Source organism: Pseudodesulfovibrio sp. JC047 (genome assembly GCF_010468615.1).
In the GTDB taxonomy this organism is placed as follows: domain Bacteria; phylum Desulfobacterota; class Desulfovibrionia; order Desulfovibrionales; family Desulfovibrionaceae; genus Pseudodesulfovibrio.
This window is the reverse complement of record NZ_WUEH01000005.1, coordinates 1-57,671: the sequence shown is the minus strand read 5'-3', so window position 1 is coordinate 57,671 and position 57,671 is coordinate 1. Positions and strand designations below refer to the sequence as shown.

The 57,671-nt window shown below is 52.6% G+C and carries 50 protein-coding genes (1 of these 50 running past the window's edge); 16 read left to right on the top strand and 34 right to left on the bottom strand.

Annotated features, from left to right (window positions below; genetic code table 11):
* Positions 1 to 574, top strand: partial view of a twin-arginine translocation signal domain-containing protein gene (locus tag GO013_RS04485; RefSeq protein WP_203529385.1) — the 3' end only. 584 nt of this gene lie to the left of the window's left edge; the window shows 574 of its 1,158 coding nt (coding positions 585–1,158); the start codon falls outside the window, past its left edge; the stop codon is at positions 572 to 574.
* Between the two features lie 64 nt (positions 575 to 638).
* Positions 639 to 2,462, top strand: coding sequence for a CobW family GTP-binding protein (locus GO013_RS04480; RefSeq protein ID WP_163808861.1), 1,824 nt, complete (start codon positions 639 to 641; stop codon positions 2,460 to 2,462).
* Between the two features lie 117 nt (positions 2,463 to 2,579).
* Here the strand turns inward: GO013_RS04480 and GO013_RS04475 are convergent, their stop codons facing one another.
* Positions 2,580 to 4,097 (bottom strand): APC family permease, encoded by a 1,518-nt coding sequence (locus tag GO013_RS04475; protein WP_163808860.1) that lies wholly within the window; start codon positions 4,095 to 4,097, stop codon positions 2,580 to 2,582.
* Between the two features lie 735 nt (positions 4,098 to 4,832).
* Here GO013_RS04475 and GO013_RS17200 point away from each other — a divergent pair.
* Positions 4,833 to 5,015: a DUF4125 family protein gene (locus GO013_RS17200; RefSeq protein ID WP_239057740.1), complete on the top strand. Its 183-nt coding sequence runs from the start codon at positions 4,833 to 4,835 to the stop codon at positions 5,013 to 5,015.
* Positions 5,016 to 5,049: 34 nt separating this feature from the next.
* On the top strand, positions 5,050 to 6,144 hold the full coding sequence (locus tag GO013_RS04465) for a TSUP family transporter (RefSeq protein WP_343219527.1): 1,095 nt from the start codon (positions 5,050 to 5,052) through the stop codon (positions 6,142 to 6,144).
* 57 nt (positions 6,145 to 6,201) lie between these two features.
* Here the strand turns inward: GO013_RS04465 and GO013_RS04460 are convergent, their stop codons facing one another.
* On the bottom strand, positions 6,202 to 7,638 hold the full coding sequence (locus tag GO013_RS04460) for a sigma 54-interacting transcriptional regulator (protein ID WP_239057738.1): 1,437 nt from the start codon (positions 7,636 to 7,638) through the stop codon (positions 6,202 to 6,204).
* A gap of 352 nt (positions 7,639 to 7,990) precedes the next feature.
* Between GO013_RS04460 and GO013_RS04455 the strand changes: the two genes are divergently transcribed.
* The 4 genes from GO013_RS04455 to GO013_RS17510 all read left to right on the top strand — a co-directional run bounded on the left by GO013_RS04455 (position 7,991) and on the right by GO013_RS17510 (position 12,342).
* Positions 7,991 to 10,444 (top strand): glycyl radical protein, encoded by a 2,454-nt coding sequence (locus tag GO013_RS04455; protein WP_163808858.1) that lies wholly within the window; start codon positions 7,991 to 7,993, stop codon positions 10,442 to 10,444.
* A 124-nt stretch (positions 10,445 to 10,568) separates the two neighbouring features.
* Positions 10,569 to 11,462, top strand: a complete 894-nt coding sequence (locus GO013_RS04450; protein ID WP_163808857.1) for a glycyl-radical enzyme activating protein — start codon at positions 10,569 to 10,571, stop codon at positions 11,460 to 11,462.
* A gap of 20 nt (positions 11,463 to 11,482) precedes the next feature.
* Entirely contained in the window at positions 11,483 to 12,031 is a 549-nt protein-coding gene (locus tag GO013_RS04445) for a C-GCAxxG-C-C family protein (RefSeq protein WP_163808856.1), read from the top strand.
* 17 nt (positions 12,032 to 12,048) lie between these two features.
* Complete coding sequence (locus tag GO013_RS17510) at positions 12,049 to 12,342, top strand: ErpA-related iron-sulfur cluster insertion protein (RefSeq protein WP_163808855.1); 294 nt, start codon at positions 12,049 to 12,051, stop codon at positions 12,340 to 12,342.
* 79 nt (positions 12,343 to 12,421) lie between these two features.
* On the opposite strand, the gene creD is transcribed toward GO013_RS17510, so the two are convergent.
* The 24 genes from creD to GO013_RS04320 all read right to left on the bottom strand — a co-directional run bounded on the left by creD (position 12,422) and on the right by GO013_RS04320 (position 39,239).
* Positions 12,422 to 13,801, bottom strand: coding sequence for a cell envelope integrity protein CreD (gene creD, locus GO013_RS04435; protein WP_163808854.1), 1,380 nt, complete (start codon positions 13,799 to 13,801; stop codon positions 12,422 to 12,424).
* Between the two features lie 109 nt (positions 13,802 to 13,910).
* On the bottom strand, positions 13,911 to 15,341 hold the full coding sequence (gene creC / locus GO013_RS04430) for a two-component system sensor histidine kinase CreC (protein ID WP_163808853.1): 1,431 nt from the start codon (positions 15,339 to 15,341) through the stop codon (positions 13,911 to 13,913).
* 2 nt (positions 15,342 to 15,343) lie between these two features.
* Positions 15,344 to 16,042: a two-component system response regulator CreB gene (creB, locus tag GO013_RS04425; protein ID WP_163808852.1), complete on the bottom strand. Its 699-nt coding sequence runs from the start codon at positions 16,040 to 16,042 to the stop codon at positions 15,344 to 15,346.
* Positions 16,043 to 16,168: 126 nt separating this feature from the next.
* Positions 16,169 to 16,687 carry a thiol peroxidase gene (gene tpx, locus GO013_RS04420; RefSeq protein WP_163808851.1) on the bottom strand — a complete coding sequence of 173 codons (519 nt, stop codon included), beginning with the start codon at positions 16,685 to 16,687 and terminating at the stop codon, positions 16,169 to 16,171.
* Positions 16,688 to 16,889: 202 nt separating this feature from the next.
* Positions 16,890 to 19,340, bottom strand: a complete 2,451-nt coding sequence (locus GO013_RS04415; protein WP_203529383.1) for a molybdopterin guanine dinucleotide-containing S/N-oxide reductase — start codon at positions 19,338 to 19,340, stop codon at positions 16,890 to 16,892.
* A gap of 23 nt (positions 19,341 to 19,363) precedes the next feature.
* A complete protein-coding gene (locus tag GO013_RS04410; RefSeq protein WP_163808850.1) occupies positions 19,364 to 20,026 on the bottom strand; it encodes a molecular chaperone TorD family protein in 663 nt (220 codons plus the stop codon).
* An 11-nt stretch (positions 20,027 to 20,037) separates the two neighbouring features.
* Positions 20,038 to 21,192, bottom strand: a complete 1,155-nt coding sequence (locus GO013_RS04405; RefSeq protein WP_163808849.1) for a NapC/NirT family cytochrome c — start codon at positions 21,190 to 21,192, stop codon at positions 20,038 to 20,040.
* A gap of 363 nt (positions 21,193 to 21,555) precedes the next feature.
* Complete coding sequence (locus GO013_RS04400) at positions 21,556 to 22,581, bottom strand: 4Fe-4S binding protein (protein WP_163808848.1); 1,026 nt, start codon at positions 22,579 to 22,581, stop codon at positions 21,556 to 21,558.
* Positions 22,582 to 22,602: 21 nt separating this feature from the next.
* Complete coding sequence (locus tag GO013_RS04395) at positions 22,603 to 23,238, bottom strand: molecular chaperone TorD family protein (RefSeq protein WP_163808847.1); 636 nt, start codon at positions 23,236 to 23,238, stop codon at positions 22,603 to 22,605.
* A gap of 47 nt (positions 23,239 to 23,285) precedes the next feature.
* Entirely contained in the window at positions 23,286 to 24,161 is an 876-nt protein-coding gene (locus GO013_RS04390; RefSeq protein WP_163808846.1) for a DmsC/YnfH family molybdoenzyme membrane anchor subunit, read from the bottom strand.
* A gap of 2 nt (positions 24,162 to 24,163) precedes the next feature.
* Entirely contained in the window at positions 24,164 to 24,784 is a 621-nt protein-coding gene (locus tag GO013_RS04385; RefSeq protein WP_163808845.1) for a DMSO/selenate family reductase complex B subunit, read from the bottom strand.
* Between the two features lie 13 nt (positions 24,785 to 24,797).
* Positions 24,798 to 27,236 carry a DMSO/selenate family reductase complex A subunit gene (locus tag GO013_RS04380; protein WP_163808844.1) on the bottom strand — a complete coding sequence of 813 codons (2,439 nt, stop codon included), beginning with the start codon at positions 27,234 to 27,236 and terminating at the stop codon, positions 24,798 to 24,800.
* Positions 27,237 to 27,441: 205 nt separating this feature from the next.
* A complete protein-coding gene (locus tag GO013_RS04375) occupies positions 27,442 to 28,860 on the bottom strand; it encodes a sigma-54 dependent transcriptional regulator (protein WP_163808843.1) in 1,419 nt (472 codons plus the stop codon).
* A 30-nt stretch (positions 28,861 to 28,890) separates the two neighbouring features.
* Positions 28,891 to 31,365: a transporter substrate-binding domain-containing protein gene (locus GO013_RS04370; protein WP_163808842.1), complete on the bottom strand. Its 2,475-nt coding sequence runs from the start codon at positions 31,363 to 31,365 to the stop codon at positions 28,891 to 28,893.
* 530 nt (positions 31,366 to 31,895) lie between these two features.
* Positions 31,896 to 32,276: a DUF4345 domain-containing protein gene (locus GO013_RS04365; protein WP_163808841.1), complete on the bottom strand. Its 381-nt coding sequence runs from the start codon at positions 32,274 to 32,276 to the stop codon at positions 31,896 to 31,898.
* Between the two features lie 201 nt (positions 32,277 to 32,477).
* Positions 32,478 to 32,921 (bottom strand): transcriptional repressor, encoded by a 444-nt coding sequence (locus GO013_RS04360; protein ID WP_163808840.1) that lies wholly within the window; start codon positions 32,919 to 32,921, stop codon positions 32,478 to 32,480.
* A 35-nt stretch (positions 32,922 to 32,956) separates the two neighbouring features.
* Positions 32,957 to 33,418 (bottom strand): hypothetical protein, encoded by a 462-nt coding sequence (locus GO013_RS04355; RefSeq protein ID WP_163808839.1) that lies wholly within the window; start codon positions 33,416 to 33,418, stop codon positions 32,957 to 32,959.
* Positions 33,419 to 33,433: 15 nt separating this feature from the next.
* Positions 33,434 to 34,741, bottom strand: a complete 1,308-nt coding sequence (locus GO013_RS04350; protein ID WP_163808838.1) for a VWA-like domain-containing protein — start codon at positions 34,739 to 34,741, stop codon at positions 33,434 to 33,436.
* Between the two features lie 4 nt (positions 34,742 to 34,745).
* Complete coding sequence (locus GO013_RS04345; RefSeq protein ID WP_163808837.1) at positions 34,746 to 35,726, bottom strand: MoxR family ATPase; 981 nt, start codon at positions 35,724 to 35,726, stop codon at positions 34,746 to 34,748.
* A complete protein-coding gene (locus GO013_RS04340; RefSeq protein WP_163808836.1) occupies positions 35,723 to 36,124 on the bottom strand; it encodes a DUF1987 domain-containing protein in 402 nt (133 codons plus the stop codon). The genes GO013_RS04345 and GO013_RS04340 overlap by 4 nt, the downstream gene beginning before the upstream one ends.
* 9 nt (positions 36,125 to 36,133) lie before the next feature.
* Positions 36,134 to 36,688 carry a SiaB family protein kinase gene (locus GO013_RS04335; RefSeq protein WP_163808835.1) on the bottom strand — a complete coding sequence of 185 codons (555 nt, stop codon included), beginning with the start codon at positions 36,686 to 36,688 and terminating at the stop codon, positions 36,134 to 36,136.
* Between the two features lies 1 nt (position 36,689).
* Complete coding sequence (locus tag GO013_RS04330; RefSeq protein WP_163808834.1) at positions 36,690 to 37,877, bottom strand: PP2C family protein-serine/threonine phosphatase; 1,188 nt, start codon at positions 37,875 to 37,877, stop codon at positions 36,690 to 36,692.
* Positions 37,874 to 39,031, bottom strand: coding sequence for a sensor domain-containing diguanylate cyclase (locus GO013_RS04325; RefSeq protein ID WP_163808833.1), 1,158 nt, complete (start codon positions 39,029 to 39,031; stop codon positions 37,874 to 37,876). The genes GO013_RS04330 and GO013_RS04325 overlap by 4 nt, the downstream gene beginning before the upstream one ends.
* A gap of 37 nt (positions 39,032 to 39,068) precedes the next feature.
* The gene (locus GO013_RS04320; protein WP_163808832.1) at positions 39,069 to 39,239 is read right to left on the bottom strand and encodes a hypothetical protein; all 171 of its coding nucleotides are present in this window, start codon (positions 39,237 to 39,239) and stop codon (positions 39,069 to 39,071) included.
* A gap of 349 nt (positions 39,240 to 39,588) precedes the next feature.
* Between GO013_RS04320 and GO013_RS04315 the strand changes: the two genes are divergently transcribed.
* On the top strand, positions 39,589 to 40,890 hold the full coding sequence (locus tag GO013_RS04315; RefSeq protein WP_163808831.1) for a (Fe-S)-binding protein: 1,302 nt from the start codon (positions 39,589 to 39,591) through the stop codon (positions 40,888 to 40,890).
* Between the two features lie 486 nt (positions 40,891 to 41,376).
* Here the strand turns inward: GO013_RS04315 and GO013_RS04310 are convergent, their stop codons facing one another.
* The 6 genes from GO013_RS04310 to glpA form a co-directional block, all read right to left on the bottom strand.
* The gene (locus GO013_RS04310; RefSeq protein ID WP_163808830.1) at positions 41,377 to 42,495 is read right to left on the bottom strand and encodes an acyltransferase family protein; all 1,119 of its coding nucleotides are present in this window, start codon (positions 42,493 to 42,495) and stop codon (positions 41,377 to 41,379) included.
* Positions 42,496 to 42,569: 74 nt separating this feature from the next.
* Positions 42,570 to 44,081, bottom strand: coding sequence for a glycerol kinase GlpK (gene glpK / locus GO013_RS04305; protein WP_163808829.1), 1,512 nt, complete (start codon positions 44,079 to 44,081; stop codon positions 42,570 to 42,572).
* Between the two features lie 71 nt (positions 44,082 to 44,152).
* A complete protein-coding gene (locus GO013_RS17505) occupies positions 44,153 to 45,010 on the bottom strand; it encodes a CoB--CoM heterodisulfide reductase iron-sulfur subunit B family protein (protein ID WP_163808828.1) in 858 nt (285 codons plus the stop codon).
* Positions 45,007 to 46,644: a 4Fe-4S dicluster domain-containing protein gene (locus GO013_RS04295; RefSeq protein WP_163808827.1), complete on the bottom strand. Its 1,638-nt coding sequence runs from the start codon at positions 46,642 to 46,644 to the stop codon at positions 45,007 to 45,009. The genes GO013_RS17505 and GO013_RS04295 overlap by 4 nt, the downstream gene beginning before the upstream one ends.
* A gap of 33 nt (positions 46,645 to 46,677) precedes the next feature.
* Positions 46,678 to 47,946 carry a glycerol-3-phosphate dehydrogenase subunit GlpB gene (gene glpB, locus GO013_RS04290; protein WP_163808826.1) on the bottom strand — a complete coding sequence of 423 codons (1,269 nt, stop codon included), beginning with the start codon at positions 47,944 to 47,946 and terminating at the stop codon, positions 46,678 to 46,680.
* On the bottom strand, positions 47,943 to 49,532 hold the full coding sequence (gene glpA / locus GO013_RS04285) for an anaerobic glycerol-3-phosphate dehydrogenase subunit A (RefSeq protein ID WP_163808825.1): 1,590 nt from the start codon (positions 49,530 to 49,532) through the stop codon (positions 47,943 to 47,945). Before glpA ends, glpB begins: the two co-directional genes overlap by 4 nt.
* Before the next feature lie 251 nt (positions 49,533 to 49,783).
* Between glpA and GO013_RS04280 the strand changes: the two genes are divergently transcribed.
* The 7 genes from GO013_RS04280 to GO013_RS04250 all read left to right on the top strand — a co-directional run bounded on the left by GO013_RS04280 (position 49,784) and on the right by GO013_RS04250 (position 56,722).
* The gene (locus GO013_RS04280; RefSeq protein ID WP_163808824.1) at positions 49,784 to 50,593 is read left to right on the top strand and encodes a DeoR family transcriptional regulator; all 810 of its coding nucleotides are present in this window, start codon (positions 49,784 to 49,786) and stop codon (positions 50,591 to 50,593) included.
* Positions 50,594 to 50,738: 145 nt separating this feature from the next.
* Positions 50,739 to 51,818, top strand: a complete 1,080-nt coding sequence (locus GO013_RS04275) for an ABC transporter ATP-binding protein (RefSeq protein ID WP_163808823.1) — start codon at positions 50,739 to 50,741, stop codon at positions 51,816 to 51,818.
* A gap of 12 nt (positions 51,819 to 51,830) precedes the next feature.
* Complete coding sequence (locus tag GO013_RS04270; RefSeq protein ID WP_163808822.1) at positions 51,831 to 52,916, top strand: ABC transporter ATP-binding protein; 1,086 nt, start codon at positions 51,831 to 51,833, stop codon at positions 52,914 to 52,916.
* Between the two features lie 12 nt (positions 52,917 to 52,928).
* On the top strand, positions 52,929 to 53,801 hold the full coding sequence (locus tag GO013_RS04265) for a sugar ABC transporter permease (RefSeq protein WP_163808821.1): 873 nt from the start codon (positions 52,929 to 52,931) through the stop codon (positions 53,799 to 53,801).
* Complete coding sequence (locus GO013_RS04260) at positions 53,801 to 54,601, top strand: carbohydrate ABC transporter permease (RefSeq protein ID WP_343219528.1); 801 nt, start codon at positions 53,801 to 53,803, stop codon at positions 54,599 to 54,601. The genes GO013_RS04265 and GO013_RS04260 overlap by 1 nt, the downstream gene beginning before the upstream one ends.
* Positions 54,602 to 54,616: 15 nt before the next feature.
* A complete protein-coding gene (locus GO013_RS04255; RefSeq protein WP_163808819.1) occupies positions 54,617 to 54,895 on the top strand; it encodes a DUF2160 domain-containing protein in 279 nt (92 codons plus the stop codon).
* 99 nt (positions 54,896 to 54,994) lie between these two features.
* Positions 54,995 to 56,722, top strand: coding sequence for an ABC transporter substrate-binding protein (locus tag GO013_RS04250; protein ID WP_163808818.1), 1,728 nt, complete (start codon positions 54,995 to 54,997; stop codon positions 56,720 to 56,722).
* A gap of 103 nt (positions 56,723 to 56,825) precedes the next feature.
* On the opposite strand, the gene GO013_RS04245 is transcribed toward GO013_RS04250, so the two are convergent.
* Positions 56,826 to 57,146: a type II toxin-antitoxin system RelE/ParE family toxin gene (locus GO013_RS04245; protein ID WP_163808817.1), complete on the bottom strand. Its 321-nt coding sequence runs from the start codon at positions 57,144 to 57,146 to the stop codon at positions 56,826 to 56,828.
* A 3-nt stretch (positions 57,147 to 57,149) separates the two neighbouring features.
* Positions 57,150 to 57,413, bottom strand: a complete 264-nt coding sequence (locus tag GO013_RS04240; protein WP_163808816.1) for a type II toxin-antitoxin system Phd/YefM family antitoxin — start codon at positions 57,411 to 57,413, stop codon at positions 57,150 to 57,152.
* Positions 57,414 to 57,671 lie beyond the last annotated feature (258 nt).

Sequence of the window (57,671 nt, the reverse complement as noted above, 5' to 3'; positions counted from 1 at the left end):
CCACTTCTGGGGACTCCCTGTTGCCCTCAAGTACGACCCGGATATCACCATCTACATCCCGGAAGGCTTCTACCCGGAAGGATTGCAGTACATCAAGGACTGCGGCCATACGGGCAAACTCATCACGGTCAAGAACGGCCTGAATCCGGTCATCCCGGGCATGGCGAGCTATGTCTTTGCCATCCCCATCATCTGCCGGGTGTACGGGGAGCAATCCCTGTACTTCAATGTGGCGGACAAGGGACTGGTCAGCGTCACTGGCTGCTGCCATCAGGGCATCATCCGTTTTGCGGAAACCGCCTACAACGAAATAAAATACGAAAACGACAACTGCCACGGCATCTACGGGGGATTGCACATCTCGCCCTTTGATGACTGGGACCCCAAATATGACGATTTAGTCATCTCACTGGGCGACTACGGCTTTGAGCGCATCGGTTGCAACCATTGCACCGGCGTCCTCTGCGCCAAGAAGTTCATCGCCGCCGGATATCCGGTTGTCGAAGGGACTGCCAAATTCCGCTCAAAGGACAAGGCGTACCTCGGAAACGGGGATACCATTACCTTTGGGTAACCCATCCCTCCCCTCACTCGCGGCCGCCCCAACCCCGGGGCGGCCGCAAACACCCGGAGCCCCCATGGTTCATTTTCTCGACACGCTTCTGCCTCCGGCCATGCAGGCCAATCCGGCCCGTGCCGCACAGGAACTGCCGCGCGCACTGATGACACGAACCAACTTCATTCCCGGCGTGCGCCACCGACTCGGCTGGCGGGGAGTCCGCGACTGTGCCAAAGGGCAAGGAGGCCTAACGGTTCGGATCACGGGCATGGACGGCGTCTATGGATTGAAACTCCTCAATTTTTCGGAAACACCTACCATGGGGTACGCGACATTTCATCTGACCTATTTTCCGACCGCAACCGAATCATTGATCGAATCCTTCAGTATTCAAGCCGGCTTGATCGCTCATGAAAACGACTATCTCGACCGAATCCGGGAATTCCCCCTGTTCCCCGACATGACCGCCCTGTTCGGCGTCGGTGTGCTGGAAGCCTGTTTCCACTCCGAAGAATCCGGAATATCCCTGACGCTGACGGCACCGGAAAACGACATCGTGATCGCACAGGACGGAGTCGTGCTCGACACACCAACCGGCCCGATCCATGCCGTTGCCCCCGGAGCAGAAGACCAGCGGCTTCCAGCGTGGGATATAGCCATCCCCTTCTTCAACGCCCTGGCCGCATCCGCATCATATTGCCTGCAAACCGCCCCGAAATCCCTGATCCGACAAACGCGTCAGGCCATGCTGCGGACCTATGGCAATCACACCAGTCTCCACAGCACTCCAGCCCCGGATATCCAGGACCTGCGCCTTGGACTGGGGTGGCACTGCCCGGTTCCGGAATCTCCGGAATTCGATACGCCGGATACCCGCTGGACCGCCCCGGAAACCATGCCGGAGACCTTTGCCGACGCGCCATGGCTGTCCTCCGAGCTGCCCGGAGCATCAAACAGCCTCGACAAACGGACCATGGGCATCACGGAACGTCCACAACTGATTGTCCTGACCGGCTTCCTCGGATCGGGCAAAACCACATTTCTGGCTCGATTCATTGAAGAACAGGCTGGCAAAAACCATTTTGTGGCGGTTATCCAAAATGAAATCGGTCAAAAAGGATTGGATGGGAAATTGCTTGGTCAAACGTATGCGGTCACCGAAGTGGACGAAGGCTGCGTCTGCTGCACTCTGGCTGGCAGTCTGCGATCCGCCCTGTCCGGTATTCTTTCCGAATTCCAACCTGATTTCGTGGTTCTGGAAACAACTGGCCTTGCCAATCCGGCCAATCTGCTTTCGGAACTGGCGGACCTCGATGACCTGTTGAATTTCGCATCCGTGACCACGGTCCTCGACGCTGCCGGGGCCGAACACACACTTGCCGAATTCGAAGTGGCCCGCAGTCAAGTCAGACTGGCTGACGTCCTGCTCATCAACAAGATCGATCGCGTCAACGAAGCAACCGTGGCAGCCCTCAAACACACGCTCCGAGCACTGAATCCATCTGGAGATCTGCATTGCATGACCAACGGCGACATTCAATCTACCCTGCTGTACGGCGTCAACTTCCGCAAAAAACTCCGTCGTCCGACTCCACACATTGCCCCCATGACGCACCATGCGACCCATGAAGACGACCATATCCACAGCGCACTGATTTCTCTGGACACCCCCATTGATCGCGGCCGCTTTGAACGATGCGTGACCGCCCTGCCCGATCAGATTCTTCGGGCCAAAGGCGTGGTCCGATTTCATGACGCTCAGGAACCGGAAATATTCCAATACGTCCCAGGGTCACACACCCTAATCCCCGCCGACCAACCGCACACGGACTGTTTTCTCGTGCTGATCGGGCAAAACGCCACTGATGTTGCCAAACACGTTCAAACAACCATTATCCGCTAGCATCCAGCCCTATTTTCTTCATATTTTCTCACAAAAAAGCCCCTGTCTGTACGCGACAGACAGGGGCAAAAGAACCGTCCGACCAGACTCAACGTCTTTGCCGAACACGATCCGAGGTTATTCCACCGAAGAACTCTGCTCCTGCAGCTGAGGCCGAGGTTCTCGAGATTTGAAAAACACGGGGATATCCCGACGTCCAAGAATCTGTGCGCGCAAATCCGCTTCAGGGAGTTTCGCCCACTCGCTCTTGTTGGAAAAGTAAAAGAAGACACCCAAACTGACCCAAACAACCAGGCACCAACGGGACGCGACACCAATGGAAGCCGGAGAGCCGGGGACAAGCAACAAAACAATACACATCACAGCGGTCAATGTTCCCATGATGCAGCAGAACATGCGAACAGCTCTTTCAGAAACCTCTGGGCTACCAAGCAAAACACGACGGGCAGCAAGGCAGGTGAAAAGGTACCCGATACCAGTCCCGACAGAACTCATGTCCACGATCCATACAACAACGGCTCGACCGGCAAATGGTGTCAGCAAGACAATTCCGATGGTGAACAAAATGGCTTTGTAGGGAGAACGATACGTGGGATGGATATCACCAAACCAGGAAGGCAGGATTCCACCACGCGCCATGCTGAGCAGCAATCGGGACGTCGCGATGTAAAAACCGTTGATTCCCGTGCAAACGGCTCCCATGACGGCGCACGCCAAAACTGTGGCACCAAACTTGCCGAAAGCCATGGTCGCGGCTTCGCCTGTTGCCCACGCAGTCCCGCCACTGGCACGGATGGCGTCCATCTTTGCGAGCATTTCAGGATACGGAATGACGATTGCGACAGACAATGTCACGAGGCTATACAAAACAACACCGCACAAAATGGCTATAATCATGATATTCCGAGCACGCGCAGGATCAAAGGAAAACTCCTCGGCCGCCTGCGGCACCGTATCAAATCCCACAAAAAGAAAGGGAGAAATGGCAAAAATCAGCAATACGCAAGACAGGACTGAACGGTGTTCAGCAAAGAGAGGAACAAGGTTGCCTATGCTGGCGGTCTCCAAAGTACTTGCACCGGAGAACAATCCCACAATCCCCACCGTCAACAAAAAGGCAAGGACGACCTGCAACTTACCGGCAAAACTGATCCCACGATAATTCAACCAGCCAAACAACAGGGTCGCACCGGACATGAGCAGGACTTCGCCCGTATAGACGTCCCATCCAGCGATGGAATACAATGCCCCGAATTCAAAAACACCCGGGAAAAGAAAACGAAAGATAAGCGCAAGGGCGGCGATATCAATACCGATGATGGCAATATATCCAAGGACAAGTGCCCAACCGCAAATAAAGGCGGCTGTCGGACCGAAGCCAACATAGGCATAGGCAAAAGCTCCACCGGCAACGGGAGCGTACTTGATCATATAACTATAGCAAACCGCGACAAAACACAGCAGGCAGGCCCCAACCAGAAAACCAATCAGGGTTCCCAACGGACCGGCCTGAGGCAAAAACATATCACCAGGTAAGACAAAACAGCCCCAGCCAACGATCGATCCAAGCGCCAACGCCCACACTTGTGCCGGGGAAAGCGATTTTTCCAATTTCAAATGTTCGTCTTGAGACATATAAACTCTCTTCAATTTACGGAATTCTTCGTGAATATTTGTATCAATCAAATCAATACAAACAGGCATTCAAAGCACTGCTACCGACAAAAAAACATGTATCGGCACCATCTCTGCCATGAGATGTCCACAGACAGACATCCAACCACTGAGTGACCATGAACTCTGAAAAATTCAGAGTGAACCACACAGTCTTCGAGTCACTGCAGAGGGGCGAACAGATCCTCCGCATTCAAAATCTTCAGGTAACAACAATTCATCCATTGCTTGATTCCCTTATAAGCAAAGACAATGCCATTACGTGAAATTCTTCACCATCTCAACATACTACTAAAATTATTGATTATTTTACGAAACAACTCTCACAACTTTTTGCAAAAAATAAAAATCTATATCTTTTTTGAAAAAAAACTTTTGTTTTCAAAAGTTTTTCTCCCATACCCAAAAAACGTCAAGAAAAGCGGCAGGGGAATCAGGCACTGTACAAAAAATAAAATTTTATCATTTATTTCAAATGTTTAAAACACATCAAAGAAAACACCTTCATATAAAAAAGAAAAAAGAGTAAACGGCACTGGCTTTGCACAGGTATGCTTGTTCTTTTTTTCATAAAGCCGTCAAGAGACTCCTTTTCCTGCCGCACAGCCTGAATACGTCAATACCTTGCAGCACAAAAAGACACTCTCTACACACGACTTCATGCCCATACGACACTCAAAAAACACGAGAAAAACAATGCCAGAAAATATTCGTGAAGCACTCATCGAAGAAATCATTCATTCTGAACTGGACATGTTCCTTGCCGTAAAGAATCAGGGCGGCACCTCCATATGCCAAGAACGACCTGAATCATTTCGACTCATGCGAGAAATCACTCACGGAGTACTCTCGGACGACTTTCTTCATTCCTATCGCTGATCTACGACAGGCCCAAAAACAAGGGCGTAATTTCATGACCGAAAAATACGCACTCATGGATCAATTAATCCCCTCCATCAGTACAGACCCACGCATCGAAGAAATTGTCGCAGCGGAAAGCGCATGGCGAAAAGACGTTGCCAAAGAATTCCCGAAAATTGTCCACCCCGACGGGCATGAAAGCTTTTGCCGCTATCTTGGCTGCGAACTAGAGACCTACTCGATAACAACCATGGACGCCTATGAAACATGCGTCCGCACCGCACAAGACACCAAAGAGAATCTGGTCCAACAACGATACGACCTGCTCATGAGCAAACTGGGGCACGGCTCACTCAAAAAATATGCAAGACACCTGAACACCCCCCCTCTCGGGAGACGGAGAAATCATCCAATGCCTGATCCAATATACATCATGGTCTTCTGCGCATGGCTTGTCGGCGGCTTTGTCTCCGGCGTCAGCGGCATTGGAGGAGCCTTGGTTGCGGTTCCCGTGGCAGCCATGTTCATCCCCATGCACGACCTCATTCCGCTCAGTTGCATTCTGAATGTCATCATGGATGGATGTATCGCGTGTATGCACTTTCGACACTGCCGCGTGTCAGCCCTCTGGCCAATGCTGGTCGGATCACTGCCCGGGGCCATTCTCGGTCTGTTTATCCTGCAACTCGTTTCCGGAGCCATTTTGCAGGGAGCGGTTGGACTGCTGCTCCTCTATTATGTCTATTGGCAACAGACATTCCAGGTCAAAACAGTCCACAAGGAATCCTGGGGACGCGGTGGCGCCGCCGGGTTCGGAGCTGGATTACTGGGAACAGCCATCTCATTCGATGGCCCCCCGGTCGGAGCATACGGGCTGTATGTCAATTGGAGCCCCAGGGCCTTTCTGGGAACACTCGGCGTCTTCTTCGTTATCAGAGGCACCATGACCTGTGCCTTACAGGCTTCGGCAGGCATGTATACACCGGCGTTATTCAACTATGTACTGTATGGCATTCCAGCCACAATTCTAGGGACTCTCTGCGCTTTCCCCGTCGTCAAACACATCAATGTCGAAACCTTCAGACGCGTTCTCATGGTGGTCATCACCCTCGCAGGCATTGTCTGTCTCGGCCGTTCTTTTTTGTAAAAAAAAGCAGAGGGAGGTTGTGTCCCTCCCTCTGCTTCATGGACAGCCAATCCCGTTCTATTCATCGTCTTCAATGTTAAGCTGCTTTATCTTGTATCGCAGGCCCGCACCTGTCAGCTCCATAATCCGTGCGGCCTTTGCCACGTTACCGCCAGTGACTCGCAACACATTCCGTATGCATTCCGCCTCATACGTCTGCACGCATTCCTTGAGCGAAATGACATTGCTCCGTTTGATCGTCTGATAATCATAAAAGGTTTTCTGGGCAGAAGGTGTCACCACCGGTGCAACCGGACTGCATACAGCCTTGCGCGGAGCCTCTGCATTGTGACAGGCATCTCTGAAATGACGAGGAAGGCAGCCCCACTCAATGGACAACCGATCACCAATCAAGGCAAGACTCCCCTCTATGACGTGCAACAGCTCACGGATATTTCCCGGCCATTCATAGTCACGAAAAACGCGAAGGACCTCTTTATCGAGAACGATTTCCCCGCTGTTCCCACGATGCTCGGAACGATCGATAAATGTGCGGGCCAACAAAGGAATATCCCGTTTGCGTTGCCGCAATGACGGTATGGAAAGCCCCACAACGGCAAGACGGTAAAACAAATCTCGCCGCAAGATATTTTGCTCCACCGCAGACAGTGGATCGACATTCAAGATACTGATAACCCGGACATCCACTGGTATTTCAGTACGGGACCCAAGCCGACGGACCCGTTTTTCCTGGAGGACGCGAAGAAGCTTTGCCTGCAATCCCATGGGCATGGAATTCAGTTCATCAAGCAGCAATGTCCCGCCATCGGCTTCTTCGAAAAGCCCGGGTTTGTCTGCGGCATCAGTATACGCCCCCTTGGCCGTGCCAAAAAGAATCCCCTCCAGTAAATTTTCAGGAATAGCCGCACAATTCACCGGGACCAATGGATGCTGGCACCGAGTACTTGCAGCATGGATCGCCTGCGCAAACAACTCCTTCCCGGTGCCGCTTTCTCCCCATATCATGACGGGCGATGCCGACTGCGCAGCGGTTCGCGCCTCATTCATCACTTCGATCAAGGCAGCATCTTTCCCAATCAGACTGTCAAACGTATAATATTCATACGGACTTTTTTCAGGAACAACGCCCTTTGCCGACCGCTTGTGCCGCTTCACCAAGGACGTGGTCCCTGTCCAGATGGTGAAAGCAATGACGCCATCCTTTTTCCCGTGATCAAACAATGGGAAAAAATCCGAAACCGTACTGGCAAGATAGTTGTTCGTCGTCTTGTAAAAATAACTTTTCTTGAGCAACGGCTGTCCCTTTTGAAGGCATTCAAGCGTCGGAATACACTTCACATCATGTGGCACATAAAGATCCGTTATATGCTGTCCCTCAACAGGAACTCGGCCAAAACCATCAACAAGACTTTGTATGGGATTCATGTATTCACACAGGCCATTTGCGTCCACGACAGCAACACCAAGCCCCATATCATCCCAAATGGCTTTCATGGAAGGCGTTAATACGCTCTCACGATTAACATTAAAGAACTTTTTCTTGTCAAAATACATAGCATACAACCCCTTCAAAATGAGTGTGAATACAAGGAAAAAGTGTGCGTCCAGCCCTCCAATGAAAAATTTTTGTAGAAAAAGAAAGTTTTTTTTATAAAAAAAAACTTTTTTCACGATCTCATAAAGTCGCTAAATTGACCAATAAACACTGTTATATCAAGGTGTTATTACTTAAAAAAGCACAAAAACAACGAAATGGCACACCTCCTGCTAGTTACAAAAAGAACAAGCGACGGAACACCGCTTTCAATTTTCTTCAGGGAAAATCTTACACAAACAGGAGATATCAATGACCAATCTTTCGACGATACACGATACCGAATCAACAGCCACGGAATCCATGGGATATGGCATCAATTGGGATACCGCTGAAAATCGAGTCAAGGAACTCAAGAGTTTTCTCATGAACGCTCCACAGGTGATGGACCCCGAACGGCTGCAATTTCTCAACGAAGTCTATAAAGAATACCAAGGTGAATCCACATTCTACATTCGCGCCAAATTGTTTGAACGTGTCCTGACCAGAAAAAACATTTTCCTCGATGGCAATCCCATCGTTGGCACGCTCACCGGCGTGCGAGCTGGTGTCTACGCATACCCGGAATGGAACGTTTCCTGGATCAAGGAAGAGATGCAGATGGCCAAAATGGCCTCACTGGGCGAGATGAAAATTCCGGCCGAGACACAGGAATTGCTGGAAAAAACCTACAAGCTGTGGAAAGGCCATACCTGCATTGACCTGAACAACAAATTGTTCAAGGAAAAATATGGCATCAACCCCAAGCCGTATGCCAAGGCCGGCATGTATTATGAAAACGTCAGTGTTGCGAGTGGCTCCGGCATTGCCGACTATCCCATGGTCCTGAACAAGGGGTTGCGCTGGCTCATTGACGATGTCAAAACTCGTTTTGAGAACTGCCCCACCACGCTGGCGAACACTGAAAAGCACGAACTGTACCGGTCCATGCTCGTGACGCTGGAAGCGGTTATTGCCCACTCTCATCGCTATGCGGACCTTGCCGAAAAAACCGCTGCCGACGAAAAAGACCCCAAGGCCAAAAAAGAGCTGCTGGAAATCGCTGAAATCTGCCGCCGTGTTCCCGAATTCCCGGCCCGCAACTTCCGCGAAGCAATCCAGTCATTCTGGTTCATCCATCTGGCCATTGAAATCGAGCAAATGGCATGTGCAACCTCTCCGGGGCGCTACGGTCAGTACATGTACCCCTTCTTCAAAAAAGATATCGACGAGGGGAACCTGACACGGGAACAGGTCTCTACCCTCCTTAAATTTCAGTGGATCAAACATCTCGAACTGGCAGAATATCAAGGCAACTCATACGCACTGACCCTGTCCGGCCACACAGGACAAAGCATCACCATCGGAGGCGTGGATGCCGATGGCAATGACGCCAGCACCGAGCTGGAAGAAATGTTGCTCGATACCCAGGTCACAATGAAAAACATTCAGCCCACGCTGACACTGCTCTATCATCCCAAGATGAAAGATTCCTATCTGAAAAAAGTAGTGGAATGCATTCGTGGCGGGTCCGGTCAGCCGCAGATTTTGAACAACACTGTGGTTGTTCAACGAAACCTCGCCCGATTCGGACAATATGAAGGAGGCATTTCGCTGGAAGATGCCAGAAACTGCGGCAACTACGGTTGTGTCTCCACTGGCATTTGCGGCAAAGGCAGCTTCATCACTCAGGAAGATCAGCCCTGCCTCGCCAAGATCGTCGAGGTCATGCTGAACAACGGCAAATGCCCAGTCACGAAAAAGAACGTTGGTGTTGAAACCGGCGATCCCACCGAATTCACCTCCTTTGACGAGGTCTACGACGCGTACAAAAAACAACTCGACCACCTCTTCAACATCTCCCGGAAACATTCTGACCTGAGCCAAATGGCCAGACTCCAAGTCGTTCCGAGTATCTTCCGTTCCGCGATGTATGACGGCTGCATTGAAAAAGGTGTCTGCGAAGAGGCTGGCGGAACCCGTTATCCACAGGTCAACCCCATCATGACCGCCGGTGTCGATGCGGCAAACTCCCTGCTCGCGATCAAGCATCTGGTTTTTGACACCAAAAAGCTCACGATGAAAGAACTGTTGGATGCCATCAAATCGAACTTCGAAGGCTGCGAAAACATCCGAAAAATGTGCTTTGACGCCCCCAAACACGGCAACGATTACCCAGAAGTCGAAGCATTCGTGCAACAATACTACAGGGATGTGGATGCCATCCACCACGCTCAAGGGCCGGACTGCTTTGGCTACCGCACTCCGCTGGATGCGTACTCCCTGTCCTACCACAACTACTTCGGCGCACTCATGGGTGCCTTGCCCAATGGCCGTAAGGCGGGTGTCGCCCTGACTGACGGCAGCGTCTCTGCCATGCCGGGAACCGACCACGAAGGCATCACCGCCCTCATCAAGTCCGGTGCGGAGGCTATTGATACCGTCCGATATGGAGCGAACCACTTCAACGTCAAGTTCTCTCCTTCTGTCATCGAAGGCCCACACGGAGCACGCACGCTCATCTCGCTGATCAAGACGTATTGCGACTTTGGCGGCTCCCATATCCAGTTCAACTGCGTTGACTCCAAGACATTGAAAGACGCACAGGTCAACCCGAAAGAATACTCGGATCTGGTTGTTCGTGTCGCCGGTTTCAGCGCCTACTTCACCCGTCTGGACATGGGCGTTCAGAACGAGATTATCAAACGCACAGAATACACTTCCTAAAGGGTATACTCCACAGGGTGGGACATCCTCCACATTCAAGTCCCACCCTGTCCCTTTGGACATATCACGACAGGGACGGCTCAGCCGTCCACTCAACTCACAACACCTATCTGCGGAGACACGTATGAGTCAGGGAATGATTTACAATATTCAACGAATGTCTGTTCAGGACGGTCCGGGATTGCGAACCACGGTTTTTTTGAAAGGATGTCCGCTCTCCTGCCTCTGGTGCAGTAATCCGGAATCGCAAAGAACAACACCGCAGCTGATGTTTTTCGAATCACTCTGCACCGGATGCGGCGCCTGTATGAACGTCTGCCCTGCCGGGGCCGTGGTCCCACTGGACGGGAAATTCGGACGAGATGTCGAGAAATGTATCAACTGTGGCCAATGTGCCGACGTGTGCCCGAGCAAAGCCCGCGAAATAGCTGGCAAGGAAATGACTGTCGAAGCCATTATGGATGTCGTCCGTAAAGATTCCCTCTTTTATGAGAACTCAAACGGCGGGGTCACTTTTGGCGGAGGAGAACCAACAGCTGGCGGCGCGTTCTTTCTGGATCTGGCACAGGCGGCGCATGACGAAGGATTTCATATCACTGTTGATACGTGTGGTTTCTGCCCTGCTGAACGCTTTGACCGCACCATCGAACTGGCAGACCTTTTCTTGTTTGACTGCAAACACATGGATCCGGAGCAGCATAAAAAATACACCGGACAGGATAACACCATCATTCTACGAAATCTGCGGGCAGCCCTGAATTCCGACACACAGGTCCGTCTTCGTATGCCGTTGATGCCAGACATGAATGATTCTGACGAAAACATCGCAGCCATGGCGAACTTCTTCAAGGAATTTGACAGAACAGAAATCGAAGTGATGCCCTGTCACGCTTTTGGCCGTAACAAATATGCGGCCCTGGGATGGCCCTACCGGATGTCTGGCGAATACACGCCGGAACAACTGAATGTCGTTCTGGAACGATTTGCCAACCACGGTCTGAAAACCGTCATTGTGTAACGACTCCAAAAGGATTCACAATGAAAGCCCATGAAAAAAATGCGGACCTCATCGCACGAACAAGCTCGGCAGCCCGGCACCTGTACGGTTCTGGTTCAATGTGTTGTTCCGAGGCTGTCCTGACTGTCATCAACCAGGAATTTCACGGTGGTTTGTCACCGGAGACCGCTCGTGCCATTTCCAAAGGATTTTGCGGTGGCATTGGCGATGCCGGATGTGTCTGCGGCGCACTGGCCGGTGCGGTCATGGCCCAAAGCCTCATTCTCGGGAATGGACCACTGCCAGCCGACGAAAAGACCGTCCGCACGGCTTCCAAAAAACTGCATGACCGCTTTTTGACGCACTACGGAAGTGTCTGTTGTCGGGATTTGAGCAAAACCCGCGACCCGAATTCCACATCCAAGGGAATCTGCCTCAAGTATGTGGAATCGGCGACAGCCATCTGTGCCGACCAACTTCTCAATCCGGACACTCCGGACACAACAAATGAGAGCGTTGATCCGATCAATGACTCCCACCCTGACGAATTCACCAAACACGGGCTTGGACCCGTGCGAATCCAACCATAATCAACGAGGAAAATATCATGTTTGAACTGACTGTCCCGGAAGAGATGCTCGATAAACTCCGGACCATGCTTGAAGATGAAGACGAAGAGACCTGTATCAGGCTTCGTGAATATAAAATCGGCGGAGGCTGACATGCGAAAATCGTGCTCGGTCTGGGCATGGATGAAGCTGATGAAGATGATGACGAACGAATCGAAATCGAAGGTGTCCCCTTCACCGCAGAAGAGGATTTTCTTGAGAAATACGGCACTGCTTATTCACTGGGATTCAACGACCACAAGGAAGTTGTCCTGACACCACTCAACAGCTGATGCACGGCATCAGCCGCATACCCCCACAAAAAAACGCCCCGTGCCGACATGACACGGGGCGTTTCGTTCACAAGCCATCTTATTCAATCGTCTTTTTTCGCCGCAGTAATTTTGTATACTCCGCCGCCCCTTCCAGAGAATACCAATCAACATGACGTGTCAAAAACATGGTTCCGGCCAGTATGATGAATAACAATCCGGACCCAAGCACAAGTGCATACTGTTCCGAGAGCAGAATCCCATACAGCGCGCCATATAAAACGGCGATCGCCCCCCCGAACCCAAGGGCGACTTTCATGCTTTTGACCATGCTCCGCACATACACGGTCAGCAAGGAAACGCAGGTGCAACTCGCGACAAGATACGCCAAGACAAAACCGATATGTTCGGACAGGGAAATCAGCAACAAATAGAAAATGATCAATGCGGCACCAACAAAAAGATACTGGGCCACATGAATCCGCATTCCCCGAAGCATTTCAAAAAGGAAAAAAAATTCCAATGTCAGGAGAACAAACAGAAACCCATATTTCACCGCCCGTTCAGATTTTGTATAGATATCCACCGGATCTATGAGTTCCACGCCAAATGAAGGACGGTCCCAACTCAAGATATCTGCGCTTCCAAGCCCCGCGCCATTGGCAAACTCCGTGACCAACCAATGTGCCTTGAATCCTGTCCGCGTCACTTCGCGGGTCGCAGGCAAATACGCACCATCAAATCGCGGATGCGGCCAAATCGATTGAAGGTCCACTGCATACTCTCCACCCAAAGGAATGAAACTCAACTCATGGGACCCGTGCAGATCAAGCGTCATGGAAAAAGAAATCACCGGATGTTCATCGATCGATGCGGGATCAACCGATGTCGAAAACCCCGTTGGCCACGGCTTGATGACCGCATTTTTATGACTGGGATACACATCCATTTTCCGTCCGTTCAATTGCAGCAAGGGCGGCGTTGAAATCCCGCCCGGCTCCTTCAACGGCATCAGCATCACCAGGGAAACAGCAACCACCCGCATTCCATCCACCATTTGCCCGACGCGTGGCACATCACTCTTTGAAAAGAATTCATTGATCTGAACCTTCGAGGTGTAGACCGGAATGGAAAAGATTCCCCGTTGAAGTGTGTTTGGACGCAACACCCCTTTCACAAACGTTTTTTCCGGGACAAGAATCCTATTGGCCAGGACCTTGGCCGTGAAGGTTTCTTCCTTCCGTTCCTTGGTCAATGCGTCTCGAACAATTCGGGTGGAGGTTTCCTCCAACGTGTATTCCGCCACCAGGACCGGCGCAGTCAACCTTTGATACCCCGCGTATTGTGAGGCGATTTCAACCCCGACGTCCTGATGCAACCGATCCCTTTCGTAAATGACCCCTTCAACCATACTCAAAGGGATGAGACACACTAAGGACAAAACCGTAATCGCACAAAATTTTCCCAAATACCCTTTCATCAAAATGCCTCCTTTTGTCGACGATTTTTTTACAATGTCATCGTCAAGGAGACCCTGCCCCGGGCATGTGAAATATATGTGAGGAAACGATGTGTTTTTGATGTGAAATCTACAACGATACAGCGAGACGCAAGACGGCACGAACGCCGCCTTCGACGTTTTCGAGCACAATACTGCCGTCGTGCAACTCAGCCACTTCCCGAGTAAAAGGCAGTCCCAATCCTGTCCCTTTCGTGCCACCAGAAGGTCGTGGAAGTGAATAGAATCGAGTGAATATCTTATCAATAGCATACTCCGGGATAGACTCACCCGAATTGAAAATCTCGACGACCACACTATCACTCTCGGAATATGCCGAAACAGAAAGTGTGCCCCCGTGTGAAGTGAAGTCCAGCGCATTGCCCAAAAGATTATCCAGGGCCTGATTAAGCAAAAAACTTTCGCCCTGCACCAGAAGCGTCTCGGGGAAATTCCGTTCCAGCGAGATATTCCCACCAGACACCCGAACGTCCAACGCCTCAAGCAGCTCGGTCAGCAGTGTTGCGATATTTACCGTGGTCGGATTGTTCAATGTGGCCTGTTTTTCAAGAGACGCCAGATGCAGCAGTCGCTCGATGATCTCCCGCATACGACTGTTTTCCGTCCCGATATGCTGGAGAAATCGCTGCCGGTCAGCGTCACTCAAACCAGATGATTCAAGAATTTCAACGGCCCCGCCAATGGCTGTGAGCGGTGACTTCAATTCATGCGTCAATGAATGAACATACTGTTCAACATACTCTTTCCCTTCCAGCTCGACACGCATCTTTTCCACGGCTTCACCCAACCGCTTCATTTCAGAGGCCCCGAACCGAGGCTGTCGAGACTTGCGTCCCCGAGCATGATCATCAGTATACGCCACCAACCGTGTCATATCTCGCCCATGCCACCAGGCAAACAGCATGGCAACGACAAGAGCCGCGAAAAACAGCATCGCACTCGCCTGAATGATCTTGGCCCGTGTTTTCACGAAATACGGTTCGATACTGGCTGTCGGTTTGCCAACGGAAAGCACGCCGACCAATTCATTCATGTCATTGAGAACAGGTGCGGCCACATACATGACGGACGGCCCATTCTTGCCGGATGGCGTGGACCGTGCTCCGTATTTTCCCCGCAACGTCAAATAGACATCATTCCACCGGGAATAATCCCGGCCGACATCACGTCCTCCATCCGAATCATACAGCACGACCCCGTGCGCGTCCGTGACATAAATCCGATGATCGGTTTTCTGCTTCCGGACCCCCCAGACAAGCGCATCAGGACTGACCCTGGTATATCGATCCAAGGCTTCAAGCAGACGATCCCCCTCGAAATGTCCTTTCCGGAAATCTTCACGAGCAAACTCTGCAAGCATGAAAGATGTGTCAATGAGCGTTTCTTCCATGGTCTGACGCATGGCCGGCTTGAGTTCATCAGTCACGATATCAAGCAGAAAGAACAGGCTCATCCCGGCCATGAGGGCAAAGGCGATGAAGAGTCGGAATCGCAAACTCATGTTCAGTCAACCTCAATGGAATAGCCGAAGCCACGCTTGGTCACGATAGGATCGGCATTGGGAAGGACCGCACGCAGCTTGGAGCGCAACGACTTGATGTGCGTATCAACGGCCCGCTCCAGACTGGTATCAGGCGACTCCCACGCCTGTTCCATGATCTGGGAACGACTGAATACCCGTCCAGGTTGAGAAAGAAGTGTGGAAAGCACCAGAAATTCCTGACGCGTCAAAGACAACTCTCTCCCGGCGCAAACCACGACCCCACTCGCTTCATGTACTTCAAAAAGCGACGCTGAATGAGCACCGGAAGCCCTTCCGCTTCCCATTGGTTCTCCATTGGTCCGGCGCAATATGGCCCGGACGCGAGCGACCAGTTCTCTCGGGCTGAAGGGTTTGGTCACATAATCGTCCCCACCGATTTCCAGCCCCATGACCCTATCAATCTCATCACTCTTGGCGGTCAGGAAAACGACTGGGACCAAAGACTCCACGCGCAACTCTCGGCATACGGCAAGCCCACTGATATCCGGCAGGCCAACATCCAGAATGATCAGGTCCGCACCATGCGCACGATAGTCCTCCAAACCTTCCCGTCCCAACACATGATGCCGAACGGCAAATCCTTCCTGCTGCAACGAGAACGAAACCGCATCCGCAATGGCCACCTCATCTTCAATCAATATAATCGTCTGTTGTGACATATGTTTTCATATACCCCAGGCAGAAACCAAGGTCCAGCGCACCAAAAAGGGACTGCGTTCATGATCCCAAAAAAAGTCCGCCTCCCCAGCAGGAAAGACGGACTCCTTTTTTTTGGGAACCGTTTTTTATCCGATGGCGGTACGGACAGCCTCGATGGCAGCCGCATAGTCGGGTTCTTCCGTAATCTCTTTCAGGTATTCGACGTATGCAACCTTGCCGTCACGCCCGACCACGAAAACGGCACGCGTCAACAACCGCAATTCCTTGATCAAGGTGCCCCACTGTTCGCCAAAGGACGCTTCGGCGTGATCGGAAAGCGTCTGCACGGCTTCAACACCGGCCGCACCGCACCAACGAGCCTGCGCAAATGGCAGGTCCATGCTGACGGTCAGGATTTTCACGGCATCACCCAAAGCGGCGGCCTCGGTATTGAAACGCCGGGTCTCCATATCGCACACCGGGGTATCCAACGAGGGAACTGCGGCAATGACAAGGACCTTCCCCGCATAATCGGCCAACGTCACCCGGGACAGGTCATTGGCGACCACAGCACAATCAGGGGCGGTATCCCCAACACGAATTTCAGGCCCGACAAGGGTCAATGGATTGCCCTGGAATGTAATCACTCCTGTACGTTCATTCATACTTTCTCCTTCATGAAACTGTTTTCATTTAAGTAATTATTATCACCTAGAAAACGGATATTCGTCAATACAAAAGAAAGACTCCCCGAAGAAAAACGGGGAGTCGAGAGAGGATGTGTCCACATTTCAGACGAAACATGGAGGAAAGGTCCACTCCAGGAGGTGACGGAATAGACCTTTCCAGTATTTTTATTCCACTGAGTTACATCGCGTTTTTCGGAGCCTCGAACACGGTGAGTTCAGGGAGTTTGCCCGTATATTTTTCCACCTGGACCAGGCTGGTGTTGCCATTCACGGCCTGAGCGAGTTTGGAACTGCCTTTATCAAGAGTCAACACGTTGGCACTTCCATAGGCGCACATGGAACCAGCCTTGCCGGGTTCGATGGGATCATACCATCCGCCCTCGCACAACCGGATGACACCCTGACGAAGGTTGTCCGTGACCACGGCACCGGCCAGAACCGCGCCACGATCATTGAAGACGCGAACCACTTCGCCGTCCTTGATACCACGAGCCGTGGCGTCTTCCTTGCTGATCCACACCGGCTCACGTCCCTGGACCGTGTACAGATCACGCAACGCCTTGACGTGATTCAACTGGGAATGGAGACGATGCCTCGGGTGCGAGGTCAACATGTGCAAGGGGTAGGTCTTGGCCTTTTCGCATCCCAACCACTCTGTCGGCTCTATCCACGAAGGATATGCCTTGCAATCGTCATAGCCCATCCTGGCAATGGCGTTGGAATAGATTTCGATCTTGCCGGACGGCGTTCCAAGTGGCTCAAGAAGCGGATCTTCCCGATAGTCGGTGTATCGAGTCCATGTCTTTGCGGACTCGGGAACCTCGAACTCAAGCGCCTCGCCCTTGTCCCAGAATTCCTTGAACGTCGGCATGGTCAAACCCTTGCGCTTGGCGTCTTTCATGGCCTGATTATAGAAGAATTCAAGCCATTGCTTGCCGCTCTTGCCTTCGGTGTATTGAGAGCCGATGCCGAGCTTGCCAGCAATGAAGGCAAACGCGTCGTAAGTCGGCTTGGACTCATACTGCGGCTTGATGGCGGGCTTCATGGGAATCAGGAAACGGCCATCTTCACTGGTGGTCATATCCATGCATTCCGCCGGGGTGGAAATGGGCAGGACAATGTCGGCCATGCGCGCGGTCGGCGTCCAGAACATTTCGTGAACGACAATGCATTCGGGTTTCTGCCATGCCCGTATGGCGGATTCCCGCTGGGGCTGACGGGTATGTGAATTGGCAAACCCGTTGTAAATCATTTTGATATCTGGATATTTGATCTTCCGGCCATTGTAGTCAATGATCTTTCCGGGATTGAGCAGCATATCGATATTCCGAGCGGTGGGAATCGGCGTGGGCGCGCCTTCCGGGGTCTTGCCTCCGGACATGCCAGGCACACTCGGCGCATTGGCAAACGGTGTTCCCTGATTCGAATAGAGATGACCGATACTGAAACCACCACCGGGCAACCCGATCTGTCCCAACATGCAGGCCAAGGTGACCAACATCCAATGCGGCTGTTCTCCATGATCAGCCCGCTGGATACCCCAACCACTCATCAGAATGGTACGGTTCTTGGCAAACACTTCCGCCAATTCACGCATGGTCTGTGCCGGGACACCACAGACGGATTCCGCCCATTCAGGAGTCTTCGGCTGACCGTCCGAGGTGCCGAGCAGGTAGGGAAGGAACTTGTCAAAACCGCTCGTATATTCATCCATGAAGGCTTGGTCTGTCAGGCCCTTTTCATGAATGGTGTACGCCACACCCAACATCATGGCGACATCGGTATTAGGTCGGGGAGCGATCCATTCACCACCCAATTCCTGGATGGATTCATTGCGCGTCGGGTCAATGAAAATCAACCGTTTGCCACGCTTCTTCAATTCCTTGAAACTCTCAATGCCCTTATGGGTCGGAGCAGGCCAGGAGATCCGTAACGTGTTCATGGGATTGCCACCCCAAACCACAACGACATCGGAATTCTCGATGATGACCGGCCACGATGTCTGCTGGCTGTATACTTCCATGTTACCAACGACATACGGCATGATGACCTGTGAGGCACCTGTGGAGTAATCGCCAACGGCACGAACAAAACCACCCATGAGGTTGGACAACCGGCTCATGCAGGCACCGGCAGCATTGACCTTGCCCAGCATGTACCAGCCACTCGGCGTGGAATAGACAGCGTCCTGACCATATTCTTTCGTGATACGGTGCAGATTGTCGGCGATCAACTCTCCGGCCTTGTCCCAACTCACACGCACAAACTCGCCCTTGCCTCGTTCGGATGTATCCGACAGACGACCATCCTTCAAAAAGCCCTTGCGAACCATGGGGTACTTGATCCGTGCGGGGGAATGGACATATCCCGGCATGTTGGTGGTCATCTCGTTGACAGAACTGTCCTTGGCGAACGGCTCGGACTTGACGATTTTTCCATTACTCGCATGGAGCTTGAAAATTCCCCAAAACGTGGCGCACGACCCCGCGTTCAGTTCCGGGGTTCCGGCCAATGCGGTCCCGAGCATGGATGGACCGAGCAACGAGGCCATTGCCCCGGCAGCGGCAAAAGAACCGATGAATTGACGGCGCGACATCCCGTGTCCGCTGTTCTGATGTGATTGAGTCACAGAAGTACCTCCTCGATACAAAGTTACGCAGCATCTGCTGCCTGAGTAGAATTCGGGGTGCCCGTGAATCCATCCGGCATGACTCGACGCGTCAAACCAGCCAATGCGGCATAAAAACCGCTTCGGTCATTCTGTTCACAGGCCCGTAAAAAATGGGGAAACCACGCATTGAGCTGATCAGACACCAAACGATCCCGATAGCCGAGCCAGGGACCATCCGGCTCTAACGCCATCTGTGTTTCGAGATAGCTCAAAAACTCCAACTGCACGCTCACATGATCAGCGGATTCGTCACTGTCCAGGGCCGGACCAAGTCCGCACCGAGCCATCAATGCCGCGCATGTCTCAATGCACGCCATCTGCGAACCGTCCGAAGCCTCGGACCAGTCGTGCCAATGCGTGGGGGCGGCCTTTGGACCACCCACACCATGAAACAACCACGAAAAGGCGGCCGCCAAATCAAGGGCAACATCTTCGGAAGATTGCGGACCCGTCAGCACACGACGCATGGTTTCGAGTTCCACGGCGTCGGGCACATCCTGCGTAATGACGGTGAATAGTTCACGACCTTCGCCGGTCCGATAGCTTTCCACATCCTCCACCGTCAGTTCCCGAGCAAACAATGCTGCTATCCATCGAAGAATCAATGGCCTGTTTCCAATCTTCTTCTCTGCTGTTTTCGACATGACACACCCCTTTATGAATGCGTTTCGCCGCTGATATCCGAGGCGCGCATCTGAAGATATTTCAAAAGAATACGATAGTTCGTCTTGCTCATGGACACCCGGTTTCCCATGGACTTGATACCACCAATCCACTGATTGGCCGTGAAATGCGAAGCCGGAGTCTGCGCATGACAGCCCCCACAGGTCGCCGCATGAAGCTCGCTGCCATAGGCATTGAGTCGATCGATATCCGCGAGAAATTCACCGCCCTTGATCCAGCAGTCGAATTCAGCCTCACGCCACAACTGCTCGGTCTCGGGGTCAACCATCGGCTCTCCTCCACGCACATGGTCCAGCACTCTTTTGCTCAAAGCCGCCGAGAAAATACGCCGTCCCTGCGCTTCACAAATAACCCGTTCAGCACCGATCTGTTGCCATCCTCTGACCCGGACCTTGGCCCAATCTCCCGAAGTTTCAAGTACTTCGAGACGTGTCAAAGGCAACAACCGCCCGGCCTTGGGACCGTCTTTTTCAAGGAAACAATTGGCAACGCTGATGGGATACACCGCGTCAGCGTCAAGATCGCCTTTTTGGGCCTCGGCCTGTATTTCCTCATACAAGGCCCTGAACCCCGCAGAAAGATCCGGCATGGTATGCGCAATGCCTTTGTGGCAATCAATGCACGTCTGTCCGTCTTTCAGTCCCTTTTGCATGGTTTCGACTGATTCCGGTTTTTTGAAGGCCGTAAAATCAAAGGCGGTGACACGATGACAGCTTCGACACTCGCGTGAATCACTCTCCTTGAAATCAGCCCACACACTCTTGGCCAGTCGCAATCTGTTTTTTTCAAATTTTTCAGGCGTATTAAGAGTTCCACGCATCCACCCAATCACCTCGGAAATAGAGGCCACTTTCCGGCGAACCATTGGTCCCAACTCCTCCGGCACATGGCAGGAGGCACATTGGGCACGAACCCCGGAAGGATTCTTGAAATGTTTTGACACCACATATTCGGGATACACCGTCTGTTCCATCACATGGCAGGACAAACAGAATCCATTGCCGTCATCTTCGCCTTTCGGCCCTGCCCCGACAGCGGCAGAAACAAGCAGCACTCCTCCCAGACATATTCCGGCAAGCAGCCACCACCGCCATCTGCCAATTCTGGCACCAAATCCAATTCCCATTCAAAACTCCTTCACGCATAACGCCGTGTCTTTGTTGTTGAATGGAATAAAAGCAAATCGAATACCATAGCATGAAATACATAAAATTGTTTTATATCAGACAGTTACAAACACAGGAAGTGCGCCGATTTTCCGATTTTTATGGAAAATTCCATCGATGTCGGATGCTTTTCCAAAATCGTTGGAAAAAGACGTTTGAAAAAAATCATGAAGGCATGGACCAGCAAACATCGACAGAAAATCCTCGCACAGACAGTTTGAAGACACGACGGCAGACCCCATTTCATATGAAAACAGGCACAAAAATATTTTTACAAGGAATATACAGACCAGATATATCGAAAAAGCCAGACAGGTACTCGATCAGGAAGATGTCACACCCAACACATGGGCACACACAGGGCAATACCCGTGAACCAACACCGTTGACGGAGCCTTGCACCGCTTGCAGACCGCGAGAGTCCCCAAATAGAGACAACGCGGCTGCGTTTCCCGCACACCTTCCCATGATCCGGGGAATCGGTGGAGACTATCGGTTCGACACGCCGAAAGACACAATCCGCAATCAATACATTTCACGGCGGCAAACCGGATTGAAACCCCGGTGTCATCCGTTTCGTATTCAAGAGCCCCCACCGGGCATATTCTGGAACAGGCTCCACATCCGGTACATGATGCGTCAATACGAATATCCGCATTTCGCACCCCGTCCGGCACGGGACCAGTGCAAGACAATCCACGGAGGAGCGTCTGCAATCGCCCTCGTCTGGAATCCGGAATCGACACACAAGCGGACACTGAGTTCGAGACCGTGGGATTGCGCTCTTCAGGGCGGACACGGAACAGGGAAAACATCCCCCGTCTCGACATGGTGTCTTTCGCGGATGAACCACCATTTTTCGCTGCATCGCACTGCAGCAGTGCCGCCATCTCGGGGAAGGTCTGCCGAAAATCTCGCAGGGTTTTCTTGAATAACCGACAGTGGTCACCTTTTTCACACCGGGCGCACGCTCCATGGACAAACCGAACCGGCCCCACACCGGCACAGGCCACGGCCAACAGCGCGTCAAATCCAATGGCGGAAAGACACCCATCCAGAGCAATGAGTCCGTCCGACACACAGGAAAGGGCAGTGCACCCCACTGTCACGGACTCCGCCGGACGGCTATCGCATACCGTTGTCACCAGCCGCTCGACCGCATCATGACGAACCGCTTCAACAGGACAAACTGACGCGCAAATACCGCAAGCAACACAGTGGGCCGTGTCGAGCGACACCCCCGCATCACAGATCATTGCCTGCACCGGACACACGTCGGCACACAGGGAGCACTCCCCGCCGACATGACGAAGACATGCAGTCTGTATCACATACGGTGACGATGGCACGATATCCCCTTGAGAGGCCCGTCAGCCCAGGATTCGAGGCAGGGAATCAGTCACGGCCTGGCACAATCCCGCCATGGACCGATAGTAGTCAGTGGAGGCCTTGGCCCGGATTTCCACGAGGCATTTTCCGGCCCACACACCAAAATGATCCTGATAAAATGCCCGGGCATCGGCAATGGTTGCCTCGGCCTTTTCCGTATCCCCTGCTTCCAAGGCATCGGCAGATACGGCACACAGCCGAGCCAGAAAATCCAATTCCAGACCAATATGGTCATCCGGTTCATTATTCAATTTGGGAGCCGCAACACCGTACTGGGCATAGGCTTCACGCACGGCAAAGGTGGGATCGCCGAAAAGTAATCGCTCCTTGGTCGTCCAAACAGATTCCCACACCGGCACGGCTATATCGGACAACACGAACAAGGCCGTGTAGTCTTCACGCAGGGCTGTCATTGCCTGCGCATCCACTCCAGCGATACAGGTACTCAATGTCGTCAGGCACGCCTTGCCTTCGGCAGACATCTCCATCGGCCATTGATCCAAAAACTGCTCATCGCGGACTTCCGTGATGAATTCCAACTCAGGCTCGTGCAAAAATACCCGACCCAAAAACGCGCACGCAATGGCCGCACCATAATACGAATCAATTCTTTCCATGATATTCCAAAGGCCCGGGAGGACATGCTCCCGGGCCGAATTTACTATTATAATCCAATACGCAAATACGTCCCGTAAAACACAAGCCGACCAACAACCTCACCGGCAAGGACCAAACCAAAGGAACACAAGCTCATATTGGTAATGGCATTCATCCCACCCGAGGCGATGATCCTGGAAACACCCCATGCGAACACGGCTGTTCCGATAAAGGTCAGGACAACACACCCCACGAACAGGAAAGTACCACCTGAAGTCAATATATTTATTCCGGAAATGCCCAAGCTATTTGACGCATCCATGGCGATCACGTCAAGCGGGATACCGACAGATTTCAATCCCAAGCCAAAAACGGCAGCAATAATGAAAGTCCCGGCGATGCGAGGAGACTCCTCTTTCACCAGCATCCCATCCCGATTGCTTTGAAACCCGTATAACGTTCCGCCAGCAATGGCCCCGAGAACCAGTGTTGTTCCATAAAAGCCCAGCATGGTCGAGACACTATCCCAGACCGGAACAGTCTGAAGCATGTACACTCTGGACATGACAAACACCGTGACCAATCCCAAAAGGCAGGCAATCAGAGCAAGCCCGTTTGCCTGAGTTTTTGGTGATTTGATCCGAACACCTGTCAGCAACACGACCGAGACAAAAAAACTGCCGGTCGCAAGGATTTCCCGGCTCAACCAGGAGGAGCCAGCATTGAGAATCGTATAGACACTGTGCATGGGGGTTCCAAGATGTCCAAGTGAACACAACAGGGAAACGCCAGTCACCAGGCTGATCGCTGGGAGCTGCCATGAAAACTGCTTTTCGGCCAGAGACGGCGAAAGCATTCGAGCGACTTCGGAAACCAGCAACATGCCAATCGCGGTTTGAACGAGGATGGTGAAAATGACCAGACTCCATTCATTAAAGAGCATTGTTACACCTCCTCCGGGTTTTGAATTGTCCCAAGATGCGATCCGGCGGGCTGCGCATTGCGATTCGCCGAAACAATAAGATTGGGATACGTTATTGACGGATCGGGCAACGGAGCCACCACTTGCGATGCACCATGTTTGGCAACCAGATCCTCATATTCGCCGAATTCGAGCGCACGAGTGGGACACGCCGCCACGCACGCCGGAGGTTTGCCCTGTTCCAGATAGTCACGACAGAAATCGCATTTTTCCATCTTGCCTTTCTTGGCGTTGTATTGCGGCGCGGAATACGGACATCCCCACTCGCAATACCGGCATCCCACGCACTTGTCATGATCGACACTGACAATTCCGTTCTCGTCCTTGTGCATGGCCGTTGTGGGACACGAACGGACACAAATGGGATTTTCACAATGATTACATGAGACCGACAGATAGTACGCAAAAACATTTTGTTCATATGCGCCGTTATTGTCTTTCATCCACTCGCCGCCGGCATACTCGGTGACACGTCTGAAAAGGACGCCATCAGGGAGATCATTCTTGTCCATGCAGGCGATCATGCACGTTTTACAGCCCGTACATGCTTCCATATCAAAATAAAAAGCAGGTCTTTTTATCATCAGTCACTCTTCCTTATGCCTTTTCGACCTGAACAAGGTTGGTGTGTTGGGGATTACCCTTGGCCAAGGGTGAAGGCCGAAGCGTCGTCAAAACATTTACGCAGCCCCCCTGATCGGCACCATCGGAACCGGGCGCAAACCACGCTCCCTCCGGCAGCGACAAGACTCCGGGCATGATACGAGGTGTCACCTTGGCGATGGTGTACACCACACCCCGATCATTAAACACCTTGACTTTGGCTCCGTGTTCAACACCGCGTTCCCCGGCATCCAAGGGGTTGATCCACAACTCCTGAGGAGCAACCTTTTTCAGCCAATCCACATTTCCATAGGTGGAATGTGTCCGCTGTTTGTAATGATGCCCGATCAGTTGCAAAGGAAAATCCTTTTTCAATGGATCAGCCACACCTTCCCAGGTGGGAGCATATTCGGGAAGGCCGGAAATCACATCGCCATCAGCAAGTTCCCATTCGTGGGCAATATCCCACAGCTGCTTGGAAAAAATCTCCAATTTGCCAGACGGGCTTTTCAAGGGATGTCCCTCGGGATCGTCCCTGAACTCCTTGTAGGGAACCGCTGGCAAACCAGGATTTTTCCGCTTGAACACACCCAACTTGAAAGCTTCCTTCAGTGTGGGAGGCAATTCGGGCAGTTGTTGACGCGATTGCTGATAGACAAAATCAACCCACTGTGCCCGGGTCCGACCTTCGGTGTATGTCTCTCCCGCGCCCAATCGTTTGGCGACTCCGGCACAGATGTCATAAATCGTCCGGCTTTCAAAAAGCGGCTCAATGACCTTTTCGGCAAAGACGACGTAGCCCATTTCCGAAGCAAACCCTTGCGGCGCAAAGTCATCTTCTTCAAGGTTGGACGTCGCAGGCAGCAGATAATCGGCAAAACGGGCACTGGGGGTCATGAAGTTGTCCACCACGACCACGGTTTCACATTTGCTGTCGTCCGCCAGAATTTCAGAAGTCCGATTACTGTCGGAATGTTGATTCACCAGACAGTTACCCGCGTAATTCCAAATGAACTTGATCGGTGCTTGCAAACGATCACGGCCACGCACACCATCTCTTTTCGCGGTCATTTCCGTGCCCCGCTCAATGGCATCTGTCCAGGTAAAACAGGAAATGGACGTCTTGACCGGATTTTCAAGGACAGGGAATGCGGCAAACGGAATACCGTATCCACTTTCACGAGCACCTGTATTACCGCCCTGAACACCAACATTTCCTGTCAAAATGGGAAGCATACTGATGGCACGACAGTTGTTCTCTCCATTGGCCTGCCGTTGGACCGACCAGCCCTGCGAGATATAACACGGCTCGGCCTGCCCTATTTCACGGGCCAACTGAACAATGCGACGAACGGGAATACCCGTAATTTTCGAAGCCCATTCAGGGGTCTTGGCCTGACCGTCTCGGCCTTTGCCAAGAATATATGATTTATAGGAATTTCCGGCAGGCACCCCGTCCGGCATGGAGGCTTCGTCATACCCGACCGTACACCGTTTGATGAAGTCATTATCAACAAGATTCTCGGTTATCATCACATAGGCCAATCCACAGACCAACGCCGCGTCAGTGCCCGGATGAATGGGAATCCACTCGTCCGCGAGGGTCGTCGCCGTATCCGTAAAACGGGGGTCAATGACGATAATTCGGGCATACCCTTTTTTTCTGGCCTCAATCACATCGTGAACAAGACCACCACCACTCATACGTGTGGCTGCGGGATTGTTGCCGAAAAAGACGACCAGTTTGCTGTTCACGATATCTGACAACAGGTTGCCCTTCACCCAGCCTTTCCCAAAGGTATAGGGAAGCGCCATATCAATCTGCGCATCACTATAGGTTCCATACTGATTCAAGTACCCGCCCAAACAATTCATGAGACGGGCCACAGGGGTCGAACCAGTGGGCCAGGATTTGGAAATGACAGCTCCGAGATTTCCTGTTCCATAGTTGAGATACACGGATTCATTACCGTGTTTCTTGATGGTATCGCCCAAACGTTGCGCAATACCATCCAACGCTTCATCCCATGAAATTCGTTCGAACTTTCCCTCGCCTCGTTTGCCAACCCGCTTCATGGGGTATTTCAAACGATCCGGGGCATAAATGCGATGTCGCATGGAACGGCCACGGAGACAGGCCCGAACCTGATGATCGCCATAGACATCAGTCCCGGTGTCGTCAGTCTCAACGCGAGTAACCACGCCGTCCTTGACTGAAGCCCGCAAGGCACACCGGCTTCCGCAGTTGACATTACAGGATGTCCAAACAACCTTGTCGGCAAACGGTTCCGCGCTCTCAACCGACCGCAAACCGTACAAAACGCCGGTTCCGGACACCGCGGTCACCCCACCAAGTGCGGCACTCCATTTCAGGAATTGACGTCTTCCAAACCCTCCCTGCACAGGGGGTTGCTCTGAATTTTTCTTTTTCATACATATCCTTACTCGTTTGACTGCGCGCAAAAGCACAGCGGATCTACTCTCATGGAACACCGAGTATCAACATCCATGCCATAGACAAACGTCTTTAAAAACAGTATATTAGAAAGATCAACCAAGAAAAGGTGATCCTGTATTCCGAAAATTCCGGAAAAAAGACAAAGAGATTTGGCCCCTCTCTCCACAAAGAGTGGAAACGCTACTCCTTTTCGATGCCGGATTGTTTGAGCTGATCGTACACACGACTTTTACGAAGTCCCGAAAGAGAGCAGGCCCGTTCGATATCCCAACAGGCGGCTTCCATCAGCCGAGAAAAGTACCATTTGTCGGCCTTTTCAAGGACATGATTTCGATATTCCTTGTAGGGGGGCAATGTCCCACACTGATCGTATGAGGTCTCGACATATCCCGATGCGGAAGAGGCGTCATCATTGGCGACAAGATCGTGCTTCAACATCGCGATCCGCAATCGTTCCGGCAGGTGATTCGCAAACAACTCAGTATGACCGTAGGCACTTATCATCGCATTTTCGAGGACATTGGTGAATTCACGAATATTCCCGGGCCAATCGTACCGAGAAAGGGCCTCCATGAAATCATCGGAAAACGTCTTGGGAGGAATCGCATTTTTATCACAGATGCGTTGGGCAAAATGTCGGGTCAATTCTTCAAAATCTTCCTTGCGCTCTCGGAGTGCGGGAAGCGTAATGCTCATGGCGCCGAGGCGATACCAAAGATCGCTACGGAAAAGGCCTTTTTGCACCATTTCATTCAAATCCCGATGTGTTGCAGCCACTAACCGGAAATTACTGGTGACTTCCTGACAGCCTCCGACCGGACGGTATTTCCGCTCTTGCAACACCCGCAGCAACTTTTTTTGCAACGGCAATGGCATCTCACCAATTTCATCCAAGAAGAGCGTGCCCCCGTTGGCTTCAAGGACAAGACCGCAACTGGCCCGATCCGCGCCGGTAAAGGCCCCTTTGACATGACCAAAGAGTGTACTTTCCAACAAATTTGCCGGAATCGATGCACAATCCACAATGATGAACGGTCCTCGGCTCCGTTTGCTATTCTCATGAAGCGCCCGGGCAAAAAGCTCCTTGCCTGTTCCGGTTTCCCCGGTGAGCAACAAACTGGCATCACTGTGTGCAGCCATTCCAAGACGTTCCAAAGCAAGGCTGATGGCCGGTCCGCTTCCAACAATGCCACACCGTTTCAATGACAATTGATTCGAACCTTCATTGCGCAGGGTATCCCGATATTTGAGCACCCGTTGCAGCGGCAGGAGAATTTTCTTGGGAGAAAGCGGCTTTTGCAGATAATCCCAGGCACCGTTCCGAATCGCCAGTTCCGCACCGTCGGGATCTCCAACGCCGGTGAGAATAATGACTTCAGGGGGAATCGGCAGTTCCCTGAGTTGCGGCAACATATCCAACCCACTGCCGTCCGGAAGCCGGATATCCAGAAAAACCACATCAAATTCTTCGGAAAGATTCTTCGCCAATCCTTCCTTCACACTCAATGCACATTCCGCTTCATGGCCGATATTCCGAACCAATTCCATGAGTGCGTCACAAATCAAACGATCATCATCTATCACCAGCACCTTGGCCATATATCAGCTCCTCATCCATGCATCACATTGCTATTCAACAAGATCCGGCCGCAGATACTTTCGCACGGCCAGTGCCAACATTTTCAAACTGATCGGTTTCTTGAGATATTCCATAATCCCGAGAGACGCAGCGGTACTCTCGTCAAAGCTCTGACTGTATCCGCTGCACAAAATGATCGGGACAGCGGGTTTGAGCGCAAGTATCCGTTTGGCAAGTTCGTCCCCGCTCAAACCGGGCATATTGTAATCCGTAATGACAAGATCAAATTTCTCCGGGGTGGCTTCGAATAAAGCCAAAGCCGCACGGCTGTTGGTTTCAGCATGGACCTTGTACCCAAGATTTGTCAGGAATTCCGAGCAGGAATGGACAAGTTCCTCTTCGTCATCCACAAACAGGATACACCCTGTTCCCTTGGAAATATCACCACCATTCCCCAGGCTGGCAGGCTGCTCCTCATGCCCCCTGCCAGCCGGGATGAAGACCTGAAAAGACGTTCCCTTCCCCACCGTACTTTTCACCAACACTTCGCCACCCCATGACTTCACAATGCCCTGCACCACCGAAAGGCCCAGCCCGGTCCCTTTTCCCGGTTTCTTCGTGGTAAAAAACGGATCGAAAATTCGCTCCATCACGGCTGGTTCAATACCGCCACCCGTGTCCCGGACTTCAAGGATCAGGTACGATCCCGGCTCAAGATTCTGTGCCCCGACCAGCGACGGGTTGACCCAACCAGATCGTAAGGACAGCGAGAGAGAGCCGCCCGCACCTTCCATCGAGTGCGCCGCATTCGTACACAGATTCATCAAGACCTGATGCATCTGTGTCGGATCGACCACCACCGTGGCTTCCGGAGATTCAATGGTATAGTCAATGGTGATAGCGGCCGAAAGCGATGATTGCAAAAACCGGACGGTCTCTTTCAAGATCGGTCCCACATTCAGAATCGCGGCTTCGTCATTGCTTTTTCGGGTGAATGTCAAAATCTGATTGACCAGATCACGTCCACGATATGCGGCCGCGAGAATGGCTCGGATCTTGGGGTACACGGCCTTGTCGGCATCCAGATGAAACATTTCAACCATCTCGCCATTGGCAATGATGACACCGAGTATATTATTGAAATCGTGGGCAATGCCTCCGGCAAGCGTTCCAAGGGCCTCCATGCGCTGGACCCGTTGCAACTGCCGCTCCTTCTCATGCAACGAAATTTCCGTGCGCTTGCGTTGCAGGGCTTCTTCAAAAGCGAACAGAACCTCAGCCAAGAGTGAAACCTCATTCGAAGTATACCGACCTTCGCTTCGAACGACCGCGATGATCTTCATGTTGGTTCCGGCGAGAATCTGAAGTGGCACCATGATGATATGCGGATACTTCTCGCACGCTTCCCCGATCGAGACATTCACGACATGACCAGCGGCCAAGTACTCCAGATGTTCGCTGTCCAACACGACATTTTCAAAATCAACACCATTACACTCAAGGCAATCCCCTTCTTCATCGGAGGCCAAAAGGACTGTGATGGACCCGGCGGACGCAACCTCTCCCAAAAATGCCCGCTTGCTCGACGACATGATCTTCGCCTCTTGCAAACACCGCAACATGACTTCCCGTTCGGTATGGCAGTCCAAAGCACCGAGCAAGACCGTGTTGATTGAACTCAACGCCATGGTCCGCTGGGCAACCTGCCGTTTCAAACTCCGGTTCCAGAACAGGACAAGCACAATGCCGCCAAAAATAATCCCGAGAAAACCCAACACTCCCAGCCAGAATGTCCAACTGGTCCACAGTGGCCGGTAATGCAGGGTCAACCATTTTTCTTCAATGGTCTTCCGTTCGTGCGGGAGAATCATGGCCAATCCCTTTCGCAAAATTTGCCCGACCATGGGCTGGCTTTTGAGTGAAGCAATCCGCAGATTAATGGTGTAACTGGAAATACCGGCGATTCGTAGATTGCTGATCCGCGCATTGGCGATGTATCGTGATGCCAGGGCCATGTCACAGATCAGGGCATCCACATCCCCCACCGCCAGGGAACGCAGCCCACCGATATACCCTCCGGCCATGGGGATGATGGTATAATCCCCCGGAAAATGTTTTTCGAGATACTCGATAAACTCTGGAGAAACGGTGACGCCGATCCGCATCCCGTCCAACTTCTCAAGTGATAGTTCTCCACGAAATTCTTTTCTGGTGATAATGGCTGCCGGAACAGTGACATACGGTTGAGTAAAGTCGAGGAACTCTCGCCGTTCATCCGTCATTTCCAACGCGGCGACAACCGAAATATCGGCCCGCTTGACCCCTTCCATGACCTCATCACGATTACGAAATCGAAGCGGTTTGAATTCCAACCCGGTCTTTTCATGGATCAATTGGATATAATCCGCGCTCAACCCCTGATATCCACCCTTTAACCCAAACTCTTCATACGGAGGATAATGCAGAGAAACTCCGAGTAAAACTTCTCTATTGTTCTCGACCCACTCCTGTTCTTCAGCAGTCAAAGTCGTCCGTCCCTCAAACCGGGAACATCCGGAAAATAAGGGCAGCAAAAGACACAGCCACCAACACACACGCCAAATATATCTCATCAGGGACCCGATCTTTGTCCTTTTCGTCCAATTATTTTCACTCTATAAACGGATATGAAAGATTAAATTTTCACCGTTCTTCAACGCCGTCCCAGCCTTGTATACCCAGCACTCAAAGCCCGTCAATTTGGCTCAAGAAAACGCAAAAAAGCCACAAGACCCATCCCAATCATCCCAGGATTCATGTGACAAATATTCTTTTGAAAATACAAGGATCATACCAAAATGGAATAGAAACTATATCAAGTATTCCTGGAGAGTAGAAAAAAGAATGGACCATGCACCTTTCGTTTTTCCAAAAAAAATGGAAAACGCACACGTTGGAGACGCTTTTTGTCCGTTTTTTCTGGAAAAGGCCATGACAAGAGACTTCCATCTTTCTCATGGGGAAAGAGGATGACCCGGCGGACACACGCAAATTCGACCAGTTCTCTAATGCGTTACTAATCTTTTCGCATCAACAACCACAGGCAAACAGGGATAAGCGCGCATTCCATCACGACATAAAGCATCAAGATCGGCGATGGCATCCCGTCAACAATGAGGCTGAGTATTCTCCCGGAGACGAGTCCCCCGCAGAACAGACAGAGAACGAGCACGCCAGCGTCCCGATAGCGGTCTGAAAAGGCGGCGAACAACCAGAATCCACCAAGAGCAAGATATAAGCCCATGACCGCCCGTAAAATATGTGCCTGATCCAGGCTCGGTGGCATGGAGCCAGACAGAAATGAGGCAAAAAACCACGCGGGGGAGACCCCATAAAAAACCGCGATAAGACTGATTGTTCCGCATGAAAGAATGAGAAGATACTTTTTCAACGGCATATGACGACTCCTTGAAGTGTATACAATGACACACCGTCCGGGACACACTGTCCCGAACCTATAGATCGCACCAGATGCAATCTATCATGAACCGGCACAAAAAGTCTTCGCCCTCACAAAAAAGAAGGACATCCCTTCCTCTCATCGAGAAAGTGGTGCCCTTCAAAATATCGTTGTCTTCGCCCCAAGAGGCCGGAACGTTTACCGGTTTCCCTGCCCCTGACACGCATCACACACACCATACAGATACATACGATGCTGCGAAAGCTGAAACCCATGCTCAGTTGCCACCTGCTCTTGCCGATCCTCAATAAGATCATCACAAATTTCCACATTCTTGCCGCAATGCACACAAATGAGATGGTCATGATGCTCATGCCCGTAAGCGTGCTCATACACAGCTCCGCCATCCCCCAGATCAAGGGCATCCGCCAAACCGGAATCAACCAGCAACTTGAGTGTCCGATACACCGTTGCCTGACCAATTTCCGGGGACTTCACTCTGACCAGAGCGTACAATTCCTCGGCAGAAAAATGTCCTTCCGTTTCCAAAAACGTCTCAACAATCACTCGACGTTGTGGCGTCATAGCCAGCCCGTTATCTCCAAGATACCCGGCAAATACGTGTTCTGCTGTTTCTGACATGAGAAAATACCAACTCACTTCACTTTCATACAGGGTTAAAATCCGACCGCAGACAGAATCCGGGCCGAGGCCACTCCACACACAATATGCTGCCGCGTATTCCGGGAAAGCTCTAGCGTCTCGACCAGATTCAAAGGCGCACTTTCATAGGCATTTTTCAACACCAGTTCAAAATCATGGCGAAGCCGTTCAAACGCGGCCTTCACATCCACGAACTCGTGCGTTTGCCCACGCCAGGGCAACGTCACCGACTCGGAAATTCGTTTGAGCTTGTGCGAAGGAGACATGAGCCGATACCACTCAAGCTGCCCTTCGCCCCGTTCGTCTTCGCCAGGATAGCAAAACGACCGCCACGCAGACGGCGGTTTGGCAATGGCCGAATCCACGACCACCTGCGGCACGGCGAGATCGACCTCAAACGATTCCAGTTCAATGGAATACTGAAGTACTGGGCGATGATTGCCTCTTTTTTTACTGATAGTCCATTCAATTTTCATCCTGCCTCCTTCATGTCAGCAGATTTCCAGACGCTCGCCAAAGGGGGGCACCACGCCTCCCCGGCCGATGCACGCCCATAAAACAGGATAGTCCGGTTCATGATCCGGATATTTCAAACACTCCAGATCCGTCAAAAAGACCAGACAGGCCGGATCCATCCCTCTCTGTTCAATCCATTGGAATACAGGTCGATAATCCGTCCCGCCTCCTCCCTTCGGGGAGAGCTTCAACGGCAAATCCGCCCGGTCAAAGGTTTCACTGCCTGCCACATGCGCGTCGCAATACACAATGTGAACCGTGGTATCAAAGGCGTCCAGAATCCCGGAAACTTCAGCGGCGAACTGATCCATTTCCTGAACGGTCACACTGCCCGACGTATCAACAGCCAACACCAATTCCGGCAACTTCTGATGAGATAACGACGGCAAAATCACATCCAGATGGACAAACCGCTTATTGGGTGGCGTCCAACTGTAATCGTCCCGCGCCCGATCACAAATGTACCGGGAAAGCAATTCCTGCCAATCAATTTTCGGATTCAAGACATCGTTGACGAGCCGTTCGAGTTCTCCAGGCAGATCTCCGACGTCCCGTGACTTTTGAACGGCCTGGGCCAAAGCGCGCTCCCAATCCTCGTCCGGTCCGGACTCGGCAGAACCACCGCCATCGCCAGAAGACACACCGTCTCGCACCTCCCCACTTCCGCCAGGGTCGCCAAACAGGTCTTCGGCCGCCCCATCAGACGCTTCGCCCGCCGAACCATCGTCCACCTGTCCACTTTCATCGGATGCTCCGGCACCGTTTTCAGCCCCGGAATTGTCTTCATTTCCTTCGCTGGACGCTCCCTCGACTCCGCCAAGATCAACGTCACCAGCGGATTCACCCTCTCCGTCCGCAAACACGGGACGACTTTCTTCCGCCGTATGCGTGGTCAATTCAGTATAAATCTCATCAGCCGTCATGCCGTGCCAGGCAGGCGTGTCCAGATATTTCGGGGGTAAAGTGATCCCGGCATCCAGCAAAATCCAGTTGATGGCATAATCACAGGCCGTATTCCACAAGGCATGATCCCGCCCATTTCGGCGGGTATGATGCTGACAGGCCGGATGCATCACGGTATGCGCCATGAGTCCTTGCACCTGATCGTCACGCAACCCATTCACATAGTTCGGATTATACCCCAACGTCCGGCCATCGGTCCACGCCGTGGCACAATGAATATCTTCCTGCGGCTGCATCCGCAGACACAAGGACCCGAAAAAAGGATGTTCCAGAACCAATCCTGTCCGGGCCTTGAGAATTTTGATATACGCCGTATTCATAGGCTTACAACAAGACATCCGAGTTGGCGGTGGCCCATTGGGTGAAGGCTGGAGTCTCCACGACAGCCCGGTGCTGTTTCACCGCATCCCGCACGAGCAGCACACCGAACTCGGCAGGCAACCGGGAGGCATACGTAACGATGCTTTCAGCGGTTGCATCGCCCGCCTTCTGCGCCAGGACTTCGCACAAGGCATACAACGTCGCGGGTTCATCAGGGACAACCGCAGTATCCGGTTGATCGATGACATGATCCGGGTCGGGCAATTGTCTGAATATCCGGGAAAATCCGGCAAATTCAACCGCCGCGCCTGGCCCGACCGTCCCTTTCAGCAGACTCAATTCAACATCCGGGTCCGGCTTCGCAGCGAGAATACGGGCGGCGAACTCCCATGATCGAGGTGAGGGGAACGCCTTTTCATTCTGTTTGGGATCAAAGTTATGCAACAAATTCGGTCGAAATCGGATAAACGCAAGAATTTCTTCGCACAAATTATTGGCATGAGCCCAGTCCAGCCACATCTCGACATCGACCGTGAAATCCAGATGAACAAAACGGTTCGCCAACGCCGACGGCATCCGATGCGTCACGGCCCGATCCGTCTCCCGATTACCAGCCGCGACAACCGTCCAGCCGTCCGGCAACGTATATTCCCCAACCTTCCGATCCAACACCAATTGATAGCAGGCCGCCTGAACCAACGGCGGAGCCGCGTTCAATTCGTCGAGGAACAACACGCCTTCTCCCGTGGTCGGCAAAAAGGACGGCGGACTCCAAAAGGCGGTCCCATCCTTGACCGAAGGCAATCCCCGAAGATCGACAGGGTCCAGCAATACGGCCCGTATATCGATCAATTCCCGTTTCATTTCCCGGGCAACCTGCGCCACGATCTGACTCTTTCCCACGCCGGGCGCACCCCAGATAAACACGGGCTGTTGCAACGCAATGAGCGTTTTCAAAGATGATTGTATCTGCCGAGGATTCATTCCGACTCCCTGATATCTGTCAATTCGACAAGGTTGAATTTGATCTGTTCCACATCGCCCATGAACTCTTCACCGCACTCCATGGCCGACTCATTTTCTTCATGGTATCGCCAGTTCACCACGATATTCCGGCCATTTTCCGCATGGGTATCGAGCATCTCGAAAAAATCCATGAATGTTTTGGACGAGGATGAATTGAAATAGAGAATCTCCATATTGATCTCCACCCGTTCCTCACGGGTCACGGAAAAGAATTGTTCCAACCACCTGAACATGGGATCATAAAAGGCCCAGCAATTTTCCGGGTAGGACTCTCCCTTGATTTCAAAGGACATATCATCGGGGTCAAAATTGATAGACGGTGAGGAATTGGTCGCCTGAATGCTGTATTTTGTCATGCCCATCTCCTATTGGATCACCACTTTCATGGAGAAAAACGACGTCCCGCCATCGACTGGAACAATATCGAAATCCATGGGACGAAACGCCTTGCGGGCCATTTCGACCAGCCCGAGTCCCGCGCCCTTATCGGTCACGCACTCTCCGCTTTTTCGCCGTTCTCGATAATACGCCTTCAATTCGTCCTTATTCATCGAACGCAACACCTGAAGCGATGCGGTCAGCGTTGCGCAATCCTTGGCCGAGACCTTGTTTCCACACGCCACAAAAAAGGACCCGTCCATTTCTCGCCCGACAACCACTTGCCCATGGGCCATCTCGCCACCAGAGTCCGTCGAATCCACATGCCGGTCCGACGAATATCGGACAATATTCTGCATCTGCTCGACCAATATGGAAAAGACCCGTTGCATAACCCCCATGCCAGCTTCCTCGGCCCGCATTTTGGAACGCATGGAATCGGCAAGCCCTTCCACCACCCGCTGAGACACGGGACCATTAAAATACAAAAACACACCATCCTGTTTCATTTCGTCGTAATATTTAAACAAATTTGTTCTCATTCTATTTTCCTCCTTTCACGTCAAACCCCAGAAGCGTCACGTCATCCCGACGTACTTCATCGCCTTGATACTCTTTGAGTCTGTGCATGAGTTCCACGCCCTGCGTTGCAATGGGAGACCCTCGTTGTTCTTCCAGAAACGCCATGAAACGCCGCCGCCCAAAGGGAAATTTTCGTGTTCCGCCAACCTGATCCACAAATCCATCCGACGTCAGGTATACCCGGGTCGAATCCGAGAGCGGGACCGCTACATCCGTAAAAACAAATTCACGAGACGAACGGACATAGCCCAATCCGCATCGGTCTCCCTTGAGACACGCAACACCGGAGTCATCCACCACATACAAGGGTGAATTCGCCCCGGAAAAAATTATGCTCCCGCCATCATCCGCCACATGGCACAAGACGCAATCCATACCGTCATCCGATCTGGAATCCCGATCGTTCTGCCCGAGCGCGTCCTTGATAAGCCGATTCATCCGGCCAAGAATCGTGGCAGGGCTCGATGTCCCGTCCGCCGAGGCCTTGTCCAAAAGCGATGTCACAATCAATGTCATGAATGCTCCGGGAACCCCATGCCCGGTACAATCGATGACACCGACAAAAAACCCCTGATCGGTCGGTTTGAGCCAATAGGCATCGCCCCCCACAGTGTCTCGTTGTTCCCACACAAGAAAATGATCGGGAATATAATCATACAAATCGACCATGTTGGGGAGAAAGGACGTCTGAATGACACTGGCGCAATCCAGACTCTCACCAAGCTGTCGCTGTGCCTGAGCAAGATCGGCCATGGCCCTTTGCAACTTCTGCTCACGCATGGCGATGGCGTTGCTCATCCAGTGCATGTTTCGCTTCAACTCCAGGAAATCGTGCCCATCCACGTCGGCATCCGGCAGTTGCACCTGATTGTAATTTCCCTGTTTAAGCATCTGGCACTGTTCATTGAGCTGCTTGATATTTTGCAGGGCAATCACATGACTCATCCACTTTGCAAAGGGCACCAGCAAAATGATGGACAAAACCACCAACGCCACCAAAAAATTCGTGGTGAATCCAATACCCCGTGATTGCAGGATAATAAAGATGGCCAGAGGTGAAACAACCACCGGGAAAAAAAGCATGGCCAGCATCTTTCGCTCAACGCTCCAATGCAAAAGCCCATTGAGTAGCCCTGTCAAAAAATTCATTGCCCCACGTCCTGATATTCTGTGTCGGAAACAGCCGCCTGCCCGGCGCACACGCAACCCGATCGATGATAGACTTCAGCCCTGTCCCGACCATTTTTCTTGGCTGCATACAAGGCAATGTCGGCAAACTTGAGCAGTCCATCCAAGGTCTCTTCCCCACTCTCCAGCGATGCCAATCCGATGCTGACAGCCACCGATACCTGTACCCCTCCGGCATCGACAACAACCTGCCGAACGCCTTCCAAAATGCGCTCTGCCACACAACAGGCATCGTTTCTCGCCGCATCCGGCAACAATACCACGAATTCTTCGCCACCAAACCGACCGACGACATCCACTTCCCTGACGGAATCAAGCAGCGCACCGCTCAAGGCCACCAGGACCTTGTCCCCAACATCATGCCCATACGCATCATTGATCCCCTTGAAATAATCCGCGTCGATAATCAGCAGGGACAACGACAACTTTCCCCTCTTGCTGCGAGCAATTTCCCGAGTGGCCAATTCCATGAAATATCCCCGATTCCACAATCCGGTCAGACTGTCGGTCCGAGCAAGGCGACACATCTCCTCGGTCATGGTCTTGCGCTCAGTCACATCCGCGACAATCCCCACAATTCCATTGCAATTCGCATCACATGCGGTATCGCACACGCGACTGGCACTGAACTCCGCCCACAGACTCACGCCGTCGGGACCACAGGCCTTGACTTCCAGATGCCGCACATTCCCCGACTCCAGCTGCGCTGTGTACCGGGAAAAATCCGCCTCATGGCAAAACAATTCCCGAATGGTTCCGATCGCATCAAGAAACACGGCCGGTTCCGCAAAGCCAAACATCCCGCTCAAGGCCGGATTCACTTCGATAAACGCCCCTTGGGCATCGCATCGGTAGACGCCTTCCGTCACATTTTCAAAAATCCCTCGGTACTTGACCTCACTGGCTTCAAGATCCCGATTCAATACGGTAAGCGACTGCTGCATCCGATCGCCCATGGTGACAAGCCGCTGGCTTTGCCGCAAAAGGCGATCATATCCCTTGACCAAAGCCACAAACGCAGGAGCAATCGGCAGCCCCTCCCGTTGGCTTGCCGCAAGCGACGCTTCAGCCTGTGAAAGCACGTGCTTCTCTTTTTGAAATACTTCTTTTTTCATTGGAAAATTCCATCAATAGAACAGCTCACCATATCACTCAAACCGCCGAAAATTGTAGAATAACACCGCAGGTCGCCATCATGAACACCCCTGCACCAGCAACGACAACAACCATGCTTCGCACAACGGTCACCTCATATTCTCTGACCTTTTCCTGAATCTTCACTGAAGTATCCAAAACCGATGTCCTGACCAATCCGTCCACCACGACTCGCCCCCTGCGCATATATTTTAATGAGATTGAAAATCGTTTTCAACGAATATTGAGCAGTGCCCACTTTGTCAACACCTAAATACGGTTCTTTTGCGGACAACTCGTTCATTCACCCCATATAATGACCTTCAACACCTTAAAAAAACGAGATTTACGGCAACAAAAAAGAATACTCGATATGGCTTTGACTTACTGAAAAACCTTATGTAGGAAACATTCTCAAGCATTGAGAGACTCACACAGCGGTCCCCCCTCGACTTTTTCACGCACTTCCGCATCCCGTTTACTTCATGTGCCCGCCTCTTCGCTGGGCAAATCGGCTTTGCAAATACAGGATTTCGGTATGAATAACAGACCTAATCAGTATAAAAAAGAACTCGCTTTCCTCGACACATACGATTTTTCCAATTGTCTTGTCTGCGGGGTGTGCGCCAATGGGTGTCCGACCACCGGGGCACCGGCCCAGCAAGGATGGGATGCCAGAAAGGTCATGCGATTGCTCGCCAACGGGCTGGTCGATGAAGTGGTTGCGTCCGACTTTCCATGGTTGTGTACGGGATGTGGTCGATGCACCGCCACCTGTCCCGGCGGAATCGACATCACGGCGATCATGGGACATTTGAAGAGTCTCCGCCCACGCGAGGATGTTCCCGGGTCCCTGCACAAAGGCATGGTCAACAACCTCGAAACCGGCAACAATCTGGGAATTTCAAAAACAGATTATCTTGAAGGCATGGCCGAACTCGGCGAAGAATTGGCCGAAGAACTGCCCGGTTTTTTCGTCCCGGTGGACAAGCACGGGGCCGATATCCTCTTTTTTCCGAATTCCAAGGAAGTCTACGGCGACTTCGAAGATCAGTATTGGTGGTGGAAAATATTCTACGCGGCCAGGGAAAACTGGACCGTGCCTTCGGAGAACTGGGAAGCGGTTGACTGGGCACTCTTCACCGGCAACGAGACCGCCAATACGGAACTCGCCCGGCGCAAGATAACCTTCATGCAGCAGCACGACATCAAATCGCTCATCATGCCCGACTGCGGCGGCGGATCATACGGCTTTCGCAAAGGCATGACCAAACTCGTTGCGGAAGATCCGGCCAATGCCGTCGATTTCATGTACCTCTATGATTATCTCATGGATCGCATCAAATCGGGCAGGCTCACGCTCGATCCGTCTGTCCATGCCGGAAAGACCTTCACCTTTCACGACTCCTGCAAGCATGGCCGCGAACTCGAACGCAATTTCGGCACGGGCTATTTCGACGAACCCCGCTGGATCGTGCAGCAGTGTGTTGATGACTTTGTTGAACTGACACCCAACCGCGAAAAAAACTATTGCTGCGGCGCAGGCGGTGGCATGTGGCCCATGCCCTTTGAAGAACAATCCGCATGGCATGCCCGATACAAATATGAACAAATCAAGAACAGTGGCGCGGATGTCGTCGTGGTCGGTTGCTCCAATTGCCGCGACCAGATCATGAAACGCATCCCCAAATTCTTCGACGGCTATCAATTCGAAGTCAAATACCTCTGGCAACTCGTGGCCGAAGCTCTCGTCATCGAACCATGGCCGGAACACATGGCCCAACTCGCCCAAAAAAGTGCCACAGCCCAATGGGAAGAATTGGGAATACATTTGGATTGATTCAAGAACCCCCTCAGCCCCATATCCTCTATTCCCAAACATTTTGCACGCCTTCGGCGACCCCTCGCCGTCGTGCAAAAAATGTCTCCGACGGCCAGAGGGGAACCTCTTGAAAGAGGTTCCCCTCTGGACTCCCTTCCAGAACTTTTTATCGCGCCTTTGGCGAGGCTCCACGACATCCATTGAATGAGATTGAAGAAGAGAGAAAAGATAGCATGAGTAAAGAAATAAGAGAATCTTGCAACAAGCAGATATTTCTGAATTTTTATTGAGTCTGTAAAAAATGCTATTTTTTACAACGCACTCCCACAAACCGCACAAACAATGGCTGCCGACAGCTTCGAGCGTAGCGAGCGACAAAAAGTTTCGGGGAGTCCAGAGGCCCCTTTTCAAAGGGGCCTCTGGCAGGTCCAGGACAGCGTCCTGGTCCCGCTGAAAGCGACCCCCGGTAGGGCTGGTCCCGCTGAAAGCGGCCCCCGGAAACCTTTATCGTATCAACCGAGGCAGCACAGGACCTTGCACACGGGGCTTGCCGACGAGTTGAGGAAAGAAGGTATTGAACGCAATGATACAAGGGATGCAACACAAGAGGCTGACGATGGTAAAAAGGATTCCGGCACTAGTGACGGCCAACCAATGCCCCGGGAATCGGGCAACGAACCATGCGGCAAACGGCCCGTTGAAAAAGTGATAGAATACACCATTCAGGCAAAAGAGAATCAGCGCATTCTCCCCCATGAACATGACATATTTGTTGGTTCCGACACTCCGGGCCAAAAGGAGTATCATCAAACTCCCGGCCACGGCTGTCAGGGGGAAAAGAACCATGTTTCCATGGCTGGACAACACAATGACCACAGCGTTGAAAAAACGAAATGGCCCAGTGTTCATGTCGTAGGTCACACAAACAATCCCCGCACAAACAACGGTCGCGAGAAGCAGCCGCCACCGAGGTTGACTACCAAGTAAAATACCATTTCGACGAAAGAATACACCAATCAGGTAAAATGCGTAGACAACCAGGGCTTCGTGAACAAGCCAAAAATTCGGCCCGGGGATGAACTGAATGGTCGAGGTCAAGGCATAGCCTCCCACATAAAACCCCATGATCGCGGCAAAAATCCTGAACGGACTCGTGAGGAATCGCCCAACGCAAAAGTGCAGAATTTCGACAGAAACCAGACAGGCCATGAACCAGAGCGGAATGTTGAAAATGGGAAATCCCGTGAGCGTCGCGATGATTCCTTTCAGATATCCTGATGCATTCGAAAGATCCACGACCACGAAATGCCCAGGAAAAATCAAACTTGCGAGTAACAGAAGCAGCGTGAAAAAGAAGTAGGGAACCAGCCTGGATGCCGCTATTTTCTTGAAAAACTTGCCGATGGGGACCACCATCTTGTCCGGGTCAAGGGTGAAACCGGCCAAAAGAAAGAAAAAAGGCATGTGAAAGGAGTAGATGAATTTGTACTGGGCAGCGGCAACGGGATTCTCAAGATACATTATCCGTTCAATGATGTGCCCGTAATAAACCAATATCATGCCGAAGAACCGAGCTGTGTCGAGCATGGGAATTCGTTTCAACGGGGACATGTATAGCTGCATTGGAGACCTCTCTGCTCACAAGACATGGTGGCCTTCAATGGCCACCGAAGTCCTTCATATTTCAGATACAATTGCTAATCAACCCAATCATAGGTGCGTTCGACAGCCTTTTTCCATCCGTTGTAGCCTTCGGCCCGGTCGTGTTCGGCCATGTTGGGTTGCCAGGTCCGATCTTCTTCCCAATTGTTGGACAACTCTTCCCGCCCGGACCAGAATCCCACGGCGATACCTGCGGCATAGGCCGCGCCAAGGCAGGTTGTTTCAGCCACCTTGGGCCGCACAACCGGGACATTGAGTATATCGGATTGAAATTGCATGAGCAGCTCGTTGAACACCATGCCCCCGTCCGCCTTGAGTGTTTGCAACTCGACACCGGAATCCTTGTTCATGGCCTCCACAATATCCATGGTCTGATAGGCTGTGGCTTCGAGCACGGCACGAGCAATATGATTCCGGTTGATATATCGGGTCAGACCAACCATGACCCCTCGGGCGTCCGGTCGCCAATACGGCGCGTACAAGCCGGAGAATGCCGGGACAATGTACATGCCGCCGGTGTCCTCGACCTTTTTGGCCAGTGCTTCGACTTCCGGCGCGGAATCGAACATGCGCAGGTTGTCCCGAAGCCATTGAACCAAGGCCCCGGCAATGGCGATGGAGCCTTCCAGACAATAGGACGGTTTGCGGCCACTGAACTGATAGGCGAGCGTGGTAATCAAGCCGTGAGAAGATTGAATGGGCTTGTGCCCGGTGTGCATGAGCAAAAAGCACCCGGTTCCATACGTATTCTTGGCCTGACCAGGCGCAAAACACGTCTGCCCGACCAAGGCGGCCTGTTGATCCCCCACCGCCCCGCAAACAGGCACACGGGCACCCAAAGGACCGTCTTCCGATGTCGGTCCCCATGTATCTTCATCAGATGAGGGGACAATACGGGCAAGGCCTTCGGCAGGGATATCCATGGCTCGAATGATATCCATATCCCATTCGAGCGTCTTCAAATCCATGAGCATCGTGCGGCTCGCATTGGTCACATCCGTGACATGAGCACCTCCTTTTGGCCCACCAGTCAGCCACCAGATGATCCATGTTTCGATGGTTCCGAACATGGCATCTCCTTTTTCGGCGGCGATTCGCGCTTCGGGAACAGTATCCAGAATCCACTTGATTTTCGGACCGGAAAAATAGGTGGCAATAGGCAATCCGGTTTTTTCTCGAAACCGATCCTGACCGCCGTCGACCATGAGTTCCTTGCATATCCGATGCGTTCGGGTGCATTGCCAGACAATGGCATTGTAAAAAGGCTTGCCCGTGGCTCGATCCCAGACAACCGTGGTTTCACGCTGATTGGTAATGCCGATGGCTGCCAAATCAGACCCTTTGAGACCGGATTTGGTCAACGCCCCCCTGATGACCTCCTGGGTATTGATCCAGATTTCCATGGGATCATGTTCGACCCATCCAGGCTTTGGATCAATCTGCCGATGCTCCTTCTGGTCCAGCCCGACAATACGGCCCCGCTCGTCAAAAATGATGAATCGACTGCTCGTGGTTCCGGAATCAACAGCTCCAATATACTGTGCCATGGGTCTCTCCTTGTTCACGCTCAAACGGGTATGCTGATCTTTGCCTGAATCCGTATCACACAATGACGTTCCTAAAAACCCGACCACTCCCAAGGGATATGATTTCCATCCAGACCGAGTTCCCGCTTGTCCAACCCAAGCGCCACGCCGACCAGTTGACTGACCAGCACGGCAGGCGGAGCCATGCGCGCCGAATCGCCAGCGGGAAGCGCATCCCGCTCCCTGTCGAATTGCAATTGGCAATAGGTGCAAGCCGTGGCCAGGACATCCGCTCCAGAGGCAGCAGCTCCGGCGAGCTTCTTGCGCATCAGAGCTTCGGAAATGGTATTGTCCCTGCCACGCAACGGGTATCCGCAACATTCCAGCCGCAAATCCCAATCAAGCGTGTCCGCGCCAATGGCCTGCATCAGCCGTTCGAACACGGTCGGGGCCAGGGGATCGTCAAAATTCGTGACGTTCCCCGGACGGAGTGCATGACAGCCGTAATGACATGCCACCTTCACTCCGGTGAGTGGTTTTGCGGCCCGTTTTCGGAGGTTCTCGGCCCCGACCTGTTCATCAAGAACGGTCAACATATGAAAAATGGCTGTTTCACGGGAAAATGACAGACCGTCACGAGCCAGCAGTTCACGGACTTGAGCGGCGATATCCGCATTTTCCGCCAACCGTGATTCGGCATATTTCAGATGACCGAAACAACATTTGCACGGGGTGAAAATCGGCAGCCCGGCATCGTTGGCGATCACGAAATTTCGAACGGCGGCATAGATGGAGGCCAGCTCGTTTTCATGCCGCATGGGCCACCCGCAACAAGAAAACTCCAACGGGATCAACTCAATATCCAAAGCCGCGCACATGGCCTGAACAGACTGGCCGTATTCGGGCAGATGATGCGGGATCTTGCATCCCGGGAAATAGGCGTACTTCACTGGGATTCTCCCTTTTTCGAGCACCGGACACCACCGTCCCTGATTCGGGCCGCGACCGTATTACGCAGCTCGTACAACACATCGGCCACGCGAATGTTCTGCGGACAATGTTCCTGACATTTGTAGCAGGTGGTACAACTCCACACCATGCGCGCGCCAAGCGTTTCTTCCTTGAGTCCCATACGGAGCAAATTCATGATCTGCTGTGGCAACAGATCAAGATCGCCTGACGGATTTTCACTGACCGCCACCACCGGGCACACGCTGGTACAGGTGGTACATTGCACACACGCCCAATACGATGTGGAATCATCCGCCAATCCCGTCACCGCAGGAACCACTGATGACGCACACAAATCGTCAAAAACTCTGGCCCGTTGTGACGGAGTCTTGTTGCGCATCAAATCGTTGGGACTCGGTGCTTGCGAAACGAGCTGGGCCTTGGACGCGATCCACAAATCCTGAAGATTGATCCCTGCCGGACAGATCTCCGTACAGCGCAGACATTCAGTACACAGACGACTTCCCTCAGAAAACGCGGTCAAAGTCGCCTCGGACAAGGAAGCCCCTGCATGTATCTGTCGGAGGGCCATCAGTTTTTCCGAAGGAAGAATCATGGCATTTCCCAAGACCGAAAAGGCCGGGGCAACGCTGCAATGCACACTACATTCGCCGCACCGGGTACAGGCATCCATTCCCATGCCCCGCCCCCCATCCGACGGCAGCATGTCTTCGGGATCATCTCGTCGTCCCTGACGGACCACGAGATTGACCGGCGTTGTCACAGGATGAAAGAACTTGCCAAATGGAATGGCCGCCAGAGCCACAAAACAGCACAGGACATGGAGATACCAAAAGACCTGATCCGCCCTGCTCGTATTCATGGCAAACGCGACAGGGCCAAGGGCCGTGGCCAGCGAACGGGAAACAAAGGCGGTGCCCGTGTCGGCATGACAATCGACACAACTGTCTTCATTGAGGCTCGCCCCAAAGCCAAGCGTTTCGGCATCTGAGGGATACGGCACCGAAAAGACCACACCATATTCATGGGACCAAAACGCCTTCAGTGCCGTGACGTCCCGGTCTGTTTCCGGGATGAAATACGCTTCGACCATGCGATCAAACACGGCCGGGGAAATAATTTTCGACGCTTCCAGAAAAAAGCCGGACAGGATGATGCCCCCAATCACCAACAACGCGGCCCAATCCTGAAATCGTGTCAGGTCGCGAAGCCGTTTTTCCCACAGCCGACGAAAGGCCATGAGCGCAAGCCCGACAAGCGTCATGAGTCCCAAAAGGTTGCGGAGAAATTGCCATGGATCAAGCGTGGATTCATACGCTGGGAAAAAGAATGCCGTCACCGTCTCATCCAGGGCGTGAAACAGCAGCAAGCCCATGAATCCGAAAAAAACGAGTGCGTGTGCCAACCACCGGAAAGCACTGGTCCGCCCGGTCCGGGCAAGCAGGAGGACATCAAGCACCAACGCCTTAAGACTGGCCACACCAAAACACCATTGGGACGCGGAGGACGATTCGGGAGAAGCCCATTTCCCGCGCCATCGAGCCACGCGAAATCCCACCCCAGCCACACAGATGACCAGTGCCACGCTCAGGCCGATATCAAAAAATGTCATACGCTGTCCTTCCTGCCCGTTTTTGGCGTGTGATTATCGCATCAGTTCCTTCACGGCCCTGAAAGCGGTCGCAATGGCAAGTCCGGCACCACATTTCATCCGCATCCAATCATGATGAGCCAGAATGGCCCCCGCCGCAAAAAGCGTGTCATGAAGCGGCTCCCCGCTCGGCCCGATCGGACGCAACCGGGCATCGACCTCGACCCCGGCCCGATTGATCGGGTGCCCCTGTTTCGCAAAAAAGGCCGGATTATGCCATGCATCCCGCTGAGCAGGTTGCACCACCGGCACATCAAAAATCGGCTCGACCACCTTTTCCCGATCCGCACGCAGTCCCTTGCCGAAAAACCGTCCGGTCGCCAAAATCGCCTTTTTCGCCGAAATCGAAACAGTGGCCGGACCGGAACCGACCTGAAAATCAAAACCTCCGTCACTTCTCTGCGTCACCCCGGTCACCAATTTTTGCGAAAGCGTTCGAACCCCCAAACCAGGCAATCCCCGATCAAAAACAGCCCGAAGCCGGGGACCGGCAATAGATGGCGGAATGGTCGGAATCTCAAAAATCCGCTTGCCTGACAGCTCGGCCAAATGGCGCACGACTGTCCCGGGATCATTCAGCCCGAGGACCGCAGGAAATCCGATATATTCGATATCCTCGGCATGGGGCAGGACCTCGGCCATCATTTTTTGTTGCACCGCCGGATCAGCCAATGCCCACGCCATATGTTCGGGGTACAACTCACCGCGTCCGCCAGGGAACGCGACCCGAACCGCTTTCACCCCCGGCCAATGCTGTTTCTGGGTCTCGACGATCTGCGCACCGCTGACCCCCTTGAGTCCGTGAAAATCCACAAGAAGCGTCGGTGCTTTCCGCTCCAGAGCGAGCGATCCGTTCCACGCGGTCTCGGGCACCCGATAGGTCCGTTTGACGGTGCCTGCCGGTGTCAGGGAACAGATATTGCGATCGGTATGCCCCACGTATTCCAATCCCTGTTCCGTAAGGAATTCCGTGAAACAGTTGATGGATTCGGCGATTTCATCTTTGGATAACCGGGCATAGGGATGGTCGGGACAGTCCCGCACCACGGCTTCAATGGCAGCCCAGGGGTTGCCCCACCGCTTGCCGTCTTCGACAGGGTGCACGCCCATGAGATCGATGAATCCGGTACTGAAATCAATGCCGCCCGTGGCTCCGGTCTGCACAACGTTCAAGCCGTGCCGCGCGGCAAACAGGGAAGCCGCCATTCCGGCAAATCCGGCCCCAATAACCATGACATCATACAGTGTGTCGCGCCCGGTCATTCGTCATCCTCACAGGTCAAATCATCCGTATTGTGGTCCAATTCCATATCAAGTACGCCGCAATACAAGGCTTCCTGCAAATCGGCCTGCACCATGGGAAGCCCCCACAGAATCGGTGAAAAACCACGCCATCGCCGCTCCACGAATGACGAGAGTTCCGAAAGCCCCTGTTCGCCGCTGACATGCCCCTGATCGTACAAGTGACCAGTGATCCTGAGACCGCAAAAACCGCCCTGACATGGTCCCTTGCCCACCCGACTCCGCAAACCGATCGCCTTGAGCATGGACTTGCCACGCATTCCCGGCATGGCCGCGATCACGGCATCCACCGTGTTTCGAGACACCATTTCACATTCACACAGAATCAAATCATCCTCGTCCCGATTGCGCACCCAGTCCTTCGGCGCCAAACCCGGTTCTGTCCACCGCCCCATGGTCGAAGCGGGAAGCGGTTCTGTCCGAGTCAGACACGGGGCATCAACCTTGAGTTTGGCACACACCAAATCCGCAGTTTTTTCCGCCATGAGTCGAAAAGTGGTCAACTTGCCACCAGTGATCGTGATGAAATTATCGACGGCATCACGGGCATGATCGATCAGGGAAAATCCGCGGCTGACACTTCGGGCGTCACCACTCTCCCCGGTCAACACGAGCGGACGTACTCCAGAATACGCCCGAATATATCTGGTCGTCGCCAGAACAGGCATCATGGCCTGAGCGTCTTCGACAATCCTGTCCGCCTCGGCCACGGTTGGACGGCAGAGATCCGGCGAATCAATGGTCACGGACGTGGTTCCCAGCACGGAGACGGTTCCGCCAGGCACGAGAATATCCGCATCCGATGCCTTGCGCAGCCGGTTGACCACCTGTCTGGCCAACCGATCCTGCGTCACGAGCAGACTCCCGGACGAATATAGAATATGGATATCTGCCCCGGCCAGGGCCGCCACGATCCCGGCCCACGCCCCGGTCGCGTTGACCACAATCTCGGCCTCGACCGCAAAGGTTTCACCTGATGTTTCATCCAGAAATATCGTCTGTCGAATGTGTCCATTTTCACGCAGGAAACGAACGACCCGGGTGTTCCTGAGCACGCGCGCACCGAGGTCCAACGCATGGGCCATATTGTCAAGAGACAGCATGAACGGATCAATGGCGGCATCGTCAACCGCGTAAGCGGCAATCAGCTTGTCGGACAAAAGCGGTTCACATTCAAACGCCTCGGAGCGATCCAGTGCCCGGGCCGGGATGTCACTCTTGCGACACATTCCCTCAAAATCGGCCACATACTGCTCGTCATCCCCTTCCACGGCGACGAAAAGTCCGCCGGTATCCTCGATACATTGAGGGGCCATGGCCTTGAGCAACTGTCCCTCATCCCGACATTCGACCGCGGCCTCCATGTCCGAAGCGACATAGCGTGCCCCGCTGTGCAACAATCCGTGGTTCCCCCCGGACGCACCTGCGTTGAAATCACTCCGTTCAGCCAGTAGACAGGACACACCTCGCAAGGCCAGATCCCGGGCCAAACCGGTTCCGGTCGCTCCGCCACCAACGATAAGAACCGTTGTCTGAAGAATGTTCACGAAAAACTCCTGAACGTCCGCCTGCAAACACCACAGATTCTTTGTTCAAACACCCTTTTTTCATTTTCCCTTGTCGCAAAAAAATGAAAATGGTATGAACAAAAAAGAAAATTCTAGACGCAATAAAAAGAAAAGACGGACCAAATATACCGAAAAACACGGGTTGCGTCATTATTTTTTTTCATTTTCGAACAAAGAACCCCGGTTTTTACCGTTCACATTTGAACATATCAGAGACGGAAGGAAGGATTATGTCAGATCACGATGCACCACATTCCCCTGAAAAAAGCGGAAAACACGCCTCGGTCCAGCTTCGGCACAAACAGATCGTTGCGCTTGTCAGAGAGCGGGGGTTCATCACCATCGGCGCTCTGGCCATCAAGTTCAACGTCACTCCCCAGACCATCCGTCGCGACATCAATACCCTCAGCGATCAGGGACAGCTCCAACGCCACCACGGTGGGGCCGGTCCCGTACTCACCACGGAAAACATGGACTACACGGATCGAAAGGTCCTCTGCCTCCGGGAAAAGCAGATCATCGCCAAACTGGTCGCCCAAAACATTCCCACCAAATCATCACTTTTCATCAATATGGGCACCACCACGGAAGAGGTTGCCAGGATTCTGGTCCATCACGACTCACTGCGTGTCATTACCAATAATCTCAATGTTGCCAAGATACTCAGCGTCAACGAAGGCATTGAAGTGATCGTCTCTGGCGGCATTGTCCGTCACAAGGATTGCGGCATCGTGGGTGAGGCCGCCATCGACTTCATCCGCCAGTTCAAGGTCGATTACGGGGTCATCGGCATCAGCGGCGTGGATCAGGACGGCACACTCCTTGATTTCGACTATCGCGAGGTCACGGCCGCCCGGTCGATCATCGAGAACTCCCGCAAGGTTTTCCTGGTCACGGATCACACGAAATTCGGTCGAAACGCCATGGTCAGACTCGGCAATATCCGCGAAGTGGATGCCATGTTCACCGACAAGAACCCACCAGCCGAACTCGTCGAAATCATAAAGCACAACGATGTCGAACTCTATGTAGCTGAGTAGACACCAGTTCTCATATCACCAAGTCGATACTCCAGGAGTCATAAAAAAAGTGTTTTCGCTTGCGAACATTTGCTGAGGGTGTTATGTCGCAATGTGACTATACTCTGGTAATTTTGACCGGAACAGACCACCGGGAGTACGATTCATGGGTTTACAACTCAAAGGCGTCAACAAACTGGTTGGGCAGGAAGTCCATCTCGACGAAATCAATCTGAAATTCGAATCAGGTTCCCGCTATGTCGTCCTGGGACGGACCCTGGCGGGCAAGACCTCTCTCCTCCGTGTCATGGCAGGACTTGACCGACCGACATCAGGCACCGTGATTGCCGATGGGCAGGATGTCACGGGCGTGACCGTCCGCAAACGCAGCATTGCCATGGTGTATCAGCAATTCATCAACTACCCGTCCCAAACCATCTATGAAAACATCGCCTCACCCCTGAAAATCCATGGAGTGAAAAAAAACGAAATCGACAGACGCGTCATGGAAGCGGCATCCATGCTGCACATAGAGCATCTGCTCGACCGGCTTCCCGCAGAGCTTTCGGGCGGACAGCAACAACGAACGGCCATTGCCCGCGCTTTGGTCAAAAACGTCAACCTCCTGCTTTTGGATGAACCTCTCGTCAATCTCGACTACAAACTGCGTGAAGAACTTCGCGACGAATTGCAAAAGATCTTCATCAAGCGGGATTCTGTCGTGGTCTATACCACCACGGAACCAAGTGAAGCCCTCATGCTTGGCGGCAACATCATTGTCATGCACGAAGGGCGTGTGCTCCAGGTCGGCCCGACCGCAGAAGTCTACCAGCACCCCGCGACCACCAAGGTGGCCGAGATATTCAATGATCCTCCCATCAACTTCATGACCGGTCTCATCGATGAAAACTCGGTTCGCATGACAAACGGACTGACCTTTCCCAAAGGCTCTGCCATGCGGGACCTGCCTCAAGACTCATACGTCTTCGGTGTCCGTTCAAACCGACTCAGCATGACCAGGGGCAGCGATGAGCATGTCCACGTCACCGGAGAAGTCACCCTCTCGGAAATCAACGGATCGGAGACCTTTGTTCACATCAGGCATGGCGACGAATCTCTGGTGGTACAGGATGATGGTGTTCACACGCATGAAACCGGGAATCAGGTATCCATCCATGTCCATCCGAGTGCCTTTTACGTATTCAACAAGGCGGGAGAACGCATGACCTCGCCTGAGACAGACTAACCGGGAGATCTCATGGCGCGCATTGAACTCAACGAAATCAAGCACAGCTATCACGCACGTCCGGTCAGTGAAGACGACTTCGCATTGAAAAAGATTCATACGGTCTGGGAAGATGGTGGCGCGTATGCCCTGCTGGGTCCGTCAGGATGTGGCAAGACCACGATGCTCAACATCATTTCCGGCCTGCTGAAACCGTCACACGGACGCATTCTCTACGATGGAAAAGATGTGTCGGCCATGCAGCCGGAGCAACGGAACATTGCCCAGGTCTTTCAATTTCCCGTGCTTTACGACACCATGACCGTTTTCCAGAATCTCGCATTTCCTCTGAAAAACAGGGGGGTGCCCAAGGCGACAGTGGCCAAACGGGTCAATGAAATCGCCACGGCTCTGGACCTCACACAGGACTTGAACAAACGCGCCGCCGGGTTGTCTGCGGATGCCAAGCAGAAAATATCCCTGGGGCGGGGACTGGTCAGAAACGATGTGGCCGCCATTCTCTTTGACGAGCCACTCACGGTCATTGATCCACACCTCAAATGGGATCTGCGTCGCAAGCTCAAGGAAATCCACAAGGAATTCAAACTGACCATGATCTACGTCACTCACGATCAGGTGGAAGCCATGACCTTCGCGGATCAAATCGTGGTCATGTATAAAGGGGAAATCGTCCAGACCGGCACGCCGGAGGAACTGTTCGAAAACCCGGACCACACCTTTGTGGGATATTTCATCGGCAGCCCGGGCATGAACTTCCTTGAATGTACCGTGCGGGATGGCATGGCTCTTGTCGATGACGTCGCCATTCCCCTGACTCCGGACTCCGCAGAAAAGGCCGCCCACCAAAACGGCTCCCTCAAAATAGGCATCCGTCCCATGTATGTCGGACTCCACGAAACAGCCGTTGACGGCGGCATTCCCGCCCACGTCGAAGGGGTTGAAGATCAGGGATTCTGCCGCATTGTCACCGCACGATTCGGCGAAAACGACGTCAAGGCCAGAATCAAGGACAACCGAAGCGTCCCGGATGGACCCTGCTGGCTGACCTTCCCGCCGGAAAAGACGAAAATCTATTGCGATGAACGACTGATAAAATAACGGGAGGCGACTGTGAACAAATGGAATAACAACAAAGCCTGGTTTTTCATTCTCCCGGTCTTCATCATCGTGGCTTTCAGTGCGATCATTCCACTCATGACCGTTGTCAACTACTCGGTTCAAGACATTTTCGGTCCCGGACAACGATTTTTCGTGGGTGTCGAATGGTTCAAGGAGGTCCTGCAAGATGTCCGGCTCCATGACGCCCTGTGGCGGCAACTGGGATTCTCCAGTCTGGTACTGCTCATCGAAATGCCTCTGGGAATAGCCATTGCGCTGACCATGCCCAAAAAGGGCTGGACCGCATCCGCCTGTCTGGTCATTCTCGCTCTCCCCCTGCTGATTCCATGGAACGTGATCGGCACGATCTGGATCATCTTCACCCGACCGGACATCGGATTGTTCGGCTATCTCATCAATGAAAGCGGCATTTCGTTTGATCACACCGCCCACGCCTTCGACGCATGGACAACATTGATGCTCATGGAGGTCTGGCACTGGACGCCGCTTGTGGTGCTGCTGGCCTATGCCGGACTCCGGGCCATCCCCGAAGCCTATTATCAGGCTGCCAAGATCGACGGGGCTTCATCCTGGGCCGTCTTCCGATACATCCAACTGCCCAAGATGCGAGGTGTCCTGACCATTGCCCTGCTGCTCCGGTTCATGGACAGTTTCCTGATCTATGCCGAACCCTTTGTCCTCACCGGAGGCGGTCCCGGCAACTCGACCACCTTCCTGTCCATCTATCTCGTCAAAATCGCCGTGGGACAGTTCGACCTCGGACCGGCCGCAGCGTTCTCACTGATCTACTTCCTCATCATCCTGTTGTTCTGCTGGTTGTTCTACCAGGTCCTTCAGGCTGTCGGAACAGGAGAAAAATCATGATAATCAAGAAACGAACCATCGGACTCATCATCTATCTGGCACTGTTGTTTCTCCCGATCTACTGGATGCTCAACATGTCGCTGCGCACCAATGCCGATATCATGGGCGTGTTTGCCTGGTATCCGAGCGATCCGACATTTGCCAACTACATGAAGATATTCACGGATTCTTCATGGTACTCCGGCTATCTCAATTCAATCATCTACGTTTCCATCAACACCGTCATTTCCGTGCTGGTCGCCCTGCCTGCGGCCTATGCCTTTTCCCGCTACCACTTCATCGGTGACTCGCAGGTCTTCTTCTGGCTGCTCACCAACCGCATGGCCCCACCTGCGGTTTTCCTGCTCCCCTTCTTCCAGCTTTATTCGACCTTCAACCTGATCGACACTCATATCGCGGTGGCATTGGCGCACTGTCTGTTCAACGTTCCGCTTTCGGTCTGGATTCTGGAAGGATTCATGTCAGGCGTGCCAAGAGAGATTGACGAAACAGCCTTTATCGACGGGTACAGTTTCCCCCGCTTTTTCCTGCGGGTCTTTATCCCGTTGATTCGAGCCGGTATCGGCGTCACCGCGTTTTTCTGTTTCATGTTCAGTTGGGTGGAACTCCTGTTTGCCCGAACACTGACGACAACAGCGGCCAAGCCCATCGCCGCGACCATGACACGCACCGTCAGTGCCACGGGACTGGATTGGGGACTCCTGGCCGCCGCGGGCATCCTGACCATCGTGCCCGGCGCATTGGTCATCTGGTTTGTACGCAACCACCTTGCCAAGGGATTTGCCCTTGGCCGGGTCTAACACGAGGATATGACTATGAATCTTGAATGGATGGCATGGACACCAGTCACAGCGGGATTCTTTTGCGTCATCGCCCTGATGCTCGTCGGGATGACGATATGGGAAGTGGTTTCACCGTGCGTGCCCAGACGCGGCATACTCCCACTCACCACGACCCGGGGCGACCGCCTGTTCATCGGACTGCTTGGCAGCGCATATATACATTTATCATGGATTGGACTGACCGATTTCAAGGTCTGGATTGCAACGGTGATATCGGTCTGTTTTCTCATTCTTGTCATGCGGTGGGGATAACTCAAACGCACGACTGAACCCAACCCGTCTTGAAAAACGACGGTTGTCAAAGAGGTATTGAGGTAGAGGTGTTTTTTTAATCAGCATTCGGAGGTACGTATGAAGTTGCGGCGTTTAGTGATGATAGGCGTGCTCACGGTAGCATGTCTCAGCCTTGCCAGCGTCGGATTTGCCGACACCAAGGCTGCCAAGAAATGGATCGACAACGAATTCCAACCATCCACTTTAAGTAAAGCGGAACAAATGAAGGAAATGGAGTGGTTCATCAAGGCCGCCGCTCCCTTCAAGGGCATGGAAATCAAGGTTGTCTCGGAAACAATCCCCACGCATGAGTACGAATCCAAAGTACTCGCCAAGGCGTTCTATGAAATCACCGGCATCAAGGTCACCCACGACCTGATTCAGGAAGGTGATGTCATCGAAAAACTCCAGGTTCAATTCCAATCAGGCGAAAACGTCTTTGATGCCTATATCAATGACTCCGACCTCATCGGCACTCATTTCCGCTCCGGAAAAGTGGTCAACCTGTCGGACTGGATGGAGAAAGAAGGAAAGTCCGTCACCCTCCCCACGCTTGATATCGACGACTTCATGGGCAAATCCTTCACCACCGGCCCTGATGGCAAACTCTATCAACTGCCTGACCAACAATTCGCCAACCTGTACTGGTTCCGGTATGACTGGTTCCAGAAACCCGAACTGAAGAAAGCCTTCAAAGCCAAGTACGGCTACGAACTCGGTGTGCCGGTCAACTGGTCGGCCTATGAAGACATCGCTGAATTTTTCAGTGAAGATGTCCGGGAAATCGATGGCAAGGCCATTTACGGCCACATGGATTATGGCAAGAAGGCCCCGGACCTCGGCTGGCGTTTCACGGATGCATGGTTGTCCATGGCCGGAGCCGGTGACAAGGGTATTCCCAACGGCAAGCCTGTCGATGAATGGGGAATCCGTGTCGATGGATGCCGTCCCGTTGGTTCATCCGTTGCCCGTGGTGGCGCAACCAACGGTCCCGCCGCCAAGTACGCATTGCGCAAGTACATGGATTGGCTGCGTAAATACGCTCCTCCAGGAGCCTTGGGCATGGACTTCTACCAGTCCCTCCCCAGCCTTGCAAAAGGCAACGTTGCCCAGCAGATATTCTGGTACACCGCCTTCACCGCTGCCATGGTTGAAGAAGGGACACCAGTGGTCAACGCAGATGGGACGCCCAAATGGCGCATGGCCCCGTCTCCGCACGGCCCGTATTGGGTTGAAGGTCAGAAGCTCGGCTATCAGGACTGCGGTGCCTGGACCCTGCTGAAATCCACCCCGCTCAAACGCCGTCAGGCAGCCTGGCTGTTTGCCCAATTCTGCGTCTGCAAGACCACCTCATTGAAAAAGACCCACGTTGGTCTGACCCCGTTCCGCGATTCAGACATTCGTGACAAATCCTTCACCGAACGCGCCCCGAAATTGGGCGGTCTGGTGGAATTCTACAGAAGTCCCGCTCGCGTGGCCTGGACCCCGACCGGCACAAACATCCCCGATTATCCGAAACTGGCCCAGCTCTGGTGGCAGAACATCGGCGAAGCAGTGGCTGGTGAAGTCACGGTTGACACAGCCATGGACAACCTTGCCAAGGAACAGGACAAAATCCTGATGCGGCTCGAACGAGCAAACATCCTCGGCGAATGCGGTCCCAAGCTGAACGAACCTCGCGAAGAGTCCTACTGGTTGAACAAGCCAGGCTCTCCCAAGGCCAAATTGGACAACGAGAAGCCCAAGGGTGAAACCGTCGATTACGACAAACTCATCGAAGCGTGGAAGGCTGGCAAAATCAAATAATCAACAACTTACCCCCCAAACAACCAAGGGACGCTCGAAAGAGCGTCCCTTCTTTTTGATGGGGAACCTATTTATCACAAAAAGAAGGGGCGAGTCGATTGCCTCACGCCCCCAAAATTCTCCTTTCAAGCAAAGAAGCCATATCCCTGCGCTCATCGGCAATGCAAAAGACATGGACTTCATCCACCTGAACCTCATACAAAATGCGATACGGCGAACAATGAATTTCCCGAACGCTCTTGAGCCCCAGTGCTTCCAACTCCCTGACCCATGAACCACGATTCGGAAGATGGACAAGAGAAAAAACAGTCTGTTCCAATCGGCCCAGCACCTCCATAGCAGCCTCACGAGAGTCGCGCACCCTGATAAATTGAATAATCTCCTCAATATCTTTGGCAGCACATGGAGCCAAAATCACTTTCATGTCCTACAGCCCCTCGCGAATACGGGCAAAGACCTGCGAAGCCTCTTCCCCCCGACCGTCCTCGATGGCCGTCTTACCCATGGCAACAAGCTTGAGCAAAGCCAAAGTCTCCTGTGTTCTTTCGTATTCCTCAAGACTTTGTAAAACGGCTTTTGCCTCGCCATTCTGGGTAATAACATAAAGTTGCTGATCGCCAATATCATTCAACATTTTTGAGGCATTCGCCTTCAAATAACTAATCGGCTTCACCTGTTCTGAAAACTGCATAATATCCTCCTCAATCGGTCAGACTAAATATAGACTGAATATAGACCCATGTCAAAATCATATTGAATCATGCCCCATCGTCACGTCGCAAGAGGGATGCACAAAATAAAACCACAAAAATACCATGTCGGCACTCCAAGGCTTAATCTGGTAACAATACCAGTAAAAGTGAAGCTCAAAGGAGGCCGACATGGCTAGGATTAAAATATCATCAGTTTATCGGTTTGTGGAAGCATTTGTTGATCAACGTGTTTTCGT

What these genes read in the sequence shown, in the direction of transcription:
- GO013_RS04270 (WP_163808822.1), top strand. Translation starts at nt 51,831, where the DNA reads ATGGCGCGCATTGAACTCAACGAAATCAAGCACAGCTATCACGCACGT.
- GO013_RS04385 (WP_163808845.1), bottom strand. Translation starts at nt 24,784, where the DNA reads ATGATAAAAAGACCTGCTTTTTATTTTGATATGGAAGCATGTACGGGC.
- GO013_RS04390 (WP_163808846.1), bottom strand. Translation starts at nt 24,161, where the DNA reads ATGCTCTTTAATGAATGGAGTCTGGTCATTTTCACCATCCTCGTTCAA.
- GO013_RS04380 (WP_163808844.1), bottom strand. Translation starts at nt 27,236, where the DNA reads ATGAAAAAGAAAAATTCAGAGCAACCCCCTGTGCAGGGAGGGTTTGGA.
- GO013_RS04240 (WP_163808816.1), bottom strand. Translation starts at nt 57,413, where the DNA reads ATGCAGTTTTCAGAACAGGTGAAGCCGATTAGTTATTTGAAGGCGAAT.
- tpx (WP_163808851.1), bottom strand. Translation starts at nt 16,687, where the DNA reads ATGAATGAACGTACAGGAGTGATTACATTCCAGGGCAATCCATTGACC.
- GO013_RS04475 (WP_163808860.1), bottom strand. Translation starts at nt 4,097, where the DNA reads ATGTCTCAAGACGAACATTTGAAATTGGAAAAATCGCTTTCCCCGGCA.
- GO013_RS04345 (WP_163808837.1), bottom strand. Translation starts at nt 35,726, where the DNA reads ATGAATCCTCGGCAGATACAATCATCTTTGAAAACGCTCATTGCGTTG.
- GO013_RS04335 (WP_163808835.1), bottom strand. Translation starts at nt 36,688, where the DNA reads ATGAGAACAAATTTGTTTAAATATTACGACGAAATGAAACAGGATGGT.
- GO013_RS04295 (WP_163808827.1), bottom strand. Translation starts at nt 46,644, where the DNA reads ATGACATTTTTTGATATCGGCCTGAGCGTGGCACTGGTCATCTGTGTG.
- GO013_RS04360 (WP_163808840.1), bottom strand. Translation starts at nt 32,921, where the DNA reads ATGTCAGAAACAGCAGAACACGTATTTGCCGGGTATCTTGGAGATAAC.
- GO013_RS04325 (WP_163808833.1), bottom strand. Translation starts at nt 39,031, where the DNA reads ATGAAAAAAGAAGTATTTCAAAAAGAGAAGCACGTGCTTTCACAGGCT.
- GO013_RS04255 (WP_163808819.1), top strand. Translation starts at nt 54,617, where the DNA reads ATGAATCTTGAATGGATGGCATGGACACCAGTCACAGCGGGATTCTTT.
- GO013_RS04455 (WP_163808858.1), top strand. Translation starts at nt 7,991, where the DNA reads ATGACCAATCTTTCGACGATACACGATACCGAATCAACAGCCACGGAA.
- creD (WP_163808854.1), bottom strand. Translation starts at nt 13,801, where the DNA reads ATGAAAGGGTATTTGGGAAAATTTTGTGCGATTACGGTTTTGTCCTTA.
- GO013_RS04275 (WP_163808823.1), top strand. Translation starts at nt 50,739, where the DNA reads ATGGGTTTACAACTCAAAGGCGTCAACAAACTGGTTGGGCAGGAAGTC.
- GO013_RS04480 (WP_163808861.1), top strand. Translation starts at nt 639, where the DNA reads ATGGTTCATTTTCTCGACACGCTTCTGCCTCCGGCCATGCAGGCCAAT.
- GO013_RS04350 (WP_163808838.1), bottom strand. Translation starts at nt 34,741, where the DNA reads ATGAATACGGCGTATATCAAAATTCTCAAGGCCCGGACAGGATTGGTT.
- GO013_RS04375 (WP_163808843.1), bottom strand. Translation starts at nt 28,860, where the DNA reads ATGGCCAAGGTGCTGGTGATAGATGATGATCGTTTGATTTGTGACGCA.
- GO013_RS17200 (WP_239057740.1), top strand. Translation starts at nt 4,833, where the DNA reads ATGCCAGAAAATATTCGTGAAGCACTCATCGAAGAAATCATTCATTCT.
- GO013_RS04250 (WP_163808818.1), top strand. Translation starts at nt 54,995, where the DNA reads ATGAAGTTGCGGCGTTTAGTGATGATAGGCGTGCTCACGGTAGCATGT.
- GO013_RS04450 (WP_163808857.1), top strand. Translation starts at nt 10,569, where the DNA reads ATGAGTCAGGGAATGATTTACAATATTCAACGAATGTCTGTTCAGGAC.
- GO013_RS04465 (WP_343219527.1), top strand. Translation starts at nt 5,050, where the DNA reads ATGACCGAAAAATACGCACTCATGGATCAATTAATCCCCTCCATCAGT.
- creB (WP_163808852.1), bottom strand. Translation starts at nt 16,042, where the DNA reads ATGTCACAACAGACGATTATATTGATTGAAGATGAGGTGGCCATTGCG.
- GO013_RS04460 (WP_239057738.1), bottom strand. Translation starts at nt 7,638, where the DNA reads ATGAAAGCCATTTGGGATGATATGGGGCTTGGTGTTGCTGTCGTGGAC.
- GO013_RS04365 (WP_163808841.1), bottom strand. Translation starts at nt 32,276, where the DNA reads ATGCCGTTGAAAAAGTATCTTCTCATTCTTTCATGCGGAACAATCAGT.
- GO013_RS04280 (WP_163808824.1), top strand. Translation starts at nt 49,784, where the DNA reads ATGTCAGATCACGATGCACCACATTCCCCTGAAAAAAGCGGAAAACAC.
- GO013_RS04445 (WP_163808856.1), top strand. Translation starts at nt 11,483, where the DNA reads ATGAAAGCCCATGAAAAAAATGCGGACCTCATCGCACGAACAAGCTCG.
- GO013_RS04395 (WP_163808847.1), bottom strand. Translation starts at nt 23,238, where the DNA reads ATGGAAAGAATTGATTCGTATTATGGTGCGGCCATTGCGTGCGCGTTT.
- glpK (WP_163808829.1), bottom strand. Translation starts at nt 44,081, where the DNA reads ATGGCACAGTATATTGGAGCTGTTGATTCCGGAACCACGAGCAGTCGA.
- GO013_RS04310 (WP_163808830.1), bottom strand. Translation starts at nt 42,495, where the DNA reads ATGCAGCTATACATGTCCCCGTTGAAACGAATTCCCATGCTCGACACA.
- glpB (WP_163808826.1), bottom strand. Translation starts at nt 47,946, where the DNA reads ATGACCGGGCGCGACACACTGTATGATGTCATGGTTATTGGGGCCGGA.
- GO013_RS04340 (WP_163808836.1), bottom strand. Translation starts at nt 36,124, where the DNA reads ATGACAAAATACAGCATTCAGGCGACCAATTCCTCACCGTCTATCAAT.
- GO013_RS04245 (WP_163808817.1), bottom strand. Translation starts at nt 57,146, where the DNA reads ATGAAAGTGATTTTGGCTCCATGTGCTGCCAAAGATATTGAGGAGATT.
- GO013_RS04355 (WP_163808839.1), bottom strand. Translation starts at nt 33,418, where the DNA reads ATGAAAATTGAATGGACTATCAGTAAAAAAAGAGGCAATCATCGCCCA.
- GO013_RS04330 (WP_163808834.1), bottom strand. Translation starts at nt 37,877, where the DNA reads ATGAATTTTTTGACAGGGCTACTCAATGGGCTTTTGCATTGGAGCGTT.
- GO013_RS04315 (WP_163808831.1), top strand. Translation starts at nt 39,589, where the DNA reads ATGAATAACAGACCTAATCAGTATAAAAAAGAACTCGCTTTCCTCGAC.
- GO013_RS04410 (WP_163808850.1), bottom strand. Translation starts at nt 20,026, where the DNA reads ATGTCGAAAACAGCAGAGAAGAAGATTGGAAACAGGCCATTGATTCTT.
- GO013_RS04405 (WP_163808849.1), bottom strand. Translation starts at nt 21,192, where the DNA reads ATGGGAATTGGATTTGGTGCCAGAATTGGCAGATGGCGGTGGTGGCTG.
- creC (WP_163808853.1), bottom strand. Translation starts at nt 15,341, where the DNA reads ATGAGTTTGCGATTCCGACTCTTCATCGCCTTTGCCCTCATGGCCGGG.